The following is a 56349-nucleotide window of genomic DNA, read 5'->3' as shown; positions in this document are numbered from 1 at the left end:
CTGCGCAGCCCTCCGTTCCCGGGCGTGGCCGAGGCGGCCAATGCCCCGGCGGGCTCGCTCGAGTCCCACATCTTCGGCGGCGGCGCCCTGAACACCTCGGCGCCCGTCACCGGGTCGAGTGCCGATTGGTCGCCTCGCGTGTCCGCCGCCATCCGCAGGTCCGGCGCCGACAACCCGAACTGGAGCTTGGCCAGCCGGGGATCGCGCGCCGCTTCCGGCGTCTTCACCACCAGCACATGGGACGCGCCGTCGGCAGTGGCCCGGACCCGCAGGTCGACGTCGGGCCCGAACACGCCCCGGTACACCGCGGTGTCACCGTCGAGTTCGGGTGCGGGCAGGCGGCCGGGCCACGACAGCGACATCCGGCGGCCCGCTCGGGTCATCGACAGCATGGGCGCGTCGCCGCCGCCGGACAGCCGCAGATCGACAGTGGTGGCCGCGGGCCGGATGGACCCGTCGGGATCCCTCCGCAGGTTGGTGTCGATGTCGACCCACGTGCCGTCCTTCAAGGTACGGACCGGTTTCAGGTGCTCGACCGCGACGAACCCGCCCTGTGGTTGCGCCCGCACCTCACGTCTCTCGCCGCGCAGGCCGAGGACCTCCACCGGCTGCCCCGACTTCCTGGCAGTCCGCGCCGCTTCGGCCTCGGTCACCTGGGGCTCAGGACCGGCGGCCCGCGCTCCCCGTCCGGGGGCCGCACCCCAGGACGGGACGGCGAGGCATGACAGGGTCATGGCCGCCATCGCTGACACCGCGGTCAGGGTCCAACGAGTTCTCAACACCGCGCTCCCACCGGCTCCGTCGACGTCGGCCGCCAGACTCTTCTGGCGGCCGAGATCAAGAGTGGCGGTGGCCGGTAGTAAGCCCGTTCAGATCGTGTAGATACCGTGTTGACCCGGTGTTGTCGCTCTACTCGGTCAGGTCGGATCGGTGACCGTTGACCGGTTCAGCGGTCCACGAGCACCCGGCCGAACTCGACCTCCGGGGTAGCGCCGGCGAAGTTACGGTCGACCTGGGCCCGTTCGGCCGCGCTCGGATTCGCGTTCGTGCAGCTCACCGGAGCGCTGGAGCCGGACATCAGGTCGGAGCAGAGGCCGGTGCGCCGGTCGGGCAGGCCTAAGATGTGGCCGATCTCGTGGGCCGCGATGCGCACGGGGTTGTAGCCCTGTGAGGTGGCCTCCCTGCCCATCCAGATGGTGCCCCGGCCCAGGCTCGTGGGCAGGGTGCGGGGCCAGCCGTTATCGGCGACGACGACGAAGTCGGCGGGGGTGCCTGCGACGAGGCGGACGTTCGTGACACTGGAGTTCCAGATCTGCGCGGCCTGATCGACCGCGCCGCGGAACTCGGCCGCGCGACCGGCGTCGTACCGGAGGGTCCTGAGCAGGGGCGCGGCCTGTGCGGGGGAGGCGGCCAGTAAGAACGCGACGGTGAGGATGAGAGAGAGCGCGAGACGCAGGGGTTTGTGCATCGGGTCTCCTCGGACAGTGGGTGCTGTCACGGTAGGCGCGCCGACGCGGTCCGGGGATAAGCCAGTTTGCCCCTATTGCGGTGGTATGGAGGAGCCATGCAAGCGGCTGATGGCCTGCGCCGAGGGCCCGGCGCTTGTCACGGGCTCAGGTAGCGTTCGCGCAACACCGCGATCAGCTCGGCGTCGACGCCCAACCTGTCGGCCGCGTAGTCCCGTACGGAGCCATGGCCGGCCGCCAGGTCCGCCAGGCAGAGCCGCATGACCTCGCCCGGCGCGCGGCCGTAGCCCGGCCACTTCAGCGTCCGGTCCGGATAGGCCGCCCGCCAGTCGGCGACCAGCCGTTCGGTGGCCAGTTCGGTGAGCGCGAAGTCCTCCACGATCGTCTCCTCGTCCACCCCCAGCAGGGACAGCACCAGCGCGGCCAGCAGCCCGGTACGGTCCTTGCCCGAGGCGCAGTGCATGACGAGCGGAGCGCTCTCCTCGGCGGCGATCACCTTCAGTGCCTGCCCCAGCTCCTCGACGCCGTCCAGCGCGACCTCGGCGTACCGGTCGGCGAGGAAGCGGGCGGTGTCAATGTCCGCGCCCAGCTCGGCCTGGTCGTAGGGCCGATGCTCGATGCTGAGGTTGTGGTAGACCAGGCCGTCGCTGTCCGGTACGCGGCCCCTGGCGGCTATCTCCCACGGGTAGCGCAGGTCGATGACCGTGCGCACGCCCAGGTCGAGAAAGCGCCGCCAGTCCTCCCCCTGGAGCTTGGCCAGAGAATCGGAACGGTACAGGCGCCTCCAGCGCACCGTACGACCGTCGCGGGTGCGGTAACCGCCCAGGTCCCGGAAGTTGTGCAGCCGGTCGAACGCGATATGCCTCATCGAGCACACCTTATGAGGTAGGCGGGACCTATGGACGTAGCCGGGAAACATGCCCAGATTGGTGGACATATCCAACTACGCCCGGAGGTACGCGTGAAGCGTGTCATCGTCCTGGCCGCCTGCACCCTCGTGGCTACCGCTATGGTCAGCCCCGCCCAGGCAGTCCGGACCTCTACCGCCTCGGCAACCGAATACATCGTCTTATACAAGGAAGGGGTGCAGCCGGACGTCGCCCGCAAGGCCGTCCAGGCGGCCGGCGGCACAGTGGTCAAGGAGAACACCGCGGTCGGCGTGGCCACCGTCTCCACCACCAACACGGGCTTCGCCGGCGCCGTCGCCGCGAACGCCTCGATCGAGGGCGTGGCGCACAACCGCTCCATCGGAACGGTCCCGTCCGCCGCCCGCAGCGCCGCCAAGGCGCGCAAGGCCGGCGACGCCGTGGAGAAGGCCGCTGACGGCGCCCCCGCCGCCACCACCTTCGGCAAGCCGGGCCCGACGGCCGAGCCGCTGTCGGAACTGCAGTGGGACATGAAGCAGATCCACGCCACGGCCAGCGGCTCCTATCGCTACGAGCAGGGCAATCCAGGGGTGCTGGTCGGCATCCTGGACACCGGCGTGGACGCCTCGCATCCGGATATAGCACCCAACTTCAATCGGGCTCTGAGCCGTAACTTCACGGTCGACATCCCGGTCGACGCCAACGGCGATCCGGTCGACGGGCCCTGCGAGGCCGAGCCGGACCACTCCTGCACCGACCCCGCGGACGTGGACGAGAACGAGCACGGCACGCACGTGGCCTCCTCCATCGCCTCGCCCATCAACCGGCTCGGCGTGTCCGGTGTGGCGCCCAAGGTGTCCATCGTCAACCTCCGGGTCGGCCAGGACTCCGGCTTCTTCTTCCTGCAGCCGAGCGTGGACGCGCTGACATACGCGGGCGACCACGGCATCGACGTGGTCAACATGAGCTACTACATCGACCCGTGGCTGTTCAACTGCGTGGACAACCCGGCCGACTCCCCCGCCGACCGTGTGGAGCAGGCCACCATCATCAAGGCGACCCAGCGGGCGCTGAACTACGCCCACGACAGGGGCGTGACGCTGGTGTCCGCGGCGGGCAACGGCGGCACCGACTACACCAAGGAGCTCGTCGACGGCTCCAGCCCCGACTTCGCCAGCGTGCCCGGCGAGGCGCCGTACGACCGGACGATCCCGCCGAGCTGCGTGTCCATGCCCAGCGAGGGCAACCACGTGATCGCGGTCTCGTCCACCGGCATCAGCAAGCGCAAGGCGTACTACTCCGACTACGGCAACGGCTACGTGGACGTGGCCTCGCCCGGCGGCGACGCCTACGACGACCCGGCCAACACGCGTGACGTGACCAGAGCGACGCTGGCCGCCTATCCGAAGTCGCTGGCCGAGGAGAACGGGCAGCTCAACCCCGATGGCACGCCGAACACTCCGTCCGTGGTGCGCGACTGCCGCGGCTCGGTCTGCGGGTACTACACCTACCTCCAGGGCACCTCGATGGCCTCGCCGCGGGCCGCGGGCGTGGCGGCGCTGATCGTCAGCCGGTTCGGCCACCGCGACCGCGCTCACGGCGGCCTGACCATGAACCCGGACGCGGTGGAGGCGGCGCTGAAGGCGACCGCCACCAAGACCCCGTGCCCGGAGCCGCGGGCGTTCACCTACACCCGCATCCTGCCGGACGGTACGACGACGACGGCCACGCACACCTGCGAGGGCGGCAGGTCGCGTAACGGCTTCTACGGTTCGGGCATCGTCGACGCGCTGAACGCGGCCCGATAGCCCCACGGCATGACCGGTGCGCGTTCTCGAAAGCGAACGCGCACCGCGTCCGCGGAGTCGAACGGTGGTGGCGACGGGCACTACTGGGGACTCCCTTATTCGTTGTGCTCGGCGCGGCCCAGCCGCCAGTAACCCATGAAGGCCACGGCCCGCTTGTCCATCCCCCGCTCGGCGACCAGGTGCCGCCTGAGCGACTTGATCACGGCCGCCTCGCCGGCCAGCCAGGCGTGCAGCGGGCCGTACGGCGCCTCCTCGGGCACCTCCCACAGCTCCTCCACATCTACATCGATGTCCTGGAAGGAGTCCGGGGTGGGCAGCGGCGGGAGCAGCCGGTCGGCGGCGGCCCTGACGGCGGGCACCAGCAGGGCGCCGCGCTCCTCGTCGGCGCGGGCCAGCCAGGTGACCTTCACACCGCTCGCCGTCTCGACGGGCAGGAAGTCGTCCGCGCTGGGGACCTCCATGAGCGCCTCGCCCTCGTAGCCGGCCGGCAGCCGTTCGAGGATGGAGCAGATCGCGGGGACCGCGGTCTCGTCGCCGGCGATCAGCACCGCCCCGGTGCCCGCCGGCGGGTGGAACTCCAGGCCGCCGTGCGGCCCGTCGTGCCGGGCGTCGGGGCCGAGCAGCACCGCGACGGCCCCTGGCCGCACATCGGCCGCCCAGCGGGCCACCGGGCCGTCGCCGTGATCGTGCATGACCACGTCCACGTCCACCTCGCGGGCCTCGGGGCGTACCAGGCGGGCGGTGTAGGTACGGAGCGGGTTGCGCAGCGCGTCGGGCAGGCCGCGCCAGCGCGGGAACCAGTCGGGGCCGCTGGGCAGGTGCTCCAGCCCGTGCCCGTCGACCGGCAGGATGAGCTTGATCCGCTGGTCGAACCCGTTGTCCGCGAAGTGGCGCAGGTCCTCCCCTTCGAACGTCACGCGCAGGAACGTCGGGCTCAGGCGTGCTAACCGGTTCACGCGTACATCGAACATGCGAAAGGGCTCGATCATCGTCAGCTCCACCTCGATCCTTTAAGGTGAGGCTAACCTAACTCATATTGATCGACCAGTCCCGTCCGGGCACGGCAAACGCCCCCGTCCCTCCAGCCCGGGACGGGGGCGCCTGCCATTCCGAGCCCTATGTCCGGCGGACTCGGAGGTCAGCGACATGACGAGGGCGGCGGCGCCGCCGAGCATCGCCCGCTCCGTCGGCGGCGCCGCGCCCGGCATGCGGACGGGGGACGGGAGCTTGATGCAGGACATTAGGCGGCGAGCGGCGGCGTCGCGACAGGGCTCGGCCTAGGGATATCCCTAGGCGTCCTTGATCCCTAGACGATCCCTAGACGTCTTTGATCGCATGTTTGACCCCCACCGGCAGCACGTCGAAGTGGACCACCACGCGGCCGGTCGCCGGATCCGGAGCGCCCGGGGACTCGAGGTCCCGGCGGTCCGCCACGGCGCGGTACCTCTCCAGAACCTCGAACACCTCCTCGCGCATCCGCGTCGTCTCGGCCGCGGTGAGCCGCATCGACCGCCGCCCGAACCCGCTCGCCCGCACCCACTCCTCGGGAGTCGTCGCCTCCTCCTCCCGCCAGCGCGCCAGCTCGGCACCACGCTGCCGAATGAGGTCGTCGAGCAGCCGGGCGAACGCGTCAACCGTCTCGGCGTCGGCCGACGGGTCGGTCGAGGGATCGCCGTAGGAGAAGCCACCCGGCACGATCCGCCAGTACTTCTCCTTGCCCTTGCCCAGCTCGGGCACCGTCTCGATCATGCCGTGCCGGGCCAGCTCACGCAGGTGGTAGCTGGTCGCCCCGGTGTTCTGACCGAGCAGTCCGGCCAGCCGGGTGGCCGTCGAGGGGCCGTGTTCGTCGAGCAGTTCGTAGATGCGCAGTCGCAGCGGGTGCGCGAACGACTTCAGCGCGTTCGCGTCGAGCGCCCTGGCCGAATAGTGCTTGCTCTCCATGGCTGTGCACACCTATCTTTGCAAAGAAATCTGTGCATAGTTTTCCTTACACATTAGCGGAGTGAGCCATGCCACGTCTCGGCCGATCGTTCGGCTTCCTCCTGTCGTCGACCGCCCTCTCCAACCTGGCCGACGGGGTGCTCAAGGTGGGCGCGCCCCTCCTGGCCGTGTCGATGACCCGCTCCCCCACGCTGGTTTCGCTGACCGGCGCCGCCGCCACGCTGCCGTGGCTATTGTTCGCCCTGCACGCGGGCGCGATCGCCGACCGGCTCGACCGCAGGCGGATCATGGTGCTGGCCAACCTCGCCCGTTCCGCCGTGCTCGCGGCGACGGCCGCGCTCGGGCTGCTCGGGCTGGTGAATCTGTGGGTCGTGCTGGCCGCCGTACTGATCGCGGGCGTGGCCGAAGTCTTCGCCGACACCTCGGCCCAGTCGGTGCTGCCGATGGCGGTGCCGCCGGAGCGCATCACGGCGGCGAACGGGCGGGTACAGAGCGCCCAGATGATCGGCAACGAGTTCGCCGGCGCGCCGATCGCGGGCCTTCTGGTCACGCTGCTGCCCACCGCCGTCTTCGGCGCTCCAGCCCTCCTGTACGGCGCGGCGGGCCTGCTCCTGCTGGGCATGAGGGGCTCCTACGGAACGGCCGCCACAGCGGGCCCCAGGCGCTCGCTGCTGCGCGACATCCTGGCCGCCCAGCGCTATCTGTGGTCCCAGCGGTTCCTGCGCACGCTGGCCGTCTCGGCCGGCCTGCTGAACTTCGCCAGCGCCGCCTACTTCGGGGTGTTCGTGCTGTGGGCCGTCGGCGACGGGTCGCGGATCGGGCTGTCCCCCAGCGGGTACGGCCTGATGATGACCGCGATGGCCGTCGGCGCGGTGGCCGGATCGCTGGTCTCGGAGCGGGTATCCGGGCTGTTCGGAGAGGGCCGGACGCTGGTCGGCGCCTGGTTGGTGAGCGCCCTGCTGTACCTCGTGCCGGTGGTGTGGCCCGTCGCCTGGCTGCTGTATCCGACCTCCGTGGTGTGGGGCGTCGTGGGGGCCGTCGCGAACGTGCTGGTCATCTCCACGCGACAGCGGCTGATCCCGCCCGAACTGCTCGGCCGGGTCAACTCCGCCTACCGGCTGATCGGCATGGGCGGGATGCCGGTAGGGGCCGCGCTCGGCGGGGTGGTGGCCGAACTCGCCGGGCTGACCGCCGTGCTTCTCGGCGCCACGGGCGTCTGTTTGGTGGGTGTGGGGCTCGTGTGGCGCGCCTTACACGATCGAATTTCCCACCCTTTGACCAGCACACCTTCCGTTCCCGACACATTCAGATCACGTTAGTCACACTTTGGCCTACCTCGAGATGACATGATTACCCCGAGCAATGAGGGGATGGCATGCGGGAGATCGGCGGACGGTACCTCCTTAACGAGGAGGCCGGTCGTGGAGGTATGGGAGTCGTCTGGCGGGCTTTCGACCAGCTTCTCCACCGGGAGGTGGCGCTCAAGGAGCTGACCCTCAGCGGTGAGGCCGAGATGGTCCGCCGCCGGGTCCTCCGTGAAGCGCGGATGGCCGCTGGGCTCACCCACCCGAACATCGTCACGGTCCACGACCTCATCGAAGAGGGCGGCAAGCTCTGGATCGTGATGGAGTACCTCGACGGCCTCTCACTGCACCAGCTGCTCTCCCAGGTGGGGACGCTGCCCGCGCAGTCGGTGGCGGCGATCGGCCAGCACCTGCTGGCCGCGCTGCGCACCGCCCACCAGGCAGGGGTGCTGCACCGCGACGTGAAGCCGGCCAACGTGATGCTGACCGGCGACCGCGTGGTGCTGACCGACTTCGGCATCGCCACGGTCGAGGGCGACATCCGGATGACCACGTCCCGGCGGCTGCGCGGCACGCCCGCGTTCATGGCCCCCGAGCGGCTGCATGGCGGCCCGGCCAGCAAGGAGGCCGACATGTGGTCGTTCGGTGCCACGCTCTACAGCGCCATCGAGGGCCAGCCGCCCTACCCCGGGCAGGACGCGGCCACGGTGCTCGGCATGGCCAGGAGCGGCGGCTACCCGCCGCCGCGCCGGGCCGGGGTGATGCGGCCCCTCATCGAGGGCCTGCTCCACCACGACCCGGTACGCCGCTTCACGCCCGAGCAGACCGCCGGCTTATTGGCCGGCATGCGCGCCAGCAGCTACCCCGCGGCGATCTGACCAGCCGCTGAGCCGCCGTCGGCCGACCGGCCCCGGCGGCCCGACCGGCCCGCTACTCCCCCGCGACCGGCTGACCGGTCGTTCCGTTAGTCCTCTTCGCCGCGCTTGGCGCGGGCCTCCGCCTCGGCGGCGTCCATGGCGGCGGCCTCCTCCGGCGTGGGAGCCGTGCCGCCGAGGTGCTGGGGCTGCCACCACACGCCCGGCGGGATCTCCGGGTAGGTGCGCTGGGCCCGGTCCACCAGCTCCGACATCCGCGCGTGCAGGTCGGCGACGTGCTGGTCGACGTTCTCGCCGCGCTTGGGGTGGATGGGCTCCCCGATCAGGATCGTGATGGGTACGTGCCGCAGCGTGAGCTGCTTGGACCGGCCCTTGGTCCAGATCCGCTGACTCCCCCACAACGCCATCGGGATGACCGGGACCTTGGTCGCCTGAGCCATGCGGATGGCGCCGTTCTTGATCTCCTTGACCGTGAACGACCGGCTGATCGTCGCCTCGGCGAAGACGCCGACCACCTCTCCCGCCTTCAGCATGCGCAGCGCCGTCGCGTACGACCCCGCGCCCGCGCCCCGGTCGACCGGGATGTGGTGCATGCCGCGCATCAGCGGCCCCGAGATGCGGTTCTCGAACACGTCCTGCTTGGCCATGAACCGCACCAGCCGCTTGGCGGGCACCGCCCCGAACCCGGCGAAGATGAAGTCGAGATAGCTGATGTGGTTGCTGACCAGCACCGCGCCTCCGGTGCGCGGGATATGCTCGGTCCCCTCTATGTGGAAGCGGTAGTCGAGCACGCGAAAGAGGGTCCGCGCGGTGGCGATCACCGGCGGGTACACGATCTCAGCCATGACCAGAAGGTAGCCTATTCACCCCGGTCGGACGGTAGTCGGCAGGGTCGTAGAAGCTGTGGCCGAGTTCCGCAAAGACGCTTGTCCTGCCCGGGAAACGGGCAGATGTCTCTCATCATGAAGAAGCTCATCAACTCGGCCGAATCCGCGGTTGACGACGCCTTGGCCGGGATGGCGGCCGCCCACCCGTCGCTGCGGATCCGCGACCGGGTGGTCTACCGCGCGTCGGGGCCGCGGGCGGGCAAGGTCGGCTTGGTTTCCGGCGGTGGCTCGGGGCACGAGCCGCTGCACGCCGGCTTCGTCGGCTACGGCATGCTCGACGCCGCCTGCCCCGGAGAGGTCTTCACCTCGCCCGTGCCCGACCAGATCGTCGAGGCGACCACGGCCGTCGACGGCGGCGCGGGCGTGCTGCACATCGTCAAGAACTACACCGGCGACGTGCTCAACTTCGAGATGGCCGCCGAGCTGTGCGAGGACGTACAGGTCGCCGGGGTGCTCGTCGACGACGACGTGGCCGTCCAGGACTCCCTCTACACGGCGGGCCGCCGGGGCACCGGCGCGACGCTGTTCGTGGAGAAGATCGCCGGAGCGCTGGCCGAGGAGGGCGCGCCGCTGGCGCAGGTGGCGAGCGTGGCGGGCGAGGTGAACGCGCGCAGCCGCTCCTTCGGCATCGCGCTCACCTCCTGTACGACGCCCGCGGCGGGCAAGCCGACGTTCGACCTGCCCGACACGCAGGTGGAGCTGGGCATCGGCATCCACGGCGAGCCCGGCAGGATTCGGGCGCCGATGGCCTCGGCCCGCGAGCTGACCGAGATCGCCATGGACGCCATACACCGCGACCTGCCGCTGGAGGGCGACCTGCTCGTCCTGCTGAACGGCATGGGCGGCACCCCCCTGATGGAGCTGTACGTGGCGTTCGCCGAGGTGGCGGCCATCATCCGCGGCAAAGGGGCGCGGGTGGCGCGGTCGCTGGTGGGCAACTACGTGACGAGTCTGGACATGCAGGGCTTCTCCGTGACGATCTGCCGGCTCGACGACACGTTGACGCGTCTGTGGGACGCGCCGGTCGAGACGCCGGGGCTGCGCTGGGGACGCTGATGGGCGCCCCCACGGACCCCGAGACGGGCGGGTCCTCCATGGACCCTGGGACGGACGGCGGTTTCATGGACCCCGGCATGTTGACCACGGCCTTCTTCGTCGCCTGGATGGAGGAGGTGGCCGAGCAGGTCCGGGTGCATCGCGAGCGGCTGACGGCCCTGGACGCGGCGATCGGCGACGCCGACCACGGCGCGAACCTCGACCGCGGCTTCACCGAGATCCTCAAGGCGCTGGCCGACTCCCCGCCGACCGCGCCGGGGCAGGTGCTGGTGTCCGCGGGCACGACGCTGATCCGCCGCGTCGGGGGTGCTTCCGGGCCGCTGTACGGGTCGGCGTTCCGGGCCATGGGCAAGGCGATGGAGGCACCGGTGACGCAGGCCGGGTTCGCGGCGGCGTTCGAGGCGGGGGTGGTCGCGGTCGAGCGGCTGGGCAAGGCGGCTCCGGGTGACAAGACCATGGTGGACGCGCTGGCTCCGGCGTCGCTGGCCCTGGCGCTGGCCGTACGGGATGGGGTGGGGGTTCGGGAGGCGTTCGAGCTGGCGGCGCGCGCGGCCGAGGAGGGGGCGCGGGCCACGATCCCGATGCTTGCCCGTAAGGGCAGGGCCAGTTACCTGGGCGAGCGCAGCGTCGGGCACGAGGATCCGGGGGCGGCGTCGTCGGCGCTCATCGTCGCCTGCCTGGTCACCGTGAGCCCGTGATGGTGGGCATCGTACTGGTGGCCCACAGCGCCGGGCTGGCGGCGGAGGCGGCCGCGCTCGTCCGCGGCATCGCCGGTACGGGCGCGCTGGTGGCGGCGGCGGGCGGCACCGAGGACGGCGGGGTGGGCACGAGCCTCGACCTGATCGAGCGGGCGCTCACGGCGGTCGACCAGGGCGACGGCGTGGTGCTCGTACCCGACCTGGGCAGCTCGGTGCTGACGGCCCAGCTGCTGGCGGAGCCCGGCCGGGTGGTGGTGGCCGACGTGCCGTTCGTGGAGGGGGCCATCGCGGCGGCCGTCACGGCGGGTGCGGGCGCGCCCCTGGCGGCCGTTCTCACGGCCGCCGAGGAGGCCCGCACCATCCGCAAGCTCAGCGACTCCTGAGTCGGCTCAGTGGCCCTTGAACGCCTCCTCCAGCCACCACGAGCCGCGCTTCCCGGCGACCTTCGCATGGACCAGCAGCGGCCGGTCTCTGGGGCCTTTCAGCCACTCGGCCACCCCGGCCAGGTCGCCGGGCCCGGTGACCGTGACGGCCGCGAAACCGTAGCCGGTGGCGATGGCGGCGAAGTCGGCGGGCGGGAACCTGACCGTGCCGAGCGGGTGCCCGTGCGGGCCGAAGTGGTGCACCTCGGCGCCGTACGCCTCGTCGTCGTAGACCACGACCACCATCGGCAGCCCGAGCCGTACGACGGTGTCGAGTTCGGCGATGCCCATGAGCGCCCCGCCGTCGCCCAGCGCGGCCACCGGCAGCCGGTCGGGTCGGGCTAGCGCGGCGCCGATCGCGGTCGCCAGCCCGAGCCCGATCGACTGGAACGCCTGGGTGAAGCAGAACCCCCGCTCGTCGGGCACGTCGAGGAACATGGCCGGGTACCCCATGAAGTTCCCGGAGTCGACCGCCACGATCCGCTCCCCCGGCAGCAGGTCGTCGAGCCCGATTGTGAGCGTCCTGGGGTCGATCAGCCCGTCACCGCCCTCGTCGTCGTAGGGCATGGCCTGCCATCGGCCCTCGGCCCGGATCCGCGCGGCGACCTCCACCGACTGATACCCGCGCCCGGCATCCCCCGCCGAACCGCGAGCGTTCCCCACCGGACCGCGAGCGTCTCCGGTCGTAGCGGGAGCGTCCCTCGCCGGATCGCGAGCGTCCCCGGCCTGAGCGAGAGTTTCCCCCGTCGAAGCGAGGGCGTGGAGGACCGTGCGCGCCGTGGTGGCCGTGTCGCCGACCAGTCCGAGGGTGACCGGGCGGTGGACGCCCAGGGCGCTCTCGTCGAGGTCCACCTGGACGAGCTTGGTGTGCTCGCCGATCAACCGTCCGTGGCGGGTGGTCCACATGTTGAGGGCGCACCCCCAGGCCACGATGAGGTCGGCGTCGCGGATCAGCTCGGCGGCGAGCGGAGTGGCGAAACCGCCGCTCACGTCCAGGTCCCAGGGGTTGCCCCGGAACAGGCCCTTGGCGACGGCGGAGGTGGCCAGCAGCGCGCCCGTGGCGTCGGCCAGCTCCTCCAGCTCGGCCCTGGCGTGCCTGGCGCCGCGCCCGGCGACGAACACCGGCCGCCGCGCCTCCGCCAGCAGCCGGACCAGCGTGCCGAGCTCCGCGGCCGACGGCGTCCTGGGCGACTCCGCGTCCGACAACGTTCCCGGCGACTTCACAGCCGAGAGTGACCCCACGGCCGACGGCGTCCCGTGCGGCTCGCCGATGAGGCCGCGCCACTCGACGAGCTCCTGCTGCACGTCGAGCGGCAGGTTGAGCACGACCGTGCGCCGGTCGCGGGCCGCCGTACGGTAGGCCGACAGCGTGTCCTCGACCGCCCGGCCGGCCTCGGTGACGCGGAGCGGCACCGCGCCGACCGACGCCGCGAGCGCGTCCTGGTCGATGTGGAAGTTGGACCGTACGTCCGTCGCCTCGCCGGTGAGCACGATCAGCGGGGTACGGCTCTTGGCCGCCTCGGCGATCCCCGTCACGGCATTGGTCAGGCCGGGCCCTTGGTGGACGGAGACGATCCCGACCTTGCCGCTCATCCTGGCGTACGCGTCGGCCATCGTGGTGGCGCCGCCCTCGTGGCGGGCGGCGACGAAGCGTACACCGTGCGCCACGAGGGCGTTGGTGACGTGGAAGTTGCCGCTGCCCACCACGCCGAACGCGGTGTCGACCCCGGCCTCGGCCAGCACCCGCCCGACGGCCTCGGCGACGATCATCTCTCGAGCTTATGGTCGCGGCCGCTTCGGAGCTCGTTGGCTCGTCCCTCGCTCTCTCCCTCCGAGCTCCTCCGCTCCACCAGCGCCAATACCCGCACAGGGCTCCCAGAGCCGCCCACGATCGGCAGCGGCGGGGCCAGGACGACGGCGCCGGTCACCGGCAGGCGGTCGAGGTTGCGCAGCTGGGTCAGGCCGTACTTGCCCGCCCCCAGCAGGAACGAGTGGCACGGGAAAGGCGGGTCGAAGGAGTGGGCGGTGCCCGCGTCGGTGCCGACCGTCTCGACGCCGAGCCCGAGGATGGGCGTCTCGGCGGCCAGCCAGTTCGCGCATTCGACGGAGATGCCGGGGGTGTGCGGGCCGGTCTCGTCGGCGTTCAGGAAGGTGGCCTGGTCGGCGGACCTGGCGTCCCAGCCGGTGCGGTAGAGGAGCCAGCCGCCGTCGGGCAGCGGGCCGTTGACGCGCTCCCACTCCTTGACGTGGTCGATCTGGAGCAGGAAGTCGGGGTCCTTCTCCGCCTCCGACGCCAGGTCGAGCACGACGGCGGGCGCCAGCAGGCTGGACGGGGGCACCTGGGAGACGTCCTGACCCTCGCGGCCGGTCACCCAGTGGATCGGCGCGTCGAAATGGGTGCCGGTGTGCTCACCCGTGTGGATGTCGTTCCAGTACCAGGCGGGGCCACGGTCGTCGTAGCGGCTGATCTCCTCCAGCCGGAACGGGATCGTGTTGCCGAACGGCTCGGGCAGCTGGAGGATCGGCGTCTCCGGCGACAGGGGCGAGGTGAGATCGATCACCTCGATGGCGCCACCGCGCAGGCTCTCCACCAGGCTCCGCAAGATCGACATGTCATCCTCCTTGATGGGCTGGCTGCATCCTCCTATATCGGCCTGTCCGGCTCCAAGCACGTCAGGACTTGGTCCATGGGGCGCAGCCGCCCGTCTGGAGCGCCTTGTCGGTGGCCAGGATCGTCACGGTGGCGGGACCCTTCGGCATGTCCGCCGCGATCACGTCGCCGAGCTGGGCGGACGTGCTCTTCATCCGGGCCCAGTAGCACGTGTCCGTGGCGGTCGCGGGACCCGTCGTACGGTAGGTGCCGGGCTGGATGTCCACGCCCACGATGAGCGTCCGCATGCCGCCGAGGGCGCCCGGCGGCCCCGCCGAGCCCACGGGAGCGGCCGCCCCCGTCGGCGCGGCCGTACCCAACGGCGCGGATGTCCCCGCCGGGGTGGAGGCGGCCGGACCGGACGTGGCGGTGCCGGGCGGGGCCACCGGAGCCGACGTGACCGCGCCCGCCGGGGCCGACGGATCCGACGTGGGGGCGCCCGCCGGAGCCGACGGGTCCGTCCCCTGGTCCGCGGGCGGGGTCGAGTCGCCGATCGTCATCGTCACCGGAGGCGTCTCCGCGGGCGCGGCCGTCGCCTCCCCCGAGTCGAGCCCGGTGAAGTATCCGAGCAGGAACCCGAGTAAGCAGGTCAGCCCGGAAACGAGCACGATGATGGTCGGACTGCTCGTCGCCCGGGGATATTCCGGAGACGGAGGGTATTCGGGAGGAGGCCCGTACATCACGGGGACAAGCGTCCCATCCGTGTCAACGGTGGAGGTAGTCGACCAGCGACGCCTTCTCCGTCTCCAGTTCCTCGATCGCGCTCTTGACCACGTCACCGATGCTCACGATGCCGACCAGCCGCCCGTCCTCGACGACGGGCATGTGCCGGAACCGGTGTGTGGTCATGGTCCTTCGCAGCTCGTCGACGTTGTCGTGCGGGCCGACCGTGCGTACTTCCGAAGTCATGATCGCGGAGACGGGCTGGTCGAGCACGGCCGCGCCGCGGTCGTGCAGGCGGCGGACCACGTCGCGCTCGGACACGATGCCCGTGATCGTCACGCCGTCGGCGGAGACCACGACGGCGCCGATGTTGTGCTCGGCGAGCTTGGTCAGGAGTTCGCGGACCGTGGCTTCCGGAGCCACGGTCATCACCGCGCTTCCCTTGCCGCGCAGGATTGTCCCGATGAGCATCTGAACCACCTCGGCTCTCAGTTACCCCGGGTGGCTCCGGCTAAGCGCTCCACCCGTGTGCCTCTCAGGCAAGCAAGCAGGTAGGGGCATCGTCAAGCGTTCCCGTAGGCTGCATGCCGTACATGGAGCTTGTGAAACAGGATGCGTGATGACAGAGCCGCTCAATACCGGCAGCCATGATCTGCCCGTCACCGCGGCGCTGACCGCGTTCATGCGGACGGGCTGGGCCGACACCCGGCGCACCGACGTGGCGGCGCTGCCGATCGCGCCCTGGGCGGCCAGGCGCCGCGCCGCGCTCGCCGCCCGCTTCCCCGGTGAGCGGCTCGTCGTGCCGTCGGGGACGCTGAAGGTGCGCAGCAACGACAGCGACTACCGCTTCCGGCCGCACAGCGCGTTCTCCTATCTGACGGGCGCGGGCGAGCCGGGCGACGTGCTGGTCATCGAGCCGTCGGGTGAGGCCACGCTGTACCTCAGGCCGCGCTCGCCGCGCGAGGACGGCGAGGAGTTCTACCGCGACCGGCGTTATGGGGAGTTCTGGGTGGGGCGGCGGCCCGACCTGGAGGAGGCGGCCGAGCTCTATCAGATCGGCTGCGCCCACATCCGCGAGCTGTCGCTGTCCGGGCCCGCCAGGGTGCTGGGCGGCGTGGACGCGGCGGTCGACGCGCTGCTGCCCGGCGACGCGGAGTTCGAGAGCTTCCTGTCGGAGATGCGGCTGATCAAGGACGCGTGGGAGATCGGCGAGCTGCAGTCGGCGGTCGACGCCACCGCGCGCGGCTTCGAAGACGTCGTACGCGCGCTGCCCGCCGCGCTCGGGCACCCTCGGGGCGAGCGCTATCTGGAGGGCGTGTTCGGGCTCCGTTCGCGCCTGGAGGGCAACGCGGCCGGCTATGACAGCATCGTGGCCTCGGGCGCGCACGCGTGCGTGCTGCACTGGATCCGCAACGACGGCCGCCTCGACCCGAACGAACTCCTGCTGCTGGACGCGGGTGTCGAGTCCGACACCCTCTACACGGCCGACATCACCCGCACGCTGCCGCTGTCCGGCCCTTTCAGTCCCGTGCAGCGGCAGGCGTACGAGCTGGTGTACGAGGCGCAGACGGCCGGGATCGCCGCGCTCAAGCCCGGTGCCCGCTTCCGCGACTTCCACCTGGCGGCGATGCGGGTCATCAGCGAGGGCCTGCACGACTGGGGCCTGCTGCGCGACTCGCCGGACGCGCTGATGGAGTCGGGCCTGTACCGCCGCTACACGCTCTGCAGCAGTGGCCACATGCTCGGTCTGGACGTGCACGACTGCGCCCGCGCGCGCTCGGAGGTCTACCTGGACGGCGTCCTGGAGGAGGGCCAGGTGCTCACCGTCGAGCCGGGCCTGTACCTGCAGCCCGACGATCTCACCCTGCCGGCGGAGTTCCGGGGGCTGGGCATCCGGATCGAGGACGACCTGGTGATCACCGCCGACGGCGCGCGCCTGATGTCGGCCGCCCTGCCGCGCCACCCCGCCGAGGTCGAATCCTGGATGGGCGACCTGCTGAGCTGAAACGGTTACGAGGCGATCACGTTTCGTAGCGGGCTGACAACCTGTGACCTGGGTCTCATACCTTTTCCTCAAATTCCAGCGAAAGCATCGACTTACTAGACGGACCGTCAGTAGGGTTACTGCTTCCGTAGTCGGCTGGTTCCACGAGGTGGTCAGTTGTCCGGATACGTTGGCCGCAAGGCTGTGTCCGTGCTCGGCCAGGTGGGTGACCTCTTCGTCATCGTCCTGGAGGGATTGCGCCGCAGCTGGGACGTCCGGAGCTGGTGGTGGGAGTTCGTCGACCAGTGCTGGTTCCTGGCCCGCGTGACCAGCGTGCCGGTGCTGCTCGTCTCCTTACCTCTCGGCGCCACTGTGGCGTTGCAGGTGGGTGACCTGGCATGGCAGCTCGGCGCGGCGTCCGCCACCGGCAGCGCCGTGTTCGTCGGGCTCATCCGGGAGGTCGCGCCGCTGGCCAGCGCCCTGCTGATCGCCGGGGCCGGCGGCAGCGCGATGACCTCCGACATCGGCGCGCGGCACATCCGCGACGAGCTGAGCGCGATGGAGGTGATGTCGGTCAATCCGATCCACCGCCTGGTGACGCCGCGCATGTGGGCGGCCAGCACGGTCGCGGTCTGCCTGTGCCCGCTGGTCATCCTGGCCGGGGCCAGCGGCGGCTACTTCTTCAACGTGGTCGTCCAGGGCGTGACCTCCGGCGCCTACTTCGACGGCGCGCTGTCGCTCGTGGTGGGCTCCGACCTGTACGTGACGCTGTTCAAGGCGTGGATCTTCGGCTTCATCGCCGCGGCCGTCGCCTGCTACAAGGGCATGACCTGCGCCACCAGCCCCGTCGGTGTGGGCCGGGCGGTCAACCAGTCGACGGTGGTCACGTTCATGCTGGTGTTCGCGTTCAACTACGTGATCTCCGCCGTCTACTTCCTCGCCTACCCGCCGAAGGCGCTGTGATGGTCTCACGTACGGCCGGCCTCAGGTTCGCCGTCAGCGGGCGCGAATGGGCCGAGCGGTTCGCGACCCTGGCCAACTGGCCGCTGTTCGTGTGGAAGGTGCTGTTCTACTCCGTCCGCGATGTGATCCTCCGGCTGAAGTACTTCAAGGTCGTCATCCGCCAGGTCAGCGACGTGGTCGTGGGCGTCGGCGCGACCGTCATCGGCGGCGGCATGATCTTCGTGGTGTTCACCATGGCCTTCGTCGTGGGCGCGACCGTGGGCCTGCAGGGCTACCAGGGGCTGCAGGCGATCGGCGCCGAGTCGTTCATGGGCCTGGTCGGCAGCTTCGCCAACGTACGCGAGATCACCCCGATCATCGCCGCGACCGCGCTGGCCGCGCAGGTCGGCTCGTCCTTCACCGCCGAACTGGGCGCGATGCGGATCTCCGAGGAGATCGACGCGCTGGAGGTGATGGGCATCAACGCCTTCACCTACCTGATCTGCACCCGGGTCGTGGCGGCGCTGCTGGCGCTGGTGCCGATCTATCTGATCGCGCTGTTCGCCAGTTTCTTCGCCACCCGGCTGATGAGCACGGTCCTGTTCGGGCTGGCGCCGGGCGTCTACGACTACTACTTCTACCTGTACCTGCCGGTCAGCGACATCGTGTTCAGCGTGACCAAGGTGGCGGTGTTCGCCTTCACGGTCGTCGTCATCCACTGCTACTACGGCTTCTACGCCACCGGCGGCCCGGTCGGCGTGGGCGTGGCGGCGGGCCGCGCGATCCGTCAGTCGATCGTCACGATCGTCCTGCTCAACCTGCTGCTGTCGTACCTGTTCTGGGGTAACGGCGGCAGCGTGAAGCTGACGGGGTGAATGAATGGGTCGCGACGAGTTCTCCCTGCCCGTCCGCGCGGGCATCGCGCTCGCGCTCATCGTGGTGCTCGCGGCGACGACGATCTTCATCGTACGGACCGCGTCGGAGATCAACGGCACCAGGATCGACGCCGTCTTCGCCCGGTCCGGTCAGGGCCTGGACACCCAGTCCCCCGTCAAGATCCGCGGCATCACGGTCGGCGACGTGACGAAGGTGTCCCTCGACGCCAAGGGCAAGGCCGTGGTGAGCATGGCCATCGAGCCCGGCGTCAGGCTGCCCAGCACCACTGTCGCGGCCATCGAGCCGTCGTCGGTGTTCGGGCCCAAGTTCGTCGACCTCAAGCTCGGCGCGGGCGAGACCACCGGCCCCTACCTGGCCGGCGGCGCGGTCATCACCCAGACCGAGCAGGCCCTCGACCTGTCCGACACGCTCGGCGCCGCCTACCGGGGCCTGAACGCCGTGGACCCGCGCGAGGTCACCGTCATCGTGCACACCCTGGCCCAGGGGCTCGACGGCGAAGGGAAGCGGCTGCGCGAGCTCATCGACGACGCGGGCACGGTCGTCGATGTCGCGCACCGGCAGCGCGCGCGGGCCAGGCAGTTCCTGCATGACACTGCCGGGCTGTCCACCGCGCTGTCCGACAAGGGCGACGAGCTGGTGGCGATCTCCTCCGACGTCAACGTCATCACCCCCGACCTGCTGGAACGGGCCGACAAGGTGCGGGTCCTGCTCCAGGAGGTCACCTCGGTCTCCGACCTGAGCGCGCACGGCCTGCGCAAGCACCGGCAGGACCTGCGGGCGGCCGTCCACTCGGGCGAGCGGGTGGCCTCGCTCATCTACGCCCAGCTCGGCCTGGCCGGTGACGGCGTACGCGGCCTGAACCGGCTGGTGGACCTGCTGAACAAGCTGATCGAGGCGCCGGGCCCCGGCGGCGCCCGCCAGTTGCAGGTGGAGGCGTTCGTCTCGACCGACATCTGCGAGCTCGTCGTCGGCTCCTGCGGACCCACCGACGGGAGGGACTGACGTGGCGCTGTCCAGGGAACGCGTGGCCCGCCGGTGGACGCTGCTGCGCGTGGTGCTGTTCGTCGGCTTGACGGTGGCGCTGATCGTGGTGATCACGGTGCAGATCGCCCGGGTCAGCACCGGCGGCGGATACCAATTAGTCGCGACATTTGATGATGTGTCCGGGCTGCGGGAGGGCGATCAGGTGAAGATCGCCGGGGCGCCCGTGGGACAGGTCGACACGATCAAGGTGGTGAACGGCCGGGCCGAGATCACCATGGAGGTCCAGGACGCCGTCAGGGTGCCGTCGGACACCGAGGCCGCGATCAGGTGGCGCAACGCGGTCGGCCAGCGGGTCGTCTACCTGCTCCCCGGCACCGCGCCGGGCCGGCTGGCCCCCGGCTCTCGGGTCGTCCGCACCTCGTCCGTGGTCGACATCGGCCAGCTGGTGAGCGACCTCGGCCCGCTGACCCGCAGCCTGGACCCCGACCAGATCAACCAGCTGCTCACCGCCGCCGCCAAATCCCTGAAGGGCAACGACAAGAACATCCCCCGGCTGCTCGACAACGTCAACGCCATCACCGGCACGATCAACGAGCGCAAGCAGACTATCCAGCGATTGCTCAAGGACTACGCCACCGTCACCGGCGTGGTCGCCCAGCGCGACAAGCAGATCGAGCAGCTCGTCGACAACCTGGTCACCCTCTCCGAGGCGTTCGCCGGCAACCGCAAGCTGATCGACGACGCGATCGTGCAACTCTCGACCACCGTCCATACCTCCGACCAGGTGCTCGGCAAGAACGCCGACGAGCTGGGCGCGCTGGTCGACAACCTCTCCGGGCTGACCGGCGGCATCAGGCGGCACGTGAACGAGATCGACAAGACGATCGGCACCTTCCAGCCGCTGCTGGCCCGCGCCTACTCCAGCGTCGATCGCGGCCACTACTTCATCACCGCGGTCCCGTGCCTGGCGCTGAGCGCCGCGCCCTGCCCGTACCCGATGAAGACGCCGCCCCCACTGCGCGGCAGCACGCGGATCCAGAGCTCGAAGGACCTGCAGAAGCTCATGGTCGGTGAGTGATGGCGCTCAAGTCCTTCCGCGACCGCAACAAGATCGTCGTCGGCCTGATCTCGCTGGCGGTGATCGGCACGATCCTGGTGGCCACCTTCCTCGTCGGCAGCCTCGGGCTGCTCGAAGGGGGCTACTACATGTCCGGCACGTTCGTGGACTCCGGCGGCCTGCGCACCGGCAACGATGTGCGGGTCGCGGGCGTGCGGGTCGGCAAGGTGACCGAGGTACGGCCCGACTACGGCCAGGGCAACGTGGTGGTCACCTGGAAGGTCGACACCGACGTACGGCTCGGCCGCGCCACCCGGGCCGACATCACGCTGTCCAACCTGCTCGGCGGCCGCTACGTCAAGCTGTCGGGCCCGGTCACCGCCCCGTACGTCGACCAGCTCCCCGAGGCGCAGCGCCGGATCCCGGTGACGCGGACGGGCGTCCCCACGCTGATCAACGATGCCATCAAGGACGCCACCCACCTGGTCCAGAAGCTCGACACCAAGGCCGTGGACGACCTGCTCACCCAACTGGGCAAGGTCGACATCAGCAAGCGCGGCCGGATCACCAAGCTGCTGAAGAACATCGGCGACCTGTCGGACACCATCAGCCAGAGCGAACCGCAGCTGCAGAAGCTCCTCGACAACGGCACCAAGATCATGAACGTGCTGGAGCGCAAGGACAAGCAGCTCGGCCGGCTCATCGACGCCATCGAGGTCATGCTGAACGAGCTGCGCTCGCGCCGCAACGAGCTGCGCGCGCTGCTCGGCGACGGCAGCGACCTCGTCCAGAGCACCACCCGGCTGATCAACGAGCACGAGAAGACGCTGGTCCAGGTCCTCGACGACACCGGCGCGATCACCACCAAGCTCAACAGCGGCAACAAGGAGTTCAACGCGCTCCTGGCGTGGGCCGGCCCGACGTTCTCCGGGCTGTCCACGATGGGCGGCCAAGGCCCGTGGCTCGAGGCCATAGCCACGGGCCTGGGCCCCATCGACCCGGAGGTGCTCGGCGCCATCGCCAAGGACAGGAAGAACGACCGATGACCCGTTTACTGGCGGCCCTGCTGGCCGGCACGCTGCTGGCGGCCAGTGGCGGGTGCACGCTGCTCGGCCCCGAGCCGTACCGGCTGACCGCGATCTTCAGCAAGGCGCCCTCCCTGTACGAGCAGGCGCGGGTGAAGGTGATGGGGCTCGACGCCGGATATGTGACGAGCATCCGGATCGACGGCGACAAGGTGCGCGTCGAGCTGTCGGTCGACCGGGAGGTGCCGCTGCCCGCGAACGTCAAGGCCGTGGTCGCGCCGCAGAACACCCTGGGCGAGCGCAACGTCGTCCTCTACCCGCCCTGGAAGCCCGGCGACCAGCGGATCGCCTCCGGCGCCACCATCCCGCTGGAGCGCACCGACCTGCCGGTGGAGATCGACGACGCGCTCGACGCGTTCACCAAGCTGACCGACGCGCTGGACTCCGACAAGCTGGGCGACGTCGCGGGCGACCTCGCCGACGGCGTCAGGGGCCGCGGCAAGACGGTCAACAACGCGCTCGCCGACACCGCGCGGCTCACCGACACGCTGGCCAAGCAGGACCAGCAGCTCATCGACCTGGCCAAGGGCCTGAACAAGCTGGCCACCAGCCTCAACAAGCGGCAGGGCCAGGTGACCGGCGCGATCGACTCCTTCGCCGAGGCCAGCGCCATCCTGGCCGAGGAGCGGCGGCGGCTGCGGACGTTCATCGCGGGGATGGCCGACTTCGTGCGCCGCGGCGACGTGATCATCGAAGCCTATTCAGAACGGCTCCCCCAGGCCGCCGGCACACTGGCCGAGCTGGTGCTGACCGTCCGGGCCAACAGCGCGTCGATGGCCCAGGCGATCAAGGGCGCGGCCGACTTCTCCGACATCCTGATCGACTCCTGGGACAAGAAGCAGCACGTACTGAAGATCCGCGTGGTGCTCAACGCGATGACCAGGGCCTGGCTGACCCCGCTGTTCGACGCCCTGAACCTCGGCAAGGTCCCGTGCCTGCCCGCCGGCCTCAGCAACTGCCCCTTCGAGAAGGGGAAGAAGAACCGATGAAGGCACGTGTCCTGTCCGGGCTGCTCGCGCTGGGCATCACCGCGTCCTGCTCGCTCCAGACACTCGGCGCCACCGGCGGCGATCTGACCATCAACGCCACCTTCGACGACGTCCAGAGCCTGGTCGCCGGGCACAGCGTGCAGATCTCCGACGTACGGGTGGGCACGGTGACCGGCATCCGGCTGCAGGGCTACCAGGCCAGGGTGACCATGTCGATCACGCCGGAGCACCCGGTGCCCGAAGGCAGCACCGCGACGGTGGCCAAGACCTCGGTCCTGGGCGAGAACTACGTCCAGCTCACGCCGCCCCCGGGCAAGGACCTGTCGAAGGGCCCCTACCTCAAGAGCGGCGCCACGATCACCGACACTTCGGTCGAACCGGACATCGAGCAGGTCACCGCGAAAGCCGGGCCGCTCATCGAGGCGCTCGGCACACAGGACGTCAACGCCATCCTCGACGCCGCCTCGACCGCGTTCGCCGGCAAGGGCGCCGACGTCAACAAGCTGATCAAGCAGACGGCCGAGGTGACCGACACCTACGCCGCCGCCCGCCAGGACATCGCCACCACCGTGGACGCCCTGGCCAAGCTGGGCGACCAGCTCGCCAAGGGCAGCAAGGAGCTGGACCGGCTGCCCGGCACGCTGGCGGCGGCCACGGCCCGCATCGCGCACGGCCGCAAGCACGTGAAGACGGCCATCATCGCGCTGACCGACCTGGCCAAGGAGGCCAACCTCACGGTCTACCCGCGGCACGCCGCCCGGCTGCGCACGCTGCTGCGCGAGCTCGACGCGATCACCTCCTCGATGCTGCGCGGCAAGGAGGACCTGAAGGCGCTGGTGGCCAAGCTGCAGGCGTTCATCGACACGCCGCCGATCACGGTCAACGGCCAGGTGCTGATCTACGTGTGGCTGAAGGGCCTGCTGACGCCGCGGCACAAGGGACTCCTGCCGAACGGCAAGACGGGCTTGCTGCCGAACGGCAAGACGGGTCTGCTGCCCAACCGGGTCGCGGACTTCCGCCTGCTCTGGGAGCCGCCGCGATGAGGAACCAGCTGCTCTGGGGGCCGTCGCGATGAGGAACCGCCGCATCTATCTGAACCTTGGCTTCTTCGTCGTCCTAGGCATCGTGATGACGATCTGGGCGTTCAGCACGATCATCAAGCTCGACGCGATCACCCAGCCCTACCGGGTGTCGGCGGAGTTCGTCTCCTCCCCCGGCCTGGTCCGCGGCTTCGACGTCGCCTACCTGGGTGTGCGGGTGGGGAAGGTCGGGGACGTACGGCTGGCGCCCGGCAAGATCGTCGTGGGTCTGGACATCGACAAGGAGGTCCGGCTGCCGAAGGCGGCCACGGCCGAGGTACGGCGCAAGTCCGCGGTCGGCGAGCCGTACGTGGAGCTGTCGCCGCCCGTGACCGGCGTGAACGGCCCGACGCTCGCGGCCGGCGACGTGATCCCGCTGTCCAAGACCACGGTGCCGCTGGACTACCGCAAGCTGTTCGAGGGCGTCGGTAAGCTGCTGTCCGCGGTGCCGCCCAAGGACGCCAAGACGATCACGCACGAGCTGGCGGTGGCGCTGGACGGCCGGTCGTCGTCGATCAGGGACATCATCGAGGACGCGCACGACCTGACCGGCACGCTGGCCGACAACTCCCAGGTGCTCGACGACCTGTCTGTGCAGCTCACCCAGCTCACCCACACCCTGGCGGGCAGGAAGGACAAGCTGGCTTCCGGCATCACGGACCTGAGCACGGTGACGGCCACGCTGCGCGACTCGCGCAGCGACCTCGACGCCTTCCTGGACCAGGGACCCGGCGTGTTCGGGCAGCTCGACCAGGCCATCAAGCGGGCCAGACCGGGCCTGTCGTGCCTGCTGACCGCGGCGGGCCTGCCGCACAAACCGGTGTTCTCCGCCGAGACCGAGCGGAACGTGCACCACCTGCTGAGCATCGTGCCGACCGCGCTGAGCCTGGCGGACGACATCAGTGTGAGGGAGGGGAACACGGTGTACGGCAAGGCGTCGTTCATCTTCAGCGTCCCAGGCGGGCCGCAACCGGCGGAGGAGTACGCGGGCCCGGTCGGCCCGCCCACCGTGCCCCGCCTGCGCGCCTGCCCCGACCGCGCGACGGACGAGCCGGTCCGTACGGAAGACGCCGCCGACCATCCCAGGAAAGACACCGAAGCAGAGCAGACCAGGCGGCCGGAAGCCCAGGCCAAGGCCACCGCACAGCCCGAGCGGACCCCGGAGGCGGCGGGCGCGAAGTCACCCGCCGCGGCTTCCGGGCCCGCGTCCCGTACCCCGGTGGACGCCGCTCCGCTGATCGTCGCGATCTTCCTCGCGGTGGCGGCGAGTGGTGGCATCTTGGGGTGGATCGCGGTGGGCCGGGCCGCCCGCCGCCGTGAGGAGAACCGATGACCACCAAGCAGGACCTCGCGGAGGACCAGCGGAGCGCCACGGAGGAGGCCACAGCGGCAGAATCACCGACCACCTCGAACGGGCCGCCTGGGGAGCCCTCGGCCAGCGCGGCCTCGGACACCGGCCCCTCGGACGGCGCCTCCTCTGACAGCGGCCCCTCGGACGGCGTCCCTTCCGACACCGGTGCCTCGGACGGCGGTGGGGTGGTCGCCGCTGGGCGGTCGGGGCTGGGGCGTGGCCGGATCCTGGTGGCGGTGGTGGCCCTGCTGGTGGCCGCGCTGGCCGCCACGGCGGCGCTGCAGTGGATCTCCGCGAGCCAGGCCCGCGACTCGCTGGCCCGGCTGGAGAGCGAGCGGGCCCTGCGACTGGAGGTCTCAGGCGCGGCGAGCTCGTTCGGCAAGGCGCTGCTCAGCTACGACTACCAGAACCTCCAGGCCACCCGCGCCACGCTGACAGCCCAGGCCACCGGCGACTTCCTGGCCACCTACGACGAGGCGTTCGGCGGCGCGATGGCCCAGGTCATCGTCAAGCTCAAGGCCGTCTCGCAGGCGAACGTCCGCGAGGTCTACCTCTCGGACGTCGACGAGGCCACCGCGCACGCCATCGTCGTGGTCGACCAGCAGGTGAACACCTCGGAGGCGATACGCTCGGTCAAGGACTCCCATCTGAAGATCAGCCTGGTCAAGGAGAAGGGCGTCTGGAAGGTCCACGACGTGACCGTGCTCGGCGCGGCCAAAGAGGACCAGTACAACCTGGACAGCGGCACCAAGAAAAAGGACTGACCGATCGGCCCCGTGGCGATGGGTGGGCGCCCCGACGAGGTGCTCGCCCCAGAAGACTGGCTGACCGACGTCGAGCGGGCGCGCGCCGCCAGGTTCGCGTTCGAGCCCGACCGCCGCTCGTTCACGGCGGCCCACCTGCTCGTACGCCTCTGCGCCGCGGCGGTGCTCGACACCGACCCGGCCGGGCTGACCCTGTTACAACACTGCGAGATACACGGCCCCGGCCACGGCCGCCCATACATCGAACAGGCCCCCTCCCTGGGCGTCAGCCTCAGCCACACGCGCGGCTACGTCTGCGCGGCGGCCGGTGCGGGCCGGGTGGGCATCGACGCCGAACGCGTGCCGCCGGGCCCGTTCGACCGGCTGCTCGCGGGCCGGGCGCTCACCGAGCGGGAACTGGCGGCGGTCAGCACCAACGAAGAGCTGATCAGGCGCTGGACCCGCAAGGAGGCCCTGATCAAGCGCGGCGAGCTGACCATCGACGGGCTGCGAGCCACCGACGCCGACGTGACGGGCCGCCACCTGCTCGAATGGACCGCCGAGGGCGACATCGTAGTGGCCGTCATCACAGATTCACCAGCCGAGCAGCTGCCTCTGGTCGGATAAAATGGAGGCATGTTCTACAGCAAGTCAGTCGAGGAGCGAATCGCCGATCGGATGGCCAAGCGCAAGCCGCTCGAAGAGGGCAAGACCTTCGAGCACGGGCCGGCCAAGTTCGTGTTCGTCTCGCTGATCGTCGCCGTCGTGCTCATGCACGTCGTCGGCCTCGCCGTGGTCATGGCCCTGGACTAACGACGCCGAGTGGGAGTCGGATCCAGGAACACCTGGGAGATGCCGGGATAGCGATCCCGCAGCCGGCGCTCCAGCTCGTCGCAGGCGATCTCCACCCCCGCGGCCGTCGCGTCGTCCCGGAAGTCGATCTTCGCGGCCACCAGGAAGCGGCCCGGGCCCAGCATCATGGTGAGCAGCTCGACCACGCTCTCCACCTCGGGCTGCCCCGCCAGCACCGCGCGGATCTCCTCCTCGACCGGGCCCGGAGCGGACTGGCCGATCAGCAGCGACACGTTCGACCGGATCAGCGTGAGCGCGGCCACCAGCAGGAGCACCCCGATCGCGATCGACGCCGCGCCGTCCCACACGGGCGAGCCGGTCACCTGGTAGCCGAGCAGACCCAGCGCCGCGATCACCAGCCCGATCAGCGCGGCCGCGTCCTCGTACACGACGGCCTTCAGCGCGGTGTCCGAGGTGATCGAGACCAGCCGGAACGGGCTGACGTCATGCCTGCGGGCCTCCCTGCGCAGTTGCGCGAGCGCGTTGAGGAAGGACACGCCCTCGATCGCGAAGGAGAGGGCCAGCACGATGTACGACGGGATGAGGTTGCCGAGCCGCTCGCCGTGGCTGATCTCGTGCACGCCATGGGTGATGGAGAACCCCGCGCCACCGACCAGGGTCGCGACCGCCGCCATCATCGCCCAGAAGAAGCCCGCCTTGCCGTGCCCGAAGGGGTGGCGCGAATCGGCGGGCCGCTGGCCCCGGCGTACGGAGACCAGGAGCAGGAGCTCCGTCACCGTGTCCGCGGCCGAGTGGGCCGCCTCCGACAGCATCGCCGCCGAACCGCCGATCAGGCCCGCGATCAGCTTGGCCACCGCGATGGCCAGGTTCGCACCGCCCGCGACCAGGACGGTGCCCAGACTCTCACCCGAGTTGTCCGCCACGACGGGTCACTCTATGACGCGCGTTACCCCTGGCGGCATGGTGGGCCGCGTCCGGCGGCGTGGCGGGGCCTCGTCCGGCGGTCCGCCATAGAGCCTGCGGCGTTCCACGGACTGCGAGGTCACACGGACTGCGAGGCCGGCGCCTATGTGCGCTAGATTGGAGATCTTGACCTCCTCCCTCGCCTGAAGACGGGGGTATCCACGCTCGAGGAGTCTCGATGAGCGCGCCTCGCTGGCTCTCCCCCGCCGAGCAGCGTGCCTGGCGTACCCACCTGGCGCTGCACAAGCTGCTCATGCATCGGCTCGACCGCGAGCTGCAGGAGCACGCCCTGTCGGTGAACGACTACGAGATCCTGGTCAATCTCTCGGAGAGTCCCGACCACCGGATGCGGATGAGCGACCTGGCCGACGCGACCATCCAGTCGCGCAGCCGGCTGTCGCACCAGATCTCCCGTATGGAGGCCAAGGGACTGGTCGTCAGGGAGGACTGCCACGACGACCGGCGGGGCACGTTCGCGGTGCTGACGAGCGAGGGCTGGGCCACGATCGAGCGGGTCGCGCCTGATCACGTGACCAGTGTCCGGGAGCACTTCGTCGACCGGCTCACCGACGACCAGCTGGACGCGCTGGTGGCCGCCTACGAGCCGATCGTCGAGCACCTGAAGAAGCTACGCTGAACGGCCACGCCGACACCTAACCGATATGCCCGACGGCGCACGATCGTTCCGGGCGCTCGCTACGATCCGCTCATGCTTCGAAAGCTGCTGTTCGTCGTCGTCTTCGCGCTGGTGTCCGCCTGCTCATCGGGCGGCGGCGGAAGCGAGCTGCCCGCCGGGCCCGACCTGCTGAAGAAGTCCACCGAGGCCATGAAGGTGGTCAAGTCGGCCACCTTCTCCATCGCCACGGACGGCAAGCCCAAGGTGCCGGTGAAGAAGGCCGACGGCAGGCTGACGGCCGCCGGTGACGCCGACGGCACGATCACCATCGAGGTGCTGGGCAGCCTCCAGGAGATCACCTTCGCCCTGGTCGGCGACACCGTGCACTTCAAGGGCCCGACCGGCGGTTTCCAGAAGATGACCAGGAAGGACCTGGCGCAGCTCTACGACCCGTCGAAGATCCTCGACCCGGCCAAGGGCCTCGCGCAGCTGCTCAGCACGGCCACCGACCCGCGTGTGGAGGCCGAGGAGAGCGGCGCCTACCGGGTGGCCACCGCGTTCTCCGGTCAGGTCCTCGGCACGCTCATCCCCGGCGTCACGCAGGGCGTCAACGGCAAGCTCTGGGTGGACAAGGCCACCAGCCGGCTCACCAAGCTCGAACTGCCGCTGCAGGACGGCACGGTGACCGTGTCGCTCAGCGACTTCGACGCGCCGGTGACCATCACGCCACCCGCCGCCGGATGAGGCGCGCCCGCCGGGTCGCGCTCGGCGTCGGCGGCGCGGTGGTGCTGCTGGCCGCCCTCGACGCGTACGTGGTCGTGACCGTCCTGCTCGACATCGCCACCGACGTGGGCATCCCCACCAACCGCCTGGAGCGGGCGACACCGGTGGTAACCGGATTCCTGCTCGGCTACATCGCCGCGATGCCGCTGCTCGGCCAGCTCTCCGACCGGTACGGCCGGCGGCCCCTCATCCACGCCTGCCTGGCGGCGTTCGCGCTCGGCTCGGTGCTGACCGCGCTGGCGTCCGGAGAGGTGATGGTGGTGGCGGGCCGGACGATCCAGGGGATCGCGGGAGGCGCGCTGCTGCCGATCACGATGGCGCTCATCGGCGACCTGTGGCACGAGCACGAGCGGCCGGTGGCACTCGGCGCGGTCGGCGCGGCGCAGGAGCTGGGCAGCGCGCTCGGTCCGCTGTACGGCGGGGTGCTGGCGCTGCTCCCGAGCACCACGGTGTTCGGGATCGAGCTGGGCGGCTGGCACGCCATCTTCTGGATCAACCTGCCACTGGCGGCACTGGCCGCCGTGGCGGTCCACCTGACCGTCCCCTCACCACAGGCTCAACGGGCCCTTTCCGGCCCCGCTCCCATGGGTCAGACCCCGCCCGGCCCTCTGAAGCAGACTCCGTCCGACCTTTTGGAGCAGACCCGGTCCGAACACCCGGAGCAGCCGTCTTCCGGGCCTTCGGGTGGGGCGTCCGCCAAGCTTTCGGATCATGGGTCCTCCGGGCTGCCGGGGCAGGCGTCGGCCGGGCGTGTGGACGGGGTCGGCGGCGCGTTACTGGCATTGAGCCTCGCCCTCCTGGTCGTGGGCCTGTACAACCCCGATCCCGCCACGACCGTGCTGCCGCCCTGGGGCCTGCCGGTGATCGCGGCCGGGGTCGTGGCCGGGGCGGCGTTCGTCTGGTGGGAGATCAGGTCGAAGGTCCGGCTGCTCGACCTGACGGGCACCCGCAAGGGACCGCTGCTGGCCACGCTGGGCGTGAGCTTCCTGACCGGGGCCGCGCTGCTGATCACCATGGTGTTCGTCCAGTTCACGGCACAGACGCTGCTCGACCTGGAGACGTTGGACGCGGCGCTCGTGCTGGCCAGGTTCCTGATCGCGCTCCCGGTGGGCGCGCTGCTGGGCGGTCTGCTGGCCCGCCGGCTCGGCGACCGCGTGGTGGCGGTGGCGGGCCTGATCGTGGCCTCGGCCGGGTACGGCGTGATGAGCCGCTGGCCGCTCGACCTGGCGAACGCCGCCCTGATGGTGGACCTCTCCCTGGTCGTGGCCGGACTGGGGCTGGGGCTGGTCATCGCCCCCGTGTCGGCCGCGGTGCTCCGGGTGACACCCGCCACGCAGCACGGGGTGGCCTCGGCGGCGTTGGTGGTGGCCAGGATGATGGGCATGCTGATCGGCATCGCGGGGGTGTCGGCGTGGGGGTTCCACCGGTTCCAGTCGCTGACTGCGGGCCTGGACACGCCGCTGCCGGTGGGGGTGGAACCTGCGGTGTACGCGAAGCAGCTGAGCGAGTACCTCGCGAAGGTGGACGCCGCGCTACATCTGGAATACACGGAGATGTTCTTCGTCACGGCGCTGATCTGCCTTTTGGGCGCGGCGGTCGCCGCCTTCCTGCCCCGCACTCGGTGAAGTCCGTCCTGGCCCCGCTCCTGAGGAGGCCGTTCCAGCCCTGCGCCCGGTACGTCCTTCTTGTCCCGCGCTTCCGCTGAATCCTTCGTGTCCCAAGCCGGCCCCGAAGACCCACCCGTCCTTCGGGGCTGACCATGGGGAGGCCGACCATTCCGTATGGACGCCATGGCCGGCCATACGGAAGCCATGGCCGACCATGCGCACGTCACGGCGCCCGGCCCCGCCCACCGGAGGAGCGTGCCCCTGGACGGGGCCCGGCCACGTATGGCGGGTGGGGCTCACCGGGCTTGCCGTAAAATATGGCGCTTTTCTACGGAGAGAGCCGAGGGCGGTCTACGGAGAGAGGCGATTCAGGTCGCGGGGGAACAACGTGGCCTGGCGGATGTTCGCGGCGCCGACCAGGCGCGCGGTCCAGCGCTCGAGCCCCAGCGCGAACCCCCCGTGCGGCGGCATGCCATGCGCGAACGCCTGCAAATACCCCTCATACGGCCCGACATCCTCACCACGCGCGGCGAGCGCGTCGAGGTAGTCCTGGTGCCTGTGCAGCCGCTGCCCGCCCGTCACCAGCTCCAACCCCCGGAAAAGCAGGTCGAACCCGTTCGAATACCCCTCACGCAGCGGGTCCGGATGGGTGTAGAACGGCCGCTTGGCCATCGGATACCCCGTGACGAACAGGAACTCCGACCCGTGCTCCCGCACCGCCCACTCCGACAACCACCGCTCCTGGTTCGGTGACAGGTCCGGCTCGAACTCGTCCGTGAACCGCTGCGCCTCGGTGAAGTGGATCGCCGGGATCTCGGCGGGCACCTCCGGCAACGTCACGTCGAGCAGGTCGACCGCCGGCTGCCCCCGTACCGCCTCCACCATGCCCGCCACCGCCTCGCGCAGCACCGCCATCACGTCGCGGTGGTCGCGCACGAAGCCCAGCTCGGCGTCCAGGCTGGTGTACTGGGCCAGGTGGCGGACCGTGTCGTGCGGCTCGGCCCGGAAGACCGGCCCCACCTCGTAGACCCGCTCGAACACACCGACCATTGCCTGCTTGTAGAACTGCGGCGACTGCGCCAGGTAGGCGGGGCGGCCGAAGTAGTCGATGCCGAAGACGTTCGCGCCCGATTCGGTGGCCGAGGCGACGATCTTGGGCGTGTGGATCTCGGTGAACCCCAGCCGGTCCAGCGCCCGGCGGAACCCGGCCACACTCGCCGCCGAGATCTCCAGCGGCGCCCTGAGCCGCGGATGGCGCAGCGCGACCGGTGCGTGGTCGAGGATCGTGGGCAGCGCGGCGGGCACGACCGGCCGGTAGAGGTCGAACGGCGGCGCCTCGGTGGGCTCGGCCAGTACCTCGATCTCCGGCTCGGTGAGCTCGGCGCCGCCCGGCGCCTGCGGGTTCACGGTCACGACGCCCGTCACCCGGACGACCGTCTCCTCCCCCGGAACCGCACCGGGCTCCTCACCCGGGACCACGCCGGGCGTCACCACCTGGGCAAGCCCGCTGCGGTCCCTGACGACCAGGAAGGACACGGATTTCAGCCGCCGGCGGCGATGTACCCAACCGGCGATCGTCACTCGTTGTCCGGCGTGCTCAGCGAGCTCCGCCGACAGGACACGAGAGATCATCACAGCTCCTCACGAGTTGCATGATCCCTTGGGAGTGCGGGGGAGAAGGGAACTCCCGGTGCCACCGCACTTTCGCCGCCCACGAAAGGGCGGCCTCCACGACCCGATGACGGGGGTCAGACCGGCGGGGCATTTCCTCCCCGCACTCGGGAGTGTCTTCGCCGAAGGGGCGCGAGGCCGCCTTCACAGCTACCGGCGGCTCTCTCAGCCCGCGCGGGCCTTCGGTTACTCGTCTCCGTCTACGTGTTGCCGGAGAGCGTAGTCATCGCCGGCGGACGTCGGCAACCTGATGAGAACCCGTCCGCACAGGCACGCCTACATCCAGAACGCCCAATAGTGTTTGGTCGCGTCAAGCAGTACGGCGGCTGCGGCTCCGAGAATGACGCCGTACAGCATGTAGCGACGTTGAGTACCTTGGCCTCGCTTCTCGACACGTTGAGCCACGGCGTCGACCTGCCTGGCGAGGAGGACGTCGAAGGCATCGGCCTCTTCTTTACGTCGCGCCGCGATTTCACGGCTCGAATCGGCTTCACGCCTGTTGGTTTCCGCTTCGGCCGCAAGTCTTCGGGCAACGGCCGCACGAGCTTTCATCGCGGCCTCAAGTTCAGCCAGTTCGTCGAAGGTGCCTTCCAAGCGGCAGGCCAGATCCGCGAACTGGATCTCGAGACTTTCGTCGGCATCGCCCAGAGCGCGACCATGCCGCGGATTCAATCGCGTAATGAGGCTCTCGAGGTCTGCGAACTGCTGGTCTGAACGAAACCGATCTCGAAGTACTGCGGTCCCGATGAGGGCAAGAAGGACAAGCGTGACACTCTGGATGAGCCCGTCCGTCGTCCCCGAAGGGAGCACCTCCTCGGGGAGTACGCCGATGACTCCAACGACGAGGGCGAGGGCCAGCGCGATCACTCCATCTGCGTTGCGTGCCAGCCAGGCGACGAACCGACGTAGTGCGTAAGAGGCCATCCTCGCTCCGCCATTCCCGAAGGGTCTTGCCAACCTCTGGGGAGGATCCCAGGGCGGGACCCAGGGCAGAAAGAGGCATGCGCGCCCCCGCCCCCTCGCCATGTGCCTCCACGACGCCGGCCCCAGCTACTACCCGCGCGCCGAGGTCTGGCTGGCCGACCAGGTCCTCCGCGCAGACGGCTCCAATCCTCTCCAGTACCGCACCACCGCGATCAACGCCACCCTGGCCAAGATCACCATCGCCTCGCCCGGCATCCGCCACTGCGTCGCCACCGGCTGCCCCAACTCGTACGGCATCATCGCCATGAACGAGACCGGGGAGCTGGAGCCCGGCTGGCGCATGCTCCAGAGAGAGCACCTCAGCGGCACCAACCTCTGCCCGCGGCCTGCGTACTCACCTACGGCGCCCACATCCCCGCCATGACCCCGCCGAGACCCTCATGGCCACCGCAGCACAGGACGCTTTGACCAGAGCCAAGACGGCTGACAGCTGTCTCGTCTGGTCGGATCTGAGGCATGAAACATCTCTCACCTGCGGTGCCTCAGATTGAATGAGACGGATCAATGTCGATCCGTCTCATTGATCATGAGGCATTTCGCGGGATGTCTCCTGCCGCCCGCCACACCCCAGGCTCGATCTCCCGCGATCGAGCCCGCATCGTCTCCGCCAGCCCTCCAGGCCACTGCGTCCCTTCCGGGCCCATCGACCACGTGACCCCGTCCAGGCTCGTGCCATCCAGGTCCGCGCAGGCCAGATTCGTTCCGCGCAGGGACGCGCCCGCCAGGTTCGCATGAGTCAGATACGCGCGGCCCAGGTTCGCGTGATCCAGGTTCGTGTCGCGGAGGTCCGCCTCGGTCAGGTTCGCGTCGTTCAAGTCCGCGCCGACCAGGTTCATGCCGCGCATCTTCGCGCGGTACAGGTCCTCGCCGCGGTCCAGGTCGAAAATGTCGTCTTCCCAGTCCACCTCTTCCATGAACCGACGGTAGACCGACCCGCCCACCTGTCACACCAATCCGCCCGATCTGGACACGAAGGCACATGGTCCGGCGGAACGCATCGAGTGGGTCCCCTGACGGACATCCGCCTGCCTGATCGACAAGCGCGGCATCGCCCGCGGAACCAGCATGAACGTTCTGCTCTGCGTCCCTCACAGAGGTGTAGCTTCCGGCGCGAGAGCAGGCGCACTCCGTATCCGCTGAAGGAGATCCAGCTCCCCCCACATCCAACGACCACAGGGGGCGGATAGGGGTTATCCGGAGGGCCGTCGCCGAGCACACTCGGGGCAACCCGTCCCCCGGAGGAGGCCGACATGCGCAGAGCCCTGGTCGGATGCGCCGTCGCGCAGATCGTCGTGGTGATCCTGCAGTTCTACCTGGCCACGTTCGGCGCGTTCCAGATGCCGCGGCCCACGGGCACGGATCCCGCGGCGATCGGCCTGCACGCCGCGAACGGCCTGTTCGTCATCCCGGCCGTCTCCCTCGTGGCCACCGTCGTCGCGGCGCTGGCGAAGGTGCCCGGCAAGCTGATCGCGCTGAGCGCCGCTCCCCTGGTGCTCAGCGCCGTCCAGATGCTCGTCGTCTTCCCGCTGGCCGGCCTCGCGGGCGCGACGACGGACGACACACCGCTGGCCAGCCTGTTCGTGTACGGTCTGCACGCCGTCGTGGGGCTGGGGCAGCTCTGGGCGGTGATCGCCGCCTACCGTGCCGTACGCAGGCACACCAAGGCACCCGTGGAGGAACCCCAGCCCCAGCCGGTCTGACCGAACCCACGCCCAGGCCCGGCCCGAAGAGAGCCGAACCGTGACCTGAGCCGGAACCCCGGACGGCGACCTGGATCGGAGCGCCGCCCTGGGCCGAGGCTACTTCTTGGCGGGCTGGCCGCCGCTCTTCCGCTTCTCCCGGATCTTCATCGACACATCGATCGGCGACCCGGCGAAGCCGAACTCCTCGCGGATCCGGCGCTCGATGAAGCGCCGGTAGGTGTCCTCCAGCCAGCCCGAGGTGAACAGCACGAACTTGGGCGGCTCCACCGACGCCTGCGTGGCGAAGAGGATCTTCGGCTGCTTGCCACCCCGCACCGGCGGCGGCGTCTGGTGCACCAGCTCGGTCAGGAACGCGTTGAGCCTGGCCGTCGGCACCCGCGTCGACCACGACCCGAGCGCCTTCTCCAGCGCCGGGACGAGCCGGTCCATGTGGCGGCCGGTCTTGGCGGAGATGTTGACCCGCAGCGCCCACGGAGTGCGGACGAGCTGCCGGTCGATCTCCCTCTCCAGGTAGTAGCGGCGGTCCTCGTCGACCAGGTCCCACTTGTTGAACGCGACGACCATCGCCCGGCCCGACTCGATCACCAGGCCGATGATCCGCAGGTCCTGCTCGGTGAGCACCTCACTGGCGTCGATGAGGACGATCGCCACCTCGGAGCGTTCGAGGGCGGCTCGGGTGCGCATGGCGGCGTAGAAGTCGGCGCCCTGCAGCTCGCGGTCGCGCCGCCTGATGCCGGCGGTGTCGACGAAGCGCCAGGTCTTGCCGCCCAGCTCGATCAGCTCGTCGACCGGGTCACGGGTGGTGCCCGCCATCGGGTCGACCAGCACCCGCTCCTCCCCCGCCAGCTTGTTGAGCAGCGAGGACTTACCGACGTTGGGCTTGCCGAGCAGCGCCACCCGGTAGGGGCCGCGCTCGGCGTCGAACCGCAGCTCCGGCGTCTCCGGCAGCGCGTCGAGGATCACATCGAGCAGGTCGCCGCTGGAGCGGCCGTGCAGGGCCGAGACCGGCTGCGGCTCGCCGAGGCCGAGCGCCCAGAGCGCGGCGGCCTCCAGCTCCACCTGCTGGTTGTCGACCTTGTTGGCGGCCAGGATGACCGGCTTGCCCGACTGGCGGAGCACCGAGCCGACCGTCTCGTCGGCGTCGGTCGCGCCCACGGTGGCGTCGACGACGAACACGATCACGTCGGCCAGCTCGACCGCGACCCGCGCCTGGTCGGCGATGCGCAGGTTCATTCCGGTGGCCTCGGGGTCCCAGCCGCCGGTGTCGACGACCGTGAAGCGGCGCCCGCGCCAGTTGGCGTCGTAGGTGACGCGGTCACGGGTGACGCCCGGCACGTCTTCGACGACCGCCTCGCGGCGGCCGATGATGCGGTTGACCAGCGTGGACTTGCCTACGTTCGGGCGACCGACGATGGCCACGACCGGCACCGGGCCGCTGTCGGCGACGTCGTCGGATACTGCGAGATCGTCGAGTTCAGCCTCGACCCAATCCCCCGTTGACACGATTTTTCATCCTTTGTGAGTACCGCACCCTTGTCAGGTGCGCTCCTTGATCAGACTCAGCACCTCGCCGATGACCTCTTCGAGGGTCAGCGGCGTGGTGTCGAGCTCGACGGCGCCAGCCGCCATCGAGAGTGGATCCGTCTTGCGAGTGGAGTCGAGGGTGTCACGCTTGGCCATCGCGGCCTGCTGCGCCTCCACCGTGGTGCCGCTCAGCTCCGCCGTACGGCGCAGTGCACGGGCCTCGGCGCTGGCCGTCAGATAGACCTTGACGGTCGCGTCGGGGGCGACCACGCTGCCGATGTCGCGGCCCTCGACCACGATGTCGCCGCTGCCGATGATCTCCCGCTGCAGTTCAACGAGACGCGCGCGCACCTCGGGAACCGCCGCGACGACGGAGACCGAACCGGTGACCTCAGCCTCCCGGATCGGCCCGGCCACGTCGACACCGCCGACGTGGATGGACGGGCCGTCGGGGTCGGTGCCGCAGGTGATCTCGGGCTCGCCCGCGCGGGCCGCGACAGCGGTGGGATCGGCCAGGTCGACGCCCTGCTGGAGCATCCACCAGGTCATCGCCCGGTACATCGCCCCGGTGTCCAGGTAGCGCAGCCCGAGTGCGCGAGCGACTCCACGCGACACGCTCGACTTGCCCGACCCCGCGGGACCGTCCATGGCGACGACCAGACCGGTCACGGCCTCTCCCTCTTCACGTTTCCCACTGCACGTTTTTCCCCAACCTGAAGAGGCTACCGCCTCGCACGCATGCCCTACGCCCTGCTGGACAATCCGGCGTCCGCCGCGACCCCCTCCCGACCACAGTCTCCATTCCGCGCTCGATCGTCCGCCGACCACGGTCCCCATACCGCGTACTGGGCCGGATACCGTTCCAACGCGGTCGCCAAGGCGTCGGGGCGCGCCACCCGCCATTACTTGAGGCCGGCCGTCAGCCGGAACAGGCCGACCGGCACCAGCCCGCGCTTGAGCAAGCGGTAGGTGGGCAGCGGGCTGCCGCTCACCGTCTCCTTGTAGACGATGGCCCAGCGCCCCTTCAGGTACGCCCTGCGCGGCGTGTCGTCGGGGTGGGTGAACTGGATGACCGCGTCCCGGCGTCCGAGGCTGAGGGGTTGATGAACGTACCCGAACCGGAACGCCTTCACCGGACGGCCGCGCAGCCCGTCGGCGAGCGCGTCGGCCGCGTGCAGGCCCGTCGGGATGCCGCCCTGGCAGGTCCCGTGCATGACGCCGTACGGCTGGCGCACCGCGGCGGCGTCGCCCACGGCGTAGACGTCCGGGTGCGACACCGAGCGGAGCGCGGCGTCGACCACGATCCGGCCCCGCCCGTCCACCGTCAACCCCGCCTCGTTGGCCAGGGGCAGGCCCTTGGTGCCGGCGGTCCAGAGTGTCGCGTCGGAGGGGATCAGCTCGCCCCCGGCCAGCTCGACGGCGTCCGGTAGCACCTTGGTGACCTCGGCACCGTCGCGTACCTGGATGCCGAGCCGGTCCATCGCCCGCTCGACGTAGGCGCGGGCCTTCTCCCCCATCATCGAGCCCGGACGGCCTCGGCTGAGCAGGACGACGCGCAGGTTGGGGTGCGCTTCGGCGAGCTCGGTGGCCGACTCGACGCCGGTCAGACCGCCACCGGCCACGACGACCGTCCCCCGGTCGAGCTCACCGAGCCGTCGCGCGAGCCGTACGGCCTGGTCGTGGTCGTCGTAGACGTAGGCGTGCTCGGCCACGCCGGGGGTCGAGGCGTCGGTGACGGTGCCGAGGGCGTAGATCAGCTTGTCGTACGCGATCACGCGGCCGTGATCCGCGCCGTCGCAGTTGACGGTGACCTCGTGCCGTGCGGGGTCGAGGGCGCTCACGCGGCCCAGGACGAGGTCGATGCCCGTGCCGGCGATGATGTCGGCGATCGCGTGGTCCCGCAGCCGTTCGCCCGCGGCGGTCTGGTGCAGCCGCAGCCGCTCCGTGAACCGTGGTACGGCGCTGACCAGTGTCACCTTGCCGCCGTGGCGGCGCGTCCGGGTGGCCGCCCTGATCGCGGCCGCGATGCCTGTGTAGCCGGCGCCCAGAATCAGAATGTTCGTCATGTCCCTGGCTCCTTGCGAACTCCGATGGGATTCCGCGCTGAAGACGGAGCGAGCCGCCAGGAATGTGACATCGGCGCCGTTCTTCCACCCCCGAAGGGGCTCCCTCCCAGGGACACCCGCCCCGGCGGACCGTTACAGAGATCGAGACGGTCGCGTGACGAACCACCCGGGAACCCTTGTGGCCACCGCCATAGGAATCCGATGACCGCGTGAGGATGAGCAACTTTTGCCGTCTACCGTCAGCAGTGGAGTGCTGTCCTCGCGGGCGTGGCGCCAGGCGGTGACGGCGCCGACCGAGCCCAGCGGCCATGCGGGCGAGCCGTCGACTCCGCTGGTTGTCGTCGCGAACTACGCGGCGGGACCGAGGTGACCCTCAATGAGGGTCTGGGTGATCGGAGGGCGGTCCCAGAGAGCGAGGAGTTCGTTGGCGATGGCCGTGATCGGCAACGGGTGTCGATCGCCGTGCACCTCAATAGCCGCGGCCGACAGGCTGCGCGGGACGGCTCCAGCATCGAGGAGGACGCGCCACTCATCCGGCCCGAGTTCCAGGAACTCCAGGCCGGTCAGCTTGGCGATCTCCAACGGGTCGGCCAGCGTGCCCGGGTATGCGGTGAGGGTCCTCAGGCGAGGCAGTCCGGTGACGGGAGTGAGGCTGAGAGGTTCACCATCCCAGCCACCGATGCTCAGGACCTCCAGCTCAGGGTGGGCGGCGGCCTGGAGGCTTGTCAGGCTCCCGATGTCGGCTACGGCCGGCGGTTGGTCGCCGCGACGGTCGGCGTGCCAGCCGCTGCGCCGGTTCACCACCAGGTCGGTGAGAGATTCGGCGAGCAGGGCGGCGCCGATGTTCTGCTCATGGTCGAGCACGATGAGCTGCCCCACGTGTCCGCGCGGGCCTGGGGTGAGGTCGACCGCGATCCGGTCGCCGCCGCCGTTGTCGCCGAAGGCGATCCAGCCGGGTGAGCCGACCAGGCCCTGCACCGCGGCGTCGAGCGGGGTGACGACCGCCGCCGTCGCCGCGAAGCGCCACGGGCAGGGACGTGACGGCGCGTCGGCGATGTACAGGTGATCCAGTGGGAAGAGCTAACGCCAGATCCATCGACGCTGCCGGCACCGAATCGGGAAGACGGCGCCAGGGCTCTGGGACGGAGCCCTGGACCAGGATGAGCGATCCCGGATGCGGCCCGATGCCGGCCTCGACGGCGGGGCTGGGATTGAGCAGATAGAGCACGGTCCGCCCGGCCGGCGAGATCTCCACCACGAACGAGATGCCGTCGGCGCCAACGTCCGCGAGCGCGCTCCGCACCCGTTCCACCGCATCGACCTCATCTTGCATGTCCTCCGCCTGGAGGGCTTGGCCGGGCCGTGGGAATCTCCGTGGCAGTGGCAGGCTCCAGCCGCCGCGGTCGATCCGTCCCGCCACGTGACCGCCAGGGGCGGCAAGCCTCTCCGCGTTGCCCGCCTGCAGGAGCCTCAGCAGCGGCTCCCAGGTCATGAAGTCGTGAATCGAGGGCAACGGTGGCCTCCGGTCGGTCCAATGATCGGGATGAAAGGTAAGCGTGACTCCCTTGGGAAGGATCATCCGCAAACGATCGCTGACCGTCTTACGTCACCAGCCACATGAAGAAGCCCTTGGGGGGCGTTTCTGCTGGTCAGGCACTTTTCGCTGATCGGACGTCGTGTGCCCGGCAAGATTCGAGCCTGCGGTGCCCGCTTTAGGGGACCTGCCAGCCCCGTTCGAGCAGGGCCTCGGTGAGGACGGCCGCCGCGTCCGGCTGCACGGAGACCTCGGCGATGCCCAGGGGCAGGCCGGGAGCGTGCTCCAGCCGTACGTCCTCGACGTTGACTCCGACCTCGTCGCAGATCTGGAAGAGCCTGGCCAGCTGACCGGGACGGTCGCCGACGACGACCTGGACCACCACGTACGCCGGCGCGGGGCCCCCGTGCTTGCCCGGGATGCGGCCGTGACCGGCCACGCCGCGCTTGAGCAGCTGGGTGATCTCCTGTGTGACCGTGCCGTCGCCGTCGGCCAGCGCGCGGAGCGCCGTAGCGGCCTCGGCCAGGTCGCGGGAGATGGCCTCCAGCACCTCGGCCACCGGCGTCGCGTTGCCCGACAGGATGCCGAGCCAGAGGCCCGGGTCGCTGCCCGCGATCCTGGTGACGTCGCGTACGCCCTGCCCGGCCAGGCCGAGCGCGATGTCGGACGCGTCCGCCAGCCGGGCCGCGACAGCCGAGGCGGTGACGTGGGGCGCGTGAGAGACGACGGCCACGGCCTGGTCGTGCTCGGCCGCGTCCACTTCGATGGGGTTGCCGCCACAGAGCTCCACCAGCCGCAGCACGGCCGCTCTGGCCTCCGGTGTGGCGTCGGGGGTGGGGCACAGCGCCCACGGGCGGCCCAGGAACAGCTCGGCCCTGGCGGCTCCGGGGCCCGACTTCTCGCGTCCGGCCAGTGGGTGGGAGGCGACGTAGGTGGACATGTCACAGCCCAGCTGGGCGGCCCGCTCGATGGGCTCCACCTTCACGCTGGCCACGTCGGTGTAGAAGGTGGCCGTGCCGTTGCGCTGCAGCGCCAGCAGCTCACCGGCGACGTGCGCGGGCGGCACCGCGAGCACCGCGAGATCGATCGTCTCGCCGGACTCACCCGAGGCCGAAGCGGACTGGCGCAGGGCCGAAGCCGACTTACCTGGAGCCGACGCGGACTCACCCTGGGCCGAAGCGGCCTGGGTGTGCGTCTCCGGGTGCCACTCCTCGCCCGCGCCGAGCTCCCGGGCCAGCCGTACCGCTCCCTGGTCGTGGTCGGCGAGCAGCACGCGCACCCCGCGCTCGCGCAGCGCCAGCGCGATTGAGGTGCCGATGAGACCGGTGCCGACTACCAGCACGGTGCGGAGTTCGGAGGCCATGTAGATGTCCTGATTTATCTGGCGTCGGAGTAGCTCGGTCGGGTAGCGGGAAAGCGGATGAGCCGGTCGTTACTGGGCGATGTCCTGGCGGAGCGCGACGGCGCCGCGCAAATAGACGTGCTGGATGTCGGAGCGCGGCCGGTCCGTCTCCACGTGGGCCATCAGGCGTACGACCCTGGGCAGCGCGCCCGGCACGTCGATCTCGGTGCAGCAGATCAGCGGCACGTCGTGGAAGCCCAGCTTCCGCGCCGCCAGCGCCGGGAACTCCGCCGTCAGATCGGGAGACGCCGTGAACAGCACGCTGATCACATCGTCGGTGGTCAGCTTGTTGCGCCCCATCATCTCGCTGACCAGCTCGGTGGTCGCCTCGATGATCGCCCCACGGTCGTTGGCGTCCACCTGGATCGCCCCGCGGATCGCCCGCACCATGTGATTACACCCCTCTATAGCGGTGAAGCCCGTGCGGAGGTTCGCACGGGCTCCTGCGTTCCCGCCAGATTACAGCTTCTGCGTCACAGCTTCACAGCGGCGTAAAGCTCGCCGACCTCCTTCAGGGACAGCGCCCTGACGGTGCCCGCCTTGGTACGGCCCAGCTTGACCGGCCCGAACTCGATCCTGGCCAGGTCGATGACGCGATGACCCGCCTCTTCGAGCAGCCGACGGACGATGTGATTGCGGCCTTCGTGCAGAACGACCTCGACCAGCGCCTGCTGGCCGTGCTCCTGCACGATCGAGAAGGAGTCGATCTTGGCGATGCCGTCTTCCAGCTCGATGCCCTGCTTGAGCCGACGGCTCAGATCACGCGGGATCGGACCCGGAACCTTCGCCCAGTACTTCTTCTGCACCCCATAACTCGGGTGAGTCAGCCGGTTGGCCAGCTCGCCGTCGTTGGTGAGCAGCAGCAGCCCCTCGGTCTCGGTGTCGAGCCTGCCCACGTGGAACAGCCTCGGCGCGAGCTCCTCCACATAGTCGGCCAGGCACGGCCGGCCCTGCGGGTCGTCCATGGTGGACACGACGCCGATGGGCTTGTTCAGGGCGTAGTAGACCAGGTCGGGGGCGGTCGGGATGCGCTTGCCGTCCACGTGGATGACCTGCGCCGCCGGGTCCACCTTGGCCCCGAACCTCCGTACGACCTGCCCGTTCACGGTGACGCGGCCGTCGCCGATCATCTCCTCGCAGGCGCGACGGCTGGCCACGCCCGCCTGGGCGAGCACCTTCTGCAGCCGTACGCCGCCGGGCACCTCGGTGGTGTCGCGCTCGTCGGTGTAGCCGTCGGGGAAGAAGTTGCGATCCCGCATGGGCTGGCGAGCGGTCTTGAACCGGTCGCGCGGCGCACCGGTGGCCGCCCCGTCCCGTCCGCCGGACGTACGCCCGCCGCCGATGGTCTGAACATCGTCGCGCCTGGGGGTACGGGCCGGGCGGCCGGCGTCGCGACGCGAGCCGGCGTCGTCACGCCGCCCGAAGCGGGCACGAGTGGACTCTCCACGGCCGGTACCGGTCCGCGGGGACTCTCCGCGGCTGTAGCCGCTCCTCGGGGACTCGGTACGGGAACCGCCATCCCTGCGGCCACCACGGTCGGCCCGGAAGCCGCCACGGTCCTCCGTGCGCTCGGGACGCGATCCGCCCCGATCGTCACGACGGTCACTCTGGTAACCGCCGCGGTCGTCACGACGCTCGGGCCGGAAGCCGCCGCGGTCGTCACGACGCTCGGAACGGAAGCCACCACGGTCGTCACTGCGGGCGCCTTGGAAACCGCCACGGTCGTCGCGGCGCGGGGAACGGAAGCCACCGCGATCGTCGCGGCCCGCACCCTGGAAACCACCGCGGTCGTCACGACGCTCGGAACGGAAGCCACCCCGATCGTCACTGCGGTCGGAACGGAAACCGCCCCGGTCGTCGCGGCGGGCGCCCTGGAAACCGCCACGGTCGCCACGACGCTGGGGACGGTAGCCGTCACGGCCGCCACCCTCCCGAGAGCCGGAGCCGCCACGGTCGGAGCGGTATCCGCCGCGCTCGCCGCCGGCGGACGAGCCGTAGCCACCGCGCTCGCCACGGGACGACCCGCCGTAGCCACGGTCGCCGCGCGACTGCGCGCCATATCCGCCGCGGTCGCCACCGCGCGATGGTGAAGAGCCGCCACGGGACTGCGAGTAGCCGCCGCGGTCGCTGCCGGGCGCCGGACGGTCGTCGTCGCGGGAGGGAGAGCGGTCGTCGCGGTACGTACGCTCGCGGGACGAACGGTCGTCACGGGAGGAACGGTCGTAGCCGCCACGGTCGCCCGTTGAGCTGGAACGGTTGTAGCCGCCCCGGTCGCCCGTCGAGCCGGAGCGGTCGCGGGAGTCGCCGGAGGCGGGCCTGCCGTACCGGGCGCGGGAACCGCCACGGTCGGCGCGGAGCGAGTCACGGCCGGAGCCCAGCTCGCTTCCGGAGTCGCGGCTGTAGCCGCGGTCACTGTCGTCGCGGCGCGCTCCGCCGCGGTCACTGTCATCGCGGCGGGGTCCGCCGCGGGAATCGTCTCGGTGGGAACCGCCGCTGAACCCCTCACGGCGGGGGCCGCCGCGCGAGTCGTCCGAGCGGAAGGCGGGACGGCCGCCACGGCTCGCGCCGCCGGTGCGTCCACGACCGCGTCCATCACCGGACGGGGTGCTGCGCCTGTTGATCACTTTGTATTCTCCTCGAGGTTTTCCACGTCGTCGGGGAGGAAGGGCGCGAGCTCGGGAAGCTCGCCGATGTCCTTCAGTCCCAGGCGTTCAAGGAAGTATGAACTTGTCCGGTAGAGCACTGCCTGGCTCTCCGGGTCGGTGCCGGCCTCTTCGACCAGGCCCCTGGCGACGAGCGTACGCATGACGCCGTCGCTGTTGACGCCGCGGACCGCGGCGACTCGTGCACGGCTCACCGGTTGCCGGTAGGCGACGACCGCGAGGGTTTCCAGCGCGGCCTGGGTGAGCCGGGTCTGCTGGCCGTCGCGGACGAACCGCTCGACCAGCGCGGCGCAGTCGGCTCGCGTGTAGAACCGCCAACCGCCTGCCACTTCTCTCAGATCGAAACCCCGTCCGGCTTGGGTGTATTCCGCGGCCAAGGCCCGGAGTGCGGTGCTCACCTCGTGGGTGGGCCGTTCGAGCACCTGCGCCAGGGTCATTTCGGGGACGGGCTCGTCCACGACCATCAGGATGGCTTCGAGCGCCGCCCCGAGCGTCGGGCCGCCGCCTTGGGGGTCGCTATCGGCGGGTTCATCGGGTATGTCGTCCAGACCGGCCGGCTCGGATACCACCGCACCGGTCGGTACGAGGGACGCGTCCCAAAGCTCATCATCCATGTCCGGCTCGATGGACGCCCCCTGGAGCCGGTCCTCCAGCTCAGGGGACAAGAGCCGGTCGTCCGCATCCAGCTCAGGCGACGCGCCCTGAAGGCCATCACCCGGCTCGGGAGACGGCTCCTGGAGCCGATCGTCCACCTCCGGCTCGGACGGCGTGACCTCCGCCTCATCGACCGCAGGCGGGGCCTCCGGGCCGTCGTCCGGCCCGTCGTCCAGGCCGCCGTCCAGGCCGTCGTCCGCGCTCGCGGCGGCGAGCGACCCCGGGAGGGTCATCCAGGCGGGCAAAGGGGCGGGTTCGCGAGGCGGGGTGTCGTCCAAGCGGTCAGTCATCAGCCGTCTTCTCCGCGCTCTCCTCGTAGTCGTCCCCCACCGAGACGTCCCCCTCGTCCGTCCCGGTCCAGGTCACGTGCAGATCGCCCAGCGCTTCGACCTGTTCGAAGGTGACCGCGGACTCCCGGAAGAGCTCCAGCACCGCCAGGAAGCGGGCGATGACCTCGATGGTGCCGTCACAGTCGGCCACCAGGGCCCGGAAGGTGGCCCGCCGCATGCGGCGCAGGTGAGCAACCAGAATAGCGGCTTGCTCCCGCACGCTGGCCAGCGGTTGATAGATGTGCCCGACGCTGACCGTGGGCGGCAGCTTGGGGACGAAGGCACGGGCGGCGATGCGGGCGAGGTCGTCCGGGCTGATGCCCAGGATGAGCTGCGGGAGGAGGTTGGCGAACTGCGGCTCCATGGGCGCGGTGCGGGGGAAGCGCAGCGCCTCTTCGGCCATGCGGCCGGAGAAGACCTTCGCCACCTCTTTGTACGCCTTGTACTGCAGGAGCCGGGCGAACAGCAGGTCGCGGGCCTCCAGCAGAGCCAGGTCCTCTTCGTCCTCGACCTCGCCCGAGGGCAGCAGCCGGGCCGCCTTGAGGTCGAGCAGGGTGGCCGCGACCAGCAGGAAGTGGCTGGTCACGTCGAGATCCCACTCGGGGCCACGGGCCCGGATGTAGGCGATGAACTCGTCGGTGACCTTGGAGAGCGAAATCTCGGTGATGTCGAGCTTGTGTTTGGAGATCAGGCCGAGGAGCAGGTCGAAGGGCCCCTCGAAGACGTCCAGGTGGACCCTGAACCCTTGTGGCTCTGTCTCCGTCACCTGGCCATTGTCGCAGGTGCCGGCCAGCGGGACAGCACCTCGCGGGCCAGCTCACGGTAAGCGTTGGCACCCAGGGACGACGGGTCGAAGGTGGTGATCGGCTCGCCGGCGACCGTGGCGTCGGGGAAGCGCACGGTGCGGTTGATCACGGTGTGGAAGACCTTGTCGCCGAACGCCTCGACGACGCGGGCGAGCACCTCTCGGCCGTGCAGGGTGCGCGCGTCGTACATGGTGGCGAGCAGGCCCTCGATCTCGAGGTCCTCGTTGAGGCGTTCCTGCACCTTGGTGATGGTGTCCATGAGCAGGGCCACGCCGCGCAGCGCGAAGAACTCGCACTCCAGCGGCACCATGACGCCCTGCGCGCAGGTCAGCGCGTTGATGGTGAGCAGGCCCAGCGACGGCTGGCAGTCGATGAGGCAGACGTCGTAGTGCGGCAGCAGCGGCTTGATCACGCGGCCGAGCACCTGCTCGCGGGCCACCTCGGTGACGAGCTGGACTTCGGCGGCGGACAGGTCGATGTTGCTGGGCAGCAGGTCGAGGCCCTCGACGCCGGTCTCCAGCAGCACGTCCTCGGCGGTGACGTTGCGCTCCATCAGCAGGTTGTAGACCGTCAGGTCGAGCTGGAGCGGGTTGATGCCGAGGCCGACGGACAGGGCGCCCTGCGGGTCGAAGTCGACGAGCAGCACCTTGAGGCCGTATTCGACGAGCGCGGCGCCCAGGTTGATGGTGGTGGTGGTCTTGCCGACCCCACCCTTCTGATTGACCATCGCGACCACCCGCGCGGGCCCGTGGATCTCGGGCGCGACAGGTTCGGGGAACACCGGGCGGGGACGCCGGGTGGGGCCCAGATTCACGCCTATGGAAGGCGTGTTGGTCTTCGTGTCTCCCCAGGGGTTGTCGGGGGTCCCCGGGGCCGAACCGTTGGTCTTCACAGTCACCAGCTCGAACCTCCCTGACGATCCCGAACCGGACCGTCCGGACGGACACTATGGCGTCACCACTTAACGCGGCAAGGCGGCACGCCGAAGTGCCGCACGTCGCAAAAGACTATAGATCACTGCCGGGCACGGGGATGCGCGGCGGCGTACACCTCGCGGAGTTTGTCGACGGTGACCAGGGTGTAGACCTGCGTGGTCGTGACCGAGGCGTGGCCGAGCAACTCCTGGACCACCCTAACGTCGGCTCCGCCGTCAAGGAGGTGGGTTGCGAAGGAATGACGGAGAACGTGCGGAGATATCCCGGCGAGTCCGGCTCGTTCGGCGGCGGCCTGGAGCACCTCCCAGGCGCCCTGCCGGGTGAGCCGGCCGCCCCTGGCGTTGAGGAAGGCGGCGGGCGTGCCCCGGCCGTGGGCCACGAGGCCGGGGCGGGCCCTGACGAGGTAGGCGTCCAGCGCGGAGCGGGCGTAGCGGCCCAGGGGCACGACGCGGGTACGGCTGCCCTTGCCGCGCAGCCGTACCTGCTCGGCCTCCAGGTCGTCCACGGCCAGGCCGACGGCTTCGGAGATGCGGGCGCCCGTGCCGTACAGGACCTCCAGCAGGGCGCGGTTGCGGAGGGTCAGCGGCGCGCCGTCGGGGCCGGAGGCGGCGATGAGCCGCTCGACCTCGTCGACGGTGATCGCCTTGGGCAGCCTGCGGAGCTGTCGCGGCGGACGCACCTGGTGCGCCGGGTCGTGGGCCGTGACGCCCTCGCGCAGCGCGAAGCGGTGCAGGCCGCGGACGGCCGACACCGCCCGCGCGGCCGAGCTGGCCACGAGGGCGGGGTGGTCGCAGTCGCCTTCCCGCAGCGCGGCGAGGAAGTCGAGGACGTCGGCCTCGCCCACCTCGCCGAGCGACACGCGGCCGCGCGAGCGAAGGTGCTCGAAGTAACGGTCGAGGTCACGGCGGTAGGACGCCAGTGTGTTGGCAGCCAGGCCCCGCTCCACCGTGAGGTGGGCGAGGTAGCTGGAGAGCACTGCCTCCACGAACTGGTCCTTCCGTCACGCCTCCTTGGCGTCGGCGGGGCGCAACAGGGCGAATCCCTCGACCGAAGCCGCATATGCGGCGAGGATACCGGCCACGGTCGGGGAATTGTGGATCATTCCCATGAGCGCCCTTTCGACCGCGTCGGGTAGAGGCACCCATTCGACCGGCATGTCGATCTCTTCGTGTTCGTGGACGAAGCCGTTCTCGTCCTCGGGAATCTTCGACAAGCCGCGGGCCAGGAACACCCGGATCCGCTCGTTGGACATACCGGGCGAGGTGTAGAGGTCGACCAGTGTGTGCCAGGTCTCGGCGCGGTATCCGGCCTCCTCGGCCAGCTCCCGCGCGGCGCCGGTGACCAGTGATTCTCCTTCCACGTCGCGCAGTCCGGCGGGCAGTTCCCAGAGCAGGTGGCGCGTCGGGTGACGGTACTGCCGGATCAGCAGGACCCGGTCCTGCTCGTCGAGCGCGAGGACCGCGACGGACCCGGGGTGCACGGCGTAGTCGCGGTCGGCGACCGTGTCCCCCGGCATACGGACGGTGTCGGTGACCACGTTCATCACCCGGCCCGCGAACCGGTCCTTGGATTCGACGACTTCCCACGCCTCGGGCGTGTCTTCCACCCTCACTTGGCCACCTTCGCGGTCACCCGGCTGTCGGCGTAGGCGAGCGCGGCGTTGATCAGCCCCTTGAACATCGGGTTGGCCCGCGTCGGCCGGGAGCGGAACTCGGGGTGGGCCTGGGTGCCGATGAAGAACGGGTGGGCCTCGACGGGCAGCTCGGTGTATTCGACCAGGCGGCCGTCGGGCGACAGCCCGGAGAACACCAGGCCGACCTTCTCCAGGCGTTCGCGGTAGGCGTTGGAGACCTCGTAGCGGTGCCGGTGGCGTTCGGCGACCTTGGCCTTCCCGCCGTACAGCTGCCTGGCCAGGGTGCCCTCGCCGAGCTTGGCGGTGTAGCTGCCCAGGCGCATGGTGCCGCCCATGTCGCGCTCGCCGGCGACGACGTCCTCCTGGTCGGCCATCGTGGAGATGACCGAGTGCTTGGCGTCGGGGTCGAACTCGCTGGAATTGGCGTCTTCGAGCCCCGCCAGGTTGCGCGCGGCCTCGATGACCATGCCCTGCATGCCGAGGCAGATGCCGAGCAGCGGGATCTTGCCCTCCCGGGCGTGGCGGATCGCGCCGATCTTGCCCTCGATGCCGCGCACGCCGAACCCGCCGGGGATCAGCACGCCGTCGACGCCGTCGAGCTCGCGCTCGGCGCCCTCGGGCGTCTCGCAGTCGTCGCTCTTGACCCAGCGGATGTTGACGCGGGCGTCATTGGCGAACCCGCCCGCCCGCAGCGCCTCGGTGACGGACAGGTAGGCGTCGGGCAGGTCGATGTACTTGCCGACCAGGGCGATGGTGACCTCCTTGGCCGGGCGGTGCACCCGGCGCAGGAGCTCCTCCCACTCCTTCCAGTCCACGTCGCGGAAGGGCAGGCCGAGCCGCCGCACCACATAGGCGTCGAGCCCCTCGGAGTGGAGCACCTTGGGGATGTCATAGATCGAGGCCGCGTCCACGGCCGAGACCACGGCGTCCTCGTCCACGTCGCACATCAGGCTGATCTTCCGCTTGATCGCCGTCTGCACGGGCCGGTCGGAGCGCAGCACGATCGCGTCGGGCTGGATGCCGATGCTGCGCAGCGCGGCCACGCTGTGCTGTGTCGGCTTGGTCTTCAGCTCGCCGGACGGGCCGATGTACGGCAGCAGCGAGACGTGCAGGAAGAAGACGTTGTCGCGCCCGACCTCATGCCTGATCTGGCGTACGGCCTCCAGGAACGGCAGCGACTCGATGTCACCGACCGTGCCGCCCACCTCGGTGATGACCACGTCGACCTCAGGACCCGCCATGCCCCGGATGCGGTCCTTGATCTCATTCGTGATGTGCGGGATGACCTGGACCGTGTCGCCCAGATATTCGCCGCGCCGCTCCTTGGCGATGACGTTGGAGTAGACCTGGCCGGTGGTGACGTTCGCCGAACCGTGCAGATCGGTGTCAAGGAACCGCTCGTAGTGGCCGACGTCGAGGTCGGTCTCGGATCCGTCGTCGGTGACGAAGACCTCGCCGTGCTGGAACGGGTTCATCGTCCCGGGGTCCACATTGAGGTAGGGGTCGAGCTTCTGCATGGTGACCCGGAGACCGCGTCCCTTGAGCAGACGGCCCAGGCTGGAGGCGGTGAGCCCCTTCCCAAGGCTGGAGGCGACACCGCCGGTGACGAATAGATGCTTGGTTTGCGATGCGCTGCGCAAAGGGGCTCCCGTGGGTCGATGTGTGGTCGAAGCGTCCACGGGCTCTCAGGATATCAAACAACGCCCCCGACATGCCCGAACGGCATGACCTAGCGGTAACTTTGGGCCCTATGTCATTAGTACGGCGGGCAACGGGCGCGCTGATTCACCGTGCCTACAAGGCGATCCGCGCGGCCGGGGCGATCACCCCGGCCAGTCCGGGCGGCACCAGATTCCGTCATCTGGGCGACGGGGTCAGCATCGCCTTCCCGCCGGGCGCGATCTTCGGCGAGCGGTGGATCGAGATCGGCGACCACACGCTGATCGGCGAACGCGTGTCGCTGTCCTGCGGCATGGGCCCCGGCGTCGACCTGGGCCCGGACTCGATCCTGCGGATCGGCGGCGGCTGCTCGATCGGCCGGGGCTCGCACATCGTGGCCCACCAGTCGATCGACATCGGCGAGCACGTCTTCACCGGCCCGTACGTCTACATCACCGACCAGAACCACGTCTACGACGACCCGGAGACACCGATCGGCCGGCAGTGGCCACGCAACAGTCCGGTCTCGATCGGCGCGGGCTCCTGGCTCGGGGCGGGCGCGATCATCCTGCCCGGCACCAGGATCGGCCGTCAGTGCGTGGTGGCGGGCGGCGCGGTCGTCCGCGGTGAGTTCCCCGACCACAGCGTGGTCGCGGGCGTGCCCGCCAAGCTGGTACGCAGCTACGATCCCGCGCTGGGCTGGCACACTCCGGGCATCTCGCTGGCCATGGACCGGCAGGCCACCGCCTCCTGAGCTCGGCCGCTCAGACGGTGGATCCCGCCCCGCCCAAGCTGTAGACCGAACAACCTTCTGGCGGCTAGCGTCGGACCATGCGGACCGCCATTTGCGAACGTCTCGGCGTCGAGTTCCCGTTGTTCGCCTTCAGCCACTGCCGCGACGTGGTGGCCGCGGTCACCAACGCGGGCGGCTTCGGCGTCCTGGGCGCGGTCGCCTACACCCCCGACCAACTCGACACCGAGCTCACCTGGATCGACGAGCGGGTGGACGGCCGCCCGTACGGGGTCGACGTGCTGGTGCCCGGCAAGCTCGACGCGTCGGCGCTCGATCTCGACGCCCATTTGACCGACTTCATCCCGGAACGGCACCGCGACTTCGTCACGCACCTGCTGTCCAAGTACGGCGTGAACGCCCCGCCGCAGCCGGTGGCCGCCTCGACGGACGAGTTCGGCAGGCGGGTGACCGCGGCGGGCGCGACCGGGCTGATCGACGTGGCGCTCAAGCATCCGATCGGCCTGATCGCCAGCGCGCTCGGACCGCCGCCACCGGAGATGGTGGCCAAGGCGAGGGCGGCGGGCGTACCGGTGGCCGCGCTGGTGGGCACCGTCGAGCACGCCCACAGGCAGGTGGCGGCCGGCGCGGACCTGATCGTGGCCCAGGGCACCGAGGCCGGCGGGCACACCGGCGAGATCGCCACGATGGTGCTGGTGCCGCAGGTCGTGGACGCGGTCGCCCCGGTGCCCGTGCTGGCGGCGGGCGGCATCGCCTCGGGGCGGCAGATGGCCGCGGCGATGGCGCTCGGCGCCGAAGGCGTGTGGTGCGGGTCGGTCTGGCTGACCACCGAGGAGGCGGAGACGGCGCCCTCGGTGAAGCGGAAGATGCTGGCCGCCTCCTCGCTCGACACGGTCAGGTCCAGGTCGCGTACCGGCAAGCCGGCCAGGCAGCTCAAGTCGGCCTGGACCGAGGAGTGGGACTCCGGGCCGGAGAGCCCCGGCCCGCTCGGGATGCCGCTGCAGATGCTCGTGGCCGAGGCCGCGATGGCCCGCATCGGCACGGCCGCCGAGCGCGGCGAGCCGGGGGCCGTGGAGCTGGCCAACTACTTCGTCGGGCAGGTCGTCGGCCAGCTCGACCAGGTCAAGCCAGCTCGCGAGGTGGTCTACGAGATGGTGAGCGAGTTCGCCGACGCGGTGGAGCGGCTGTCCGGATTGACCGCTCTGTCGAGGTGACCGAGCTGTCGGCGTGACCGGCTACGATGCGCGTGTGGTCGGGACACCCGAGGTCGAGCGCGGCACCGGTGTCCCCGCGCACGTGCAGATCGAGCGGTGGCTGCTGCAGTCCATCGGCAGCGGCGAGATGGAGCCCGGCGACCGGCTCCCGGGCGAGCGGGAGCTGTCGGCGCGCCTGGGCGTGAGCCGGATGACGCTCAGGCAGGCGCTGGCGACGCTGGAGCACGACGGCGTCCTGGTCAGGACGCCGGGCAGGTCGGGCGGCGCGTTCGTCGCCGACCCGCGCGTCGAGTGCGATCTGACGGGGCTGGCGGGGTTCACCGAGCAGATGCGGCGCGCCCATCTCCAGGCCGAGGCCAGAGTGCTGGTCGCCACTACCGTCCCCGCGCCCCGCTCCGTCGCCGCCGCCCTGGAGCTCGCCGTGGGCGAGCCGGTGCACCACGTCGCGCGGGTACGCTCGGCCGGGCAGTCGCCGGTGGCGCTCGAACGCTCCTTCTTCCCCGCGCTGCCCGGCTTCCTGGAGCAGGACCTCGACGGGTCGCTCTACGCCCTGCTGGCCACCCGCTACGACCTGGAGCCGCGCACCGCCGTCGAGCACCTCGACCCGGTCATCGCCAGGTCCGACGAGGCCGCCGAGCTGGGCGTCGAGCCGGGCACGCCGCTCATGCTGATCGAGCGCACCGCCTACGCGGCGGCCGGGGAGCCGGTGGAGTTCGCCCGCGACCTGTTCCGCTCCGACCGGGTGCGCATCTCGGTCCGCAGCGGCCTCAGCGCACCCGCCCGTGGCGGCCTCAGCGCACCCGCTCCCCCGCCGGGTCGAAGAGCGGGTCACTGACGACGGTCCCGGTCACCCAGGCGCCCTCCACCTCGACCTCGACCTTGACGCCCGGCCCCACCGGCAGATAGGCGTAGGCGATCGGCGAGCCGACCGTGTAGCCGTGGCCGCCCGAGGTGATCCGGGCCACGACCTGGCCGTCCAGGCGCACCGGCTCGTTGCCGAGCGCGATCGCCCCCGGCTCCAGGGTCAGGCAGCGCAGCCGCCGCTCGGGGTGGGGGTCGAGCGCGTCCTTGCCGAGGAAGTCCTTGTCGAGCTTGACGCAGAAGCCCAGCCCCGCCTCGTACGGTGTGGTCTCGGGCCCGATGTCGGCGCCCCAGACGCGGTAGCCCTTCTCCAGGCGCAGGCTGTCGATGGCCCGGTAGCCGCCGGCCCGCAGCCCGTACGGCTGCCCGGCCGCCCACAGCGCCTGCCAGAGCGCCAGGCCGTACTCGCTGGAGCAGTACAACTCCCAGCCCAGCTCCCCCACGAACGTCACCCGCAGCGCCAGCACCGGCACGTCACCCACGGTCAGCTCCCGCGCCGACATGAACGGGAATCCGAGCGGGTCGGGCGTGAGCGTCCCGAGGATGTCGCGGGCGCGCGGCCCCCACAGGGCGAAGCAGGCGTACTGGCCGGTCACGTCGGCGATCCGCACGTCGGCGCCTCTGAGCGCGGCCTGCTTGCGCAGCCAGCCCAGGTCGTGCGAGCCGAACGCGGTGCCGGTCACGATGAGGAACTCGTCCTCGGCCCGCCTGGTGACGGTGAAGTCGCACTCGATGCCGCCGCGCCGGTTGAGCGCCTGCGTGTACGTCACCGCGCCCACCTGGCGGGCGACGCGGTTGTCGCAGACCCATTCGAGCAGCTCGGCGGCGTCCGGCCCGGTAACCTGGATCTTGGCGAAGGAGGTCTCGTCGAACAGGCCCGCCGTCTCCCGCACGGCCCGGTGTTCGACCCCGATCGCGGGCGACCACAGCCGTCCGGCCCACCCTTGGGGCCGCTCATCGCGGCCACCATCCGGCTCGTTGGACCGGTCCGGCTCGTTGGACCGGTAGTAGTTGACCCGCTCCCAGCCCGCCTTCTCGCCGAACTCGGCGCCGTGCGCGGCGTGCCAGCCGTACGCCGGGGAGACCTTGAGCGGGCGGCCCGCCGAGCGCTCGTGGCCGGGGTAGCGGATGTCGTAGTAGGTCTCGTAGTTCTCCACCGCGCGGGCGAGGGTGTAGGACGGGGAGCGGTACTGGGGGCCGAAGCGGCGGATGTCCATGTGCCAGACGTCCATGGCGGGCTCGCCCTCGACGATCCACTCGGCCATCACCCTGCCGATGCCGCCGGCGCCCGCGATGCCGTGCGCGCAGAACCCGGCCGCCACGAAGAACCCGCCGACCTCGGTCTCGCCCAGGCAGAACTCGTTGTCGGGGGTGAACGCCTCCGGGCCGTTGATCATCTTGCGGATGCCGACGTCGGCCATGGCCGGGACACGGATCCGCGAATTCTCCGAGATTTCGGTGAATCGGTCCCAATCTTCGGCGAGCAGGCGGCCGTTGAAGTCGGCCGGGATGGCGTCGTAGGAGGTCTCGTTCGCCGTCCAGGGGGCGCAGGTGCGCTCGTAGCCGCCCATGACCAGGCCCTGCACCTCTTGCCGGTAGTAGACGAGCAGGTCGGGGTCGCGCAACGTCGGCAGGCCGGTGTGCTCATGGAAGGCGTCGGTGACCACGTACTGGTGCGACATCGGCACGATCGGGATCCGCACCCCGGCCATCCGGCCGATCTCGGCGGCGAACATGCCGCCGCAGTTGACGACCACTTCGCAGTCGATGTCGCCCTGGTCGGTGCGTACGCGCGTGACCCGGCCGCGTTCGGTGTCGATGCCGAGCACGCGGGTCCTGGTCCTGACGCGGGCGCCGCCCTCGCGGGCCTTCGTGGCCAGCGCGTAGCAGAGCGCGGAGGGGTCGATCTGCCCGTCGGTGGGCAGGTACGCCGCGCCGACGACGCCCGAGGGGTCCATCAGCGGGAACAGCTCGACCGCCTCGGCGACGGAGATCTCCTCCAGCGGCAGGCCGAACGTGCGCGCCCAGCCGATCTGGCGGCGGATCTCGGCCATCCGCTCCGGTGTGCCGGCCAGCTTGATGCCGCCGCACTCCGTCCAGCCGGCGTCGAGCGTGCGGTAGAGCTCCACCGAGTACTGGTTCATCCTGGTCAGCGTGGGGTCGGCGCGCAGCTGGCCGACCAGCCCCGCGGAGTGGAAGGTCGAGCCGCTGGTCAGCTCGTCGCGGTCCAGCAGGAGGACGTCGCGTTCGCCGAGCTGGGTCAGGTGGTAGGCGACGGAGGCGCCGCCCACGCCGCCGCCGATGATCACGATGCGGGCCGAGTCGCTCATGCGGGCGAGGCTACACTAAAAGGTCTAGACCGTTTAGGGGGCATCCAACTGTTCATCTTTAAGATTGAGTGGGTAGATGCAAGTGCGATTGTGTGAGTCCTAAGGAGGCCGGTGCGGCCCGGGATCTCGCATGCCAGTCGCACGACACGGTTACTGGATTCGCCGTGCACGCCGGTGGCCGGGCGACCTGCCGTTTCAGATCGCCTATGCGGTCCTAGGGTCCGGCTATCAACGCCGGGCCCCGCCGGGCGCGGCGTTGTTTTCGTTCGCCGGCCTCACACACGGTCCGGCCTGCCGTGCGGCTACCAGCCCTGAATGTCGGTCGTGATGTCGTGCATGGGTTGTGTGCGGCGAGTGGTGTTCACGTGTCGCTCATATGTTCTACCCGACGCAGCCAAATGCTGGTAATCTTACGGTCACTGTCTGTGAAAGTCGGGAGGTGCGGGTCATGCGAGCGCACGGGTCGGCTTTCCCAGCGGAGGCGGTGACGTCGTGGTGCGCCCACTGGCATGGTCGCCGTTTGGCGGGCCATTGTGCCCGCCCGGCGCGCATGGCTAAGGCGCGCGGCATCGCGATCATCGCGGTGGACCCGGCCTACACCTCCAAGTGGGGGGCTCAGCACTGGCAACAGCCCCTCACTTCCAACAACCGTAAGACCAGCCGGCACGATGCCGAGAGCATCGCGATCGGCAGGCGCGCCCAAGGCCATGCGATCCGGCGACGGACGACACCGCCCCGCGATGACCAGAGCGATCGTCGCGGGCATCGGAGCGTCCAGGCCGAACCGGATGCTCTTAGGCGTGAGGGACCCCGCCCGCACCCCCGGACCACAGACACGATCCGCGCCGCCCGGACACAGCCACAACGCGGGCAACCAGCACGCCCACCACCGTTCGGGGCGCGCGGCTGAGCATGAGCGCCCTGACAACAGGGCCCACTCCCGCTCAGTCTTCAGTAACGGTGTCGGCGCTAGCATCGATCGTCAACGATCCCCTCCTGAAGGAGAGGGCTTGAGGTGCCGTCAGGTGCTTTGAAGCCCCGCGTTGACCAGCCCTAGTCATCACCGTTGGAGGTGTGATCCAGATGGCTACCTTTCACGCA

General features: G+C 70.3%; 54 protein-coding genes (1 of these 54 only partly in view). 26 read left to right on the top strand and 28 right to left on the bottom strand.

Annotation, left to right across the window (positions count from 1 at the left end; translation table 11 throughout):
* From ACIBO2_RS26065 to ACIBO2_RS26055, 3 genes are all read right to left on the bottom strand, one after another.
* Positions 1 to 779 carry the 5' end (the start) of a LamG-like jellyroll fold domain-containing protein gene (locus ACIBO2_RS26065; RefSeq protein WP_397299987.1) on the bottom strand. It extends 3421 nt beyond the left edge of the window, so 779 of the gene's 4200 nt are visible here — the first part of the coding sequence; it begins with the start codon at positions 777 to 779; the stop codon falls past the left edge of the window.
* A gap of 167 nt (positions 780 to 946) precedes the next feature.
* The gene (locus ACIBO2_RS26060) at positions 947 to 1468 is read right to left on the bottom strand and encodes a snapalysin family zinc-dependent metalloprotease (RefSeq protein WP_358555551.1); all 522 of its coding nucleotides are present in this window, start codon (positions 1466 to 1468) and stop codon (positions 947 to 949) included.
* Between the two features lie 137 nt (positions 1469 to 1605).
* Positions 1606 to 2334, bottom strand: a complete 729-nt coding sequence (locus ACIBO2_RS26055; protein WP_358555554.1) for a tyrosine-protein phosphatase — start codon at positions 2332 to 2334, stop codon at positions 1606 to 1608.
* Between the two features lie 93 nt (positions 2335 to 2427).
* Here ACIBO2_RS26055 and ACIBO2_RS26050 point away from each other — a divergent pair, with 93 nt between their 5' ends.
* Positions 2428 to 4140, top strand: coding sequence for a S8 family serine peptidase (locus ACIBO2_RS26050; RefSeq protein WP_358555557.1), 1713 nt, complete (start codon positions 2428 to 2430; stop codon positions 4138 to 4140).
* Between the two features lie 95 nt (positions 4141 to 4235).
* On the opposite strand, the gene ACIBO2_RS26045 is transcribed toward ACIBO2_RS26050, so the two are convergent.
* Entirely contained in the window at positions 4236 to 5129 is an 894-nt protein-coding gene (locus ACIBO2_RS26045; protein ID WP_397299982.1) for a siderophore-interacting protein, read from the bottom strand.
* Positions 5130 to 5457: 328 nt separating this feature from the next.
* On the bottom strand, positions 5458 to 6081 hold the full coding sequence (locus tag ACIBO2_RS26040; protein WP_358555563.1) for a helix-turn-helix domain-containing protein: 624 nt from the start codon (positions 6079 to 6081) through the stop codon (positions 5458 to 5460).
* A gap of 68 nt (positions 6082 to 6149) precedes the next feature.
* Here ACIBO2_RS26040 and ACIBO2_RS26035 point away from each other — a divergent pair, with 68 nt between their 5' ends.
* Entirely contained in the window at positions 6150 to 7400 is a 1251-nt protein-coding gene (locus ACIBO2_RS26035) for an MFS transporter (protein ID WP_358555566.1), read from the top strand.
* A 56-nt stretch (positions 7401 to 7456) separates the two neighbouring features.
* On the top strand, positions 7457 to 8263 hold the full coding sequence (locus ACIBO2_RS26030; RefSeq protein WP_357945775.1) for a serine/threonine-protein kinase: 807 nt from the start codon (positions 7457 to 7459) through the stop codon (positions 8261 to 8263).
* A gap of 86 nt (positions 8264 to 8349) precedes the next feature.
* Here ACIBO2_RS26030 and ACIBO2_RS26025 read toward each other — a convergent pair whose 3' ends face one another.
* Positions 8350 to 9105, bottom strand: coding sequence for a lysophospholipid acyltransferase family protein (locus ACIBO2_RS26025; RefSeq protein ID WP_358555569.1), 756 nt, complete (start codon positions 9103 to 9105; stop codon positions 8350 to 8352).
* 117 nt (positions 9106 to 9222) lie between these two features.
* Between ACIBO2_RS26025 and dhaK the strand changes: the two genes are divergently transcribed.
* The 3 genes from dhaK to ACIBO2_RS26010 are packed head-to-tail and all read left to right on the top strand — an operon-like array spanning position 9223 to position 11284.
* On the top strand, positions 9223 to 10203 hold the full coding sequence (gene dhaK / locus ACIBO2_RS26020) for a dihydroxyacetone kinase subunit DhaK (protein WP_358555660.1): 981 nt from the start codon (positions 9223 to 9225) through the stop codon (positions 10201 to 10203).
* Complete coding sequence (dhaL, locus tag ACIBO2_RS26015; protein WP_358555572.1) at positions 10203 to 10901, top strand: dihydroxyacetone kinase subunit DhaL; 699 nt, start codon at positions 10203 to 10205, stop codon at positions 10899 to 10901. Before dhaK ends, dhaL begins: the two co-directional genes overlap by 1 nt.
* On the top strand, positions 10901 to 11284 hold the full coding sequence (locus tag ACIBO2_RS26010; RefSeq protein ID WP_358555663.1) for a phosphoenolpyruvate--protein phosphotransferase: 384 nt from the start codon (positions 10901 to 10903) through the stop codon (positions 11282 to 11284). The genes dhaL and ACIBO2_RS26010 overlap by 1 nt, the downstream gene beginning before the upstream one ends.
* A 6-nt stretch (positions 11285 to 11290) precedes the next feature.
* Here the strand turns inward: ACIBO2_RS26010 and ACIBO2_RS26005 are convergent, their stop codons facing one another.
* From ACIBO2_RS26005 to ACIBO2_RS25990, 4 genes are all read right to left on the bottom strand, one after another.
* Positions 11291 to 13093: a thiamine pyrophosphate-binding protein gene (locus tag ACIBO2_RS26005; RefSeq protein WP_397299977.1), complete on the bottom strand. Its 1803-nt coding sequence runs from the start codon at positions 13091 to 13093 to the stop codon at positions 11291 to 11293.
* The gene (locus tag ACIBO2_RS26000) at positions 13090 to 13935 is read right to left on the bottom strand and encodes a cyclase family protein (protein ID WP_358555578.1); all 846 of its coding nucleotides are present in this window, start codon (positions 13933 to 13935) and stop codon (positions 13090 to 13092) included. The genes ACIBO2_RS26005 and ACIBO2_RS26000 overlap by 4 nt, the downstream gene beginning before the upstream one ends.
* 61 nt (positions 13936 to 13996) lie before the next feature.
* Positions 13997 to 14581, bottom strand: a complete 585-nt coding sequence (locus ACIBO2_RS25995; RefSeq protein ID WP_397299974.1) for a hypothetical protein — start codon at positions 14579 to 14581, stop codon at positions 13997 to 13999.
* 97 nt (positions 14582 to 14678) lie between these two features.
* Entirely contained in the window at positions 14679 to 15107 is a 429-nt protein-coding gene (locus tag ACIBO2_RS25990; protein WP_357639239.1) for a CBS domain-containing protein, read from the bottom strand.
* Between the two features lie 148 nt (positions 15108 to 15255).
* Here ACIBO2_RS25990 and ACIBO2_RS25985 point away from each other — a divergent pair, with 148 nt between their 5' ends.
* From ACIBO2_RS25985 to ACIBO2_RS25930, 12 genes are all read left to right on the top strand, one after another.
* Positions 15256 to 16641, top strand: coding sequence for an aminopeptidase P family protein (locus tag ACIBO2_RS25985; RefSeq protein WP_397299971.1), 1386 nt, complete (start codon positions 15256 to 15258; stop codon positions 16639 to 16641).
* 156 nt (positions 16642 to 16797) lie between these two features.
* The gene (locus ACIBO2_RS25980; protein ID WP_263655046.1) at positions 16798 to 17583 is read left to right on the top strand and encodes an ABC transporter permease; all 786 of its coding nucleotides are present in this window, start codon (positions 16798 to 16800) and stop codon (positions 17581 to 17583) included.
* Positions 17583 to 18437 carry an ABC transporter permease gene (locus tag ACIBO2_RS25975; protein WP_358555587.1) on the top strand — a complete coding sequence of 285 codons (855 nt, stop codon included), beginning with the start codon at positions 17583 to 17585 and terminating at the stop codon, positions 18435 to 18437. Before ACIBO2_RS25980 ends, ACIBO2_RS25975 begins: the two co-directional genes overlap by 1 nt.
* A gap of 4 nt (positions 18438 to 18441) precedes the next feature.
* Positions 18442 to 19461, top strand: a complete 1020-nt coding sequence (locus ACIBO2_RS25970) for an MlaD family protein (RefSeq protein ID WP_358555590.1) — start codon at positions 18442 to 18444, stop codon at positions 19459 to 19461.
* Position 19462: 1 nt separating this feature from the next.
* Complete coding sequence (locus ACIBO2_RS25965) at positions 19463 to 20521, top strand: MlaD family protein (RefSeq protein ID WP_358555593.1); 1059 nt, start codon at positions 19463 to 19465, stop codon at positions 20519 to 20521.
* Positions 20521 to 21546 carry an MlaD family protein gene (locus ACIBO2_RS25960; RefSeq protein ID WP_358555666.1) on the top strand — a complete coding sequence of 342 codons (1026 nt, stop codon included), beginning with the start codon at positions 20521 to 20523 and terminating at the stop codon, positions 21544 to 21546. The genes ACIBO2_RS25965 and ACIBO2_RS25960 overlap by 1 nt, the downstream gene beginning before the upstream one ends.
* A complete protein-coding gene (locus tag ACIBO2_RS25955; RefSeq protein WP_358555596.1) occupies positions 21543 to 22574 on the top strand; it encodes an MCE family protein in 1032 nt (343 codons plus the stop codon). The genes ACIBO2_RS25960 and ACIBO2_RS25955 overlap by 4 nt, the downstream gene beginning before the upstream one ends.
* Positions 22571 to 23617, top strand: coding sequence for an MlaD family protein (locus tag ACIBO2_RS25950; protein ID WP_358555599.1), 1047 nt, complete (start codon positions 22571 to 22573; stop codon positions 23615 to 23617). The genes ACIBO2_RS25955 and ACIBO2_RS25950 overlap by 4 nt, the downstream gene beginning before the upstream one ends.
* A 28-nt stretch (positions 23618 to 23645) precedes the next feature.
* Positions 23646 to 24986: an MlaD family protein gene (locus ACIBO2_RS25945; RefSeq protein ID WP_397299965.1), complete on the top strand. Its 1341-nt coding sequence runs from the start codon at positions 23646 to 23648 to the stop codon at positions 24984 to 24986.
* Positions 24983 to 25768 (top strand): hypothetical protein, encoded by a 786-nt coding sequence (locus ACIBO2_RS25940; protein ID WP_397299962.1) that lies wholly within the window; start codon positions 24983 to 24985, stop codon positions 25766 to 25768. Before ACIBO2_RS25945 ends, ACIBO2_RS25940 begins: the two co-directional genes overlap by 4 nt.
* An 18-nt stretch (positions 25769 to 25786) precedes the next feature.
* Positions 25787 to 26374: a 4'-phosphopantetheinyl transferase superfamily protein gene (locus ACIBO2_RS25935; protein WP_358555669.1), complete on the top strand. Its 588-nt coding sequence runs from the start codon at positions 25787 to 25789 to the stop codon at positions 26372 to 26374.
* A 9-nt stretch (positions 26375 to 26383) separates the two neighbouring features.
* Entirely contained in the window at positions 26384 to 26560 is a 177-nt protein-coding gene (locus tag ACIBO2_RS25930; protein WP_225291654.1) for a hypothetical protein, read from the top strand.
* Here the strand turns inward: ACIBO2_RS25930 and ACIBO2_RS25925 are convergent.
* Positions 26557 to 27483, bottom strand: coding sequence for a cation diffusion facilitator family transporter (locus ACIBO2_RS25925; RefSeq protein ID WP_397299959.1), 927 nt, complete (start codon positions 27481 to 27483; stop codon positions 26557 to 26559). The two genes, ACIBO2_RS25930 and ACIBO2_RS25925, sit on opposite strands and share 4 nt — an antisense overlap.
* 218 nt (positions 27484 to 27701) lie before the next feature.
* On the opposite strand from ACIBO2_RS25925, the gene ACIBO2_RS25920 reads away from it, so the two are divergent.
* The 3 genes from ACIBO2_RS25920 (at position 27702) to ACIBO2_RS25910 (ending at position 30547) form a co-directional block, all read left to right on the top strand.
* Positions 27702 to 28160, top strand: coding sequence for a MarR family transcriptional regulator (locus ACIBO2_RS25920; protein ID WP_357639270.1), 459 nt, complete (start codon positions 27702 to 27704; stop codon positions 28158 to 28160).
* 72 nt (positions 28161 to 28232) lie between these two features.
* A complete protein-coding gene (locus ACIBO2_RS25915; protein ID WP_358555610.1) occupies positions 28233 to 28883 on the top strand; it encodes an LppX_LprAFG lipoprotein in 651 nt (216 codons plus the stop codon).
* Positions 28880 to 30547 carry an MFS transporter gene (locus tag ACIBO2_RS25910; RefSeq protein WP_358555613.1) on the top strand — a complete coding sequence of 556 codons (1668 nt, stop codon included), beginning with the start codon at positions 28880 to 28882 and terminating at the stop codon, positions 30545 to 30547. Before ACIBO2_RS25915 ends, ACIBO2_RS25910 begins: the two co-directional genes overlap by 4 nt.
* A 333-nt stretch (positions 30548 to 30880) precedes the next feature.
* Here ACIBO2_RS25910 and aspS read toward each other — a convergent pair whose 3' ends face one another.
* Positions 30881 to 32161 carry an aspartate--tRNA(Asn) ligase gene (gene aspS, locus ACIBO2_RS25905; RefSeq protein ID WP_397299954.1) on the bottom strand — a complete coding sequence of 427 codons (1281 nt, stop codon included), beginning with the start codon at positions 32159 to 32161 and terminating at the stop codon, positions 30881 to 30883.
* A 315-nt stretch (positions 32162 to 32476) separates the two neighbouring features.
* Entirely contained in the window at positions 32477 to 33124 is a 648-nt protein-coding gene (locus tag ACIBO2_RS25900) for a hypothetical protein (RefSeq protein WP_397299951.1), read from the bottom strand.
* A 100-nt stretch (positions 33125 to 33224) separates the two neighbouring features.
* Here ACIBO2_RS25900 and ACIBO2_RS25895 point away from each other — a divergent pair, with 100 nt between their 5' ends.
* Entirely contained in the window at positions 33225 to 33548 is a 324-nt protein-coding gene (locus ACIBO2_RS25895; protein ID WP_397299949.1) for a hypothetical protein, read from the top strand.
* Between the two features lie 160 nt (positions 33549 to 33708).
* On the opposite strand, the gene ACIBO2_RS25890 is transcribed toward ACIBO2_RS25895, so the two are convergent.
* Positions 33709 to 34098 (bottom strand): pentapeptide repeat-containing protein, encoded by a 390-nt coding sequence (locus tag ACIBO2_RS25890; protein WP_397299946.1) that lies wholly within the window; start codon positions 34096 to 34098, stop codon positions 33709 to 33711.
* A 336-nt stretch (positions 34099 to 34434) separates the two neighbouring features.
* On the opposite strand from ACIBO2_RS25890, the gene ACIBO2_RS25885 reads away from it, so the two are divergent.
* A complete protein-coding gene (locus ACIBO2_RS25885; protein WP_358555628.1) occupies positions 34435 to 34884 on the top strand; it encodes a DUF6220 domain-containing protein in 450 nt (149 codons plus the stop codon).
* Positions 34885 to 34983: 99 nt separating this feature from the next.
* On the opposite strand, the gene der is transcribed toward ACIBO2_RS25885, so the two are convergent.
* The 13 genes from der to ACIBO2_RS25820 form a co-directional block, all read right to left on the bottom strand.
* The gene (der, locus tag ACIBO2_RS25880; RefSeq protein WP_358555631.1) at positions 34984 to 36390 is read right to left on the bottom strand and encodes a ribosome biogenesis GTPase Der; all 1407 of its coding nucleotides are present in this window, start codon (positions 36388 to 36390) and stop codon (positions 34984 to 34986) included.
* 33 nt (positions 36391 to 36423) lie between these two features.
* Positions 36424 to 37080 carry a (d)CMP kinase gene (gene cmk / locus ACIBO2_RS25875; RefSeq protein ID WP_397299943.1) on the bottom strand — a complete coding sequence of 219 codons (657 nt, stop codon included), beginning with the start codon at positions 37078 to 37080 and terminating at the stop codon, positions 36424 to 36426.
* A gap of 233 nt (positions 37081 to 37313) precedes the next feature.
* The gene (locus ACIBO2_RS25870) at positions 37314 to 38477 is read right to left on the bottom strand and encodes an FAD-dependent oxidoreductase (protein ID WP_358555634.1); all 1164 of its coding nucleotides are present in this window, start codon (positions 38475 to 38477) and stop codon (positions 37314 to 37316) included.
* A 348-nt stretch (positions 38478 to 38825) separates the two neighbouring features.
* Positions 38826 to 39455, bottom strand: a complete 630-nt coding sequence (locus tag ACIBO2_RS25865; protein WP_397299939.1) for a hypothetical protein — start codon at positions 39453 to 39455, stop codon at positions 38826 to 38828.
* Between the two features lie 734 nt (positions 39456 to 40189).
* On the bottom strand, positions 40190 to 41374 hold the full coding sequence (locus ACIBO2_RS25860; protein ID WP_358555637.1) for a prephenate dehydrogenase: 1185 nt from the start codon (positions 41372 to 41374) through the stop codon (positions 40190 to 40192).
* Positions 41375 to 41443: 69 nt separating this feature from the next.
* The gene (gene aroH, locus ACIBO2_RS25855) at positions 41444 to 41803 is read right to left on the bottom strand and encodes a chorismate mutase (protein ID WP_357639298.1); all 360 of its coding nucleotides are present in this window, start codon (positions 41801 to 41803) and stop codon (positions 41444 to 41446) included.
* Between the two features lie 83 nt (positions 41804 to 41886).
* Positions 41887 to 44037 (bottom strand): pseudouridine synthase, encoded by a 2151-nt coding sequence (locus tag ACIBO2_RS25850; protein WP_397299935.1) that lies wholly within the window; start codon positions 44035 to 44037, stop codon positions 41887 to 41889.
* On the bottom strand, positions 44034 to 44690 hold the full coding sequence (gene scpB / locus ACIBO2_RS25845) for an SMC-Scp complex subunit ScpB (protein WP_397300797.1): 657 nt from the start codon (positions 44688 to 44690) through the stop codon (positions 44034 to 44036). The genes ACIBO2_RS25850 and scpB overlap by 4 nt, the downstream gene beginning before the upstream one ends.
* A 322-nt stretch (positions 44691 to 45012) precedes the next feature.
* A complete protein-coding gene (locus tag ACIBO2_RS25840; protein WP_357945681.1) occupies positions 45013 to 45825 on the bottom strand; it encodes a segregation/condensation protein A in 813 nt (270 codons plus the stop codon).
* Complete coding sequence (locus tag ACIBO2_RS25835; protein ID WP_357945679.1) at positions 45822 to 46763, bottom strand: ParA family protein; 942 nt, start codon at positions 46761 to 46763, stop codon at positions 45822 to 45824. Before ACIBO2_RS25835 ends, ACIBO2_RS25840 begins: the two co-directional genes overlap by 4 nt.
* A 116-nt stretch (positions 46764 to 46879) precedes the next feature.
* Positions 46880 to 47785 carry a site-specific tyrosine recombinase XerD gene (locus tag ACIBO2_RS25830; protein WP_357945676.1) on the bottom strand — a complete coding sequence of 302 codons (906 nt, stop codon included), beginning with the start codon at positions 47783 to 47785 and terminating at the stop codon, positions 46880 to 46882.
* Between the two features lie 15 nt (positions 47786 to 47800).
* Positions 47801 to 48412 (bottom strand): NUDIX hydrolase, encoded by a 612-nt coding sequence (locus ACIBO2_RS25825; protein WP_358555643.1) that lies wholly within the window; start codon positions 48410 to 48412, stop codon positions 47801 to 47803.
* Complete coding sequence (locus ACIBO2_RS25820) at positions 48409 to 50073, bottom strand: CTP synthase (protein WP_358555646.1); 1665 nt, start codon at positions 50071 to 50073, stop codon at positions 48409 to 48411. The genes ACIBO2_RS25825 and ACIBO2_RS25820 overlap by 4 nt, the downstream gene beginning before the upstream one ends.
* A gap of 110 nt (positions 50074 to 50183) precedes the next feature.
* Here ACIBO2_RS25820 and ACIBO2_RS25815 point away from each other — a divergent pair, with 110 nt between their 5' ends.
* The 3 genes from ACIBO2_RS25815 (at position 50184) to ACIBO2_RS25805 (ending at position 52892) form a co-directional block, all read left to right on the top strand.
* Positions 50184 to 50846, top strand: coding sequence for an acyltransferase (locus ACIBO2_RS25815; protein ID WP_358555648.1), 663 nt, complete (start codon positions 50184 to 50186; stop codon positions 50844 to 50846).
* Between the two features lie 77 nt (positions 50847 to 50923).
* Positions 50924 to 52057 (top strand): nitronate monooxygenase family protein, encoded by a 1134-nt coding sequence (locus ACIBO2_RS25810; protein ID WP_358555651.1) that lies wholly within the window; start codon positions 50924 to 50926, stop codon positions 52055 to 52057.
* A 13-nt stretch (positions 52058 to 52070) separates the two neighbouring features.
* Entirely contained in the window at positions 52071 to 52892 is an 822-nt protein-coding gene (locus tag ACIBO2_RS25805) for a GntR family transcriptional regulator (RefSeq protein ID WP_358555654.1), read from the top strand.
* On the opposite strand, the gene ACIBO2_RS25800 is transcribed toward ACIBO2_RS25805, so the two are convergent.
* Complete coding sequence (locus ACIBO2_RS25800; protein ID WP_358555657.1) at positions 52849 to 55248, bottom strand: FAD-dependent oxidoreductase; 2400 nt, start codon at positions 55246 to 55248, stop codon at positions 52849 to 52851. The two genes, ACIBO2_RS25805 and ACIBO2_RS25800, sit on opposite strands and share 44 nt — an antisense overlap.
* Positions 55249 to 56349: the final 1101 nt, after the last annotated feature.

This window comes from Nonomuraea sp. NPDC050022, from assembly GCF_044460705.1.
In the GTDB taxonomy this organism is placed as follows: domain Bacteria; phylum Actinomycetota; class Actinomycetes; order Streptosporangiales; family Streptosporangiaceae; genus Nonomuraea.
The sequence above is the reverse complement of the archived record's forward strand: the minus strand, read 5'-3'. Positions and strand labels throughout refer to the sequence as shown.

Bases quoted from the DNA above. Each gene is read 5' to 3' on its own strand.
- ACIBO2_RS25950 (WP_358555599.1), top strand. From the start codon at position 22,571: ATGAAGGCACGTGTCCTGTCCGGGCTGCTCGCGCTGGGCATCACCGCG.
- ACIBO2_RS25985 (WP_397299971.1), top strand. From the start codon at position 15,256: ATGACAGAGCCGCTCAATACCGGCAGCCATGATCTGCCCGTCACCGCG.
- ACIBO2_RS25935 (WP_358555669.1), top strand. From the start codon at position 25,787: ATGGGTGGGCGCCCCGACGAGGTGCTCGCCCCAGAAGACTGGCTGACC.
- scpB (WP_397300797.1), bottom strand. From the start codon at position 44,690: ATGGATGATGAGCTTTGGGACGCGTCCCTCGTACCGACCGGTGCGGTG.
- ACIBO2_RS26055 (WP_358555554.1), bottom strand. From the start codon at position 2,334: ATGAGGCATATCGCGTTCGACCGGCTGCACAACTTCCGGGACCTGGGC.
- dhaL (WP_358555572.1), top strand. From the start codon at position 10,203: ATGGGCGCCCCCACGGACCCCGAGACGGGCGGGTCCTCCATGGACCCT.
- ACIBO2_RS25955 (WP_358555596.1), top strand. From the start codon at position 21,543: ATGACCCGTTTACTGGCGGCCCTGCTGGCCGGCACGCTGCTGGCGGCC.
- ACIBO2_RS25895 (WP_397299949.1), top strand. From the start codon at position 33,225: ATGTGCCTCCACGACGCCGGCCCCAGCTACTACCCGCGCGCCGAGGTC.
- ACIBO2_RS25945 (WP_397299965.1), top strand. From the start codon at position 23,646: ATGAGGAACCGCCGCATCTATCTGAACCTTGGCTTCTTCGTCGTCCTA.
- ACIBO2_RS25970 (WP_358555590.1), top strand. From the start codon at position 18,442: ATGGGTCGCGACGAGTTCTCCCTGCCCGTCCGCGCGGGCATCGCGCTC.
- ACIBO2_RS26005 (WP_397299977.1), bottom strand. From the start codon at position 13,093: ATGATCGTCGCCGAGGCCGTCGGGCGGGTGCTGGCCGAGGCCGGGGTC.
- ACIBO2_RS25885 (WP_358555628.1), top strand. From the start codon at position 34,435: ATGCGCAGAGCCCTGGTCGGATGCGCCGTCGCGCAGATCGTCGTGGTG.
- ACIBO2_RS25900 (WP_397299951.1), bottom strand. From the start codon at position 33,124: ATGGCCTCTTACGCACTACGTCGGTTCGTCGCCTGGCTGGCACGCAAC.
- ACIBO2_RS26025 (WP_358555569.1), bottom strand. From the start codon at position 9,105: ATGGCTGAGATCGTGTACCCGCCGGTGATCGCCACCGCGCGGACCCTC.
- ACIBO2_RS25960 (WP_358555666.1), top strand. From the start codon at position 20,521: ATGGCGCTCAAGTCCTTCCGCGACCGCAACAAGATCGTCGTCGGCCTG.
- ACIBO2_RS26010 (WP_358555663.1), top strand. From the start codon at position 10,901: ATGGTGGGCATCGTACTGGTGGCCCACAGCGCCGGGCTGGCGGCGGAG.
- ACIBO2_RS25860 (WP_358555637.1), bottom strand. From the start codon at position 41,374: ATGGCCTCCGAACTCCGCACCGTGCTGGTAGTCGGCACCGGTCTCATC.
- ACIBO2_RS25870 (WP_358555634.1), bottom strand. From the start codon at position 38,477: ATGACGAACATTCTGATTCTGGGCGCCGGCTACACAGGCATCGCGGCC.
- ACIBO2_RS25990 (WP_357639239.1), bottom strand. From the start codon at position 15,107: ATGCTCATCGGGACAATCCTGCGCGGCAAGGGAAGCGCGGTGATGACC.
- aspS (WP_397299954.1), bottom strand. From the start codon at position 32,161: ATGATCTCTCGTGTCCTGTCGGCGGAGCTCGCTGAGCACGCCGGACAA.
- ACIBO2_RS26045 (WP_397299982.1), bottom strand. From the start codon at position 5,129: ATGATCGAGCCCTTTCGCATGTTCGATGTACGCGTGAACCGGTTAGCA.
- ACIBO2_RS26060 (WP_358555551.1), bottom strand. From the start codon at position 1,468: ATGCACAAACCCCTGCGTCTCGCGCTCTCTCTCATCCTCACCGTCGCG.
- ACIBO2_RS25920 (WP_357639270.1), top strand. From the start codon at position 27,702: ATGAGCGCGCCTCGCTGGCTCTCCCCCGCCGAGCAGCGTGCCTGGCGT.
- ACIBO2_RS25915 (WP_358555610.1), top strand. From the start codon at position 28,233: ATGCTTCGAAAGCTGCTGTTCGTCGTCGTCTTCGCGCTGGTGTCCGCC.
- ACIBO2_RS25975 (WP_358555587.1), top strand. From the start codon at position 17,583: ATGGTCTCACGTACGGCCGGCCTCAGGTTCGCCGTCAGCGGGCGCGAA.
- ACIBO2_RS26030 (WP_357945775.1), top strand. From the start codon at position 7,457: ATGCGGGAGATCGGCGGACGGTACCTCCTTAACGAGGAGGCCGGTCGT.
- dhaK (WP_358555660.1), top strand. From the start codon at position 9,223: ATGAAGAAGCTCATCAACTCGGCCGAATCCGCGGTTGACGACGCCTTG.
- ACIBO2_RS25930 (WP_225291654.1), top strand. From the start codon at position 26,384: ATGTTCTACAGCAAGTCAGTCGAGGAGCGAATCGCCGATCGGATGGCC.
- ACIBO2_RS25910 (WP_358555613.1), top strand. From the start codon at position 28,880: ATGAGGCGCGCCCGCCGGGTCGCGCTCGGCGTCGGCGGCGCGGTGGTG.
- ACIBO2_RS25800 (WP_358555657.1), bottom strand. From the start codon at position 55,248: ATGAGCGACTCGGCCCGCATCGTGATCATCGGCGGCGGCGTGGGCGGC.
- ACIBO2_RS26035 (WP_358555566.1), top strand. From the start codon at position 6,150: ATGCCACGTCTCGGCCGATCGTTCGGCTTCCTCCTGTCGTCGACCGCC.
- ACIBO2_RS25890 (WP_397299946.1), bottom strand. From the start codon at position 34,098: ATGGAAGAGGTGGACTGGGAAGACGACATTTTCGACCTGGACCGCGGC.
- ACIBO2_RS25810 (WP_358555651.1), top strand. From the start codon at position 50,924: ATGCGGACCGCCATTTGCGAACGTCTCGGCGTCGAGTTCCCGTTGTTC.
- aroH (WP_357639298.1), bottom strand. From the start codon at position 41,803: ATGGTGCGGGCGATCCGCGGGGCGATCCAGGTGGACGCCAACGACCGT.
- ACIBO2_RS25815 (WP_358555648.1), top strand. From the start codon at position 50,184: ATGTCATTAGTACGGCGGGCAACGGGCGCGCTGATTCACCGTGCCTAC.
- ACIBO2_RS26040 (WP_358555563.1), bottom strand. From the start codon at position 6,081: ATGGAGAGCAAGCACTATTCGGCCAGGGCGCTCGACGCGAACGCGCTG.
- ACIBO2_RS26000 (WP_358555578.1), bottom strand. From the start codon at position 13,935: ATGTCGATCTTGCGGAGCCTGGTGGAGAGCCTGCGCGGTGGCGCCATC.
- ACIBO2_RS25940 (WP_397299962.1), top strand. From the start codon at position 24,983: ATGACCACCAAGCAGGACCTCGCGGAGGACCAGCGGAGCGCCACGGAG.